Annotated in this window: 45 protein-coding genes, 2 rRNA genes and 1 CRISPR repeat array (1 of these 48 running past the window's edge); of the genes, 27 read left to right on the top strand and 20 right to left on the bottom strand. The window is 46.0% G+C overall.

From position 1 onward, the window contains the following. On the top strand, positions 1-2,498 hold the 3' portion of the coding sequence (locus BQ2633_RS00300) for a hypothetical protein (protein ID WP_141700093.1). It extends 211 nt beyond the left edge of the window; only the last 2,498 of its 2,709 coding nucleotides appear in the window; its start codon lies beyond the left edge, outside the window; the stop codon is at positions 2,496-2,498. A 363-nt stretch (positions 2,499-2,861) separates the two neighbouring features. Here BQ2633_RS00300 and BQ2633_RS00295 read toward each other — a convergent pair whose 3' ends face one another. From BQ2633_RS00295 to BQ2633_RS00285, 3 genes are all read right to left on the bottom strand, one after another. Continuing rightward, the gene (locus BQ2633_RS00295) at positions 2,862-3,560 is read right to left on the bottom strand and encodes a hypothetical protein (RefSeq protein WP_075564489.1); all 699 of its coding nucleotides are present in this window, start codon (positions 3,558-3,560) and stop codon (positions 2,862-2,864) included. Positions 3,561-3,655: 95 nt separating this feature from the next. Further along, on the bottom strand, positions 3,656-3,868 hold the full coding sequence (locus tag BQ2633_RS00290) for a hypothetical protein (RefSeq protein WP_075564488.1): 213 nt from the start codon (positions 3,866-3,868) through the stop codon (positions 3,656-3,658). A gap of 36 nt (positions 3,869-3,904) precedes the next feature. Further along, positions 3,905-5,089: a phosphoribosylaminoimidazolecarboxamide formyltransferase gene (locus tag BQ2633_RS00285; protein WP_075564487.1), complete on the bottom strand. Its 1,185-nt coding sequence runs from the start codon at positions 5,087-5,089 to the stop codon at positions 3,905-3,907. A 116-nt stretch (positions 5,090-5,205) separates the two neighbouring features. On the opposite strand from BQ2633_RS00285, the gene BQ2633_RS00280 reads away from it, so the two are divergent. Next, positions 5,206-6,522, top strand: coding sequence for a hypothetical protein (locus BQ2633_RS00280; protein ID WP_075564486.1), 1,317 nt, complete (start codon positions 5,206-5,208; stop codon positions 6,520-6,522). Between the two features lie 159 nt (positions 6,523-6,681). Here BQ2633_RS00280 and BQ2633_RS00275 read toward each other — a convergent pair whose 3' ends face one another. Then, positions 6,682-7,464: a DUF4846 domain-containing protein gene (locus BQ2633_RS00275; protein ID WP_075564485.1), complete on the bottom strand. Its 783-nt coding sequence runs from the start codon at positions 7,462-7,464 to the stop codon at positions 6,682-6,684. A 901-nt stretch (positions 7,465-8,365) separates the two neighbouring features. Between BQ2633_RS00275 and BQ2633_RS00270 the strand changes: the two genes are divergently transcribed. The 4 genes from BQ2633_RS00270 (at position 8,366) to BQ2633_RS00250 (ending at position 11,963) form a co-directional block, all read left to right on the top strand. Then, complete coding sequence (locus tag BQ2633_RS00270; RefSeq protein WP_075564484.1) at positions 8,366-8,974, top strand: sigma-70 family RNA polymerase sigma factor; 609 nt, start codon at positions 8,366-8,368, stop codon at positions 8,972-8,974. Between the two features lie 148 nt (positions 8,975-9,122). Then, complete coding sequence (locus BQ2633_RS00265; protein WP_141700092.1) at positions 9,123-9,941, top strand: hypothetical protein; 819 nt, start codon at positions 9,123-9,125, stop codon at positions 9,939-9,941. A gap of 657 nt (positions 9,942-10,598) precedes the next feature. Then, a complete protein-coding gene (locus BQ2633_RS00255; protein ID WP_083233876.1) occupies positions 10,599-11,411 on the top strand; it encodes a glycoside hydrolase family 25 protein in 813 nt (270 codons plus the stop codon). A gap of 285 nt (positions 11,412-11,696) precedes the next feature. Beyond that, positions 11,697-11,963 carry a hypothetical protein gene (locus tag BQ2633_RS00250; RefSeq protein WP_075564481.1) on the top strand — a complete coding sequence of 89 codons (267 nt, stop codon included), beginning with the start codon at positions 11,697-11,699 and terminating at the stop codon, positions 11,961-11,963. 235 nt (positions 11,964-12,198) lie between these two features. On the opposite strand, the gene mnmL is transcribed toward BQ2633_RS00250, so the two are convergent. Continuing rightward, entirely contained in the window at positions 12,199-13,200 is a 1,002-nt protein-coding gene (gene mnmL / locus BQ2633_RS00245; protein ID WP_075564480.1) for a tRNA modification radical SAM protein MnmL/YtqA, read from the bottom strand. Positions 13,201-13,456: 256 nt separating this feature from the next. On the opposite strand from mnmL, the gene BQ2633_RS00240 reads away from it, so the two are divergent. The 3 genes from BQ2633_RS00240 to BQ2633_RS00230 are packed head-to-tail and all read left to right on the top strand — an operon-like array spanning position 13,457 to position 15,912. Then, on the top strand, positions 13,457-13,909 hold the full coding sequence (locus BQ2633_RS00240) for a NanQ anomerase/TabA/YiaL family protein (protein WP_075564479.1): 453 nt from the start codon (positions 13,457-13,459) through the stop codon (positions 13,907-13,909). Positions 13,910-13,962: 53 nt separating this feature from the next. Continuing rightward, the gene (locus tag BQ2633_RS00235; RefSeq protein ID WP_075564478.1) at positions 13,963-15,495 is read left to right on the top strand and encodes a DUF4301 family protein; all 1,533 of its coding nucleotides are present in this window, start codon (positions 13,963-13,965) and stop codon (positions 15,493-15,495) included. 21 nt (positions 15,496-15,516) lie between these two features. Then, complete coding sequence (locus BQ2633_RS00230) at positions 15,517-15,912, top strand: hypothetical protein (protein ID WP_075564477.1); 396 nt, start codon at positions 15,517-15,519, stop codon at positions 15,910-15,912. Positions 15,913-16,170: 258 nt separating this feature from the next. Here the strand turns inward: BQ2633_RS00230 and BQ2633_RS00225 are convergent, their stop codons facing one another. The 10 genes from BQ2633_RS00225 to der form a co-directional block, all read right to left on the bottom strand. Continuing rightward, complete coding sequence (locus tag BQ2633_RS00225) at positions 16,171-16,980, bottom strand: indole-3-glycerol phosphate synthase TrpC (protein WP_075564476.1); 810 nt, start codon at positions 16,978-16,980, stop codon at positions 16,171-16,173. A gap of 51 nt (positions 16,981-17,031) precedes the next feature. Continuing rightward, the gene (gene ispF / locus BQ2633_RS00220) at positions 17,032-17,511 is read right to left on the bottom strand and encodes a 2-C-methyl-D-erythritol 2,4-cyclodiphosphate synthase (protein WP_075564475.1); all 480 of its coding nucleotides are present in this window, start codon (positions 17,509-17,511) and stop codon (positions 17,032-17,034) included. A gap of 115 nt (positions 17,512-17,626) precedes the next feature. Beyond that, on the bottom strand, positions 17,627-18,784 hold the full coding sequence (gene porV, locus BQ2633_RS00215) for a type IX secretion system outer membrane channel protein PorV (RefSeq protein ID WP_075564474.1): 1,158 nt from the start codon (positions 18,782-18,784) through the stop codon (positions 17,627-17,629). Positions 18,785-18,902: 118 nt separating this feature from the next. Then, the gene (porU, locus tag BQ2633_RS00210) at positions 18,903-22,817 is read right to left on the bottom strand and encodes a type IX secretion system sortase PorU (RefSeq protein WP_083233875.1); all 3,915 of its coding nucleotides are present in this window, start codon (positions 22,815-22,817) and stop codon (positions 18,903-18,905) included. A gap of 244 nt (positions 22,818-23,061) precedes the next feature. Beyond that, positions 23,062-23,679 (bottom strand): fumarylacetoacetate hydrolase family protein, encoded by a 618-nt coding sequence (locus tag BQ2633_RS00200; RefSeq protein ID WP_075564471.1) that lies wholly within the window; start codon positions 23,677-23,679, stop codon positions 23,062-23,064. 158 nt (positions 23,680-23,837) lie between these two features. Then, positions 23,838-25,232, bottom strand: coding sequence for an asparagine--tRNA ligase (gene asnS, locus BQ2633_RS00195; RefSeq protein ID WP_075564470.1), 1,395 nt, complete (start codon positions 25,230-25,232; stop codon positions 23,838-23,840). A 165-nt stretch (positions 25,233-25,397) separates the two neighbouring features. Then, positions 25,398-26,747, bottom strand: a complete 1,350-nt coding sequence (locus BQ2633_RS00190; RefSeq protein ID WP_075564469.1) for a pseudouridine synthase — start codon at positions 26,745-26,747, stop codon at positions 25,398-25,400. A gap of 261 nt (positions 26,748-27,008) precedes the next feature. After that, positions 27,009-28,355: an adenylosuccinate lyase gene (gene purB, locus BQ2633_RS00185; RefSeq protein ID WP_075564468.1), complete on the bottom strand. Its 1,347-nt coding sequence runs from the start codon at positions 28,353-28,355 to the stop codon at positions 27,009-27,011. A 153-nt stretch (positions 28,356-28,508) separates the two neighbouring features. After that, positions 28,509-28,922, bottom strand: a complete 414-nt coding sequence (locus tag BQ2633_RS00180) for a hypothetical protein (RefSeq protein ID WP_075564467.1) — start codon at positions 28,920-28,922, stop codon at positions 28,509-28,511. A 6-nt stretch (positions 28,923-28,928) separates the two neighbouring features. Beyond that, complete coding sequence (der, locus tag BQ2633_RS00175) at positions 28,929-30,242, bottom strand: ribosome biogenesis GTPase Der (protein ID WP_075564466.1); 1,314 nt, start codon at positions 30,240-30,242, stop codon at positions 28,929-28,931. A gap of 88 nt (positions 30,243-30,330) precedes the next feature. Here der and BQ2633_RS00170 point away from each other — a divergent pair, with 88 nt between their 5' ends. From BQ2633_RS00170 to BQ2633_RS00130, 9 genes are all read left to right on the top strand, one after another. After that, a complete protein-coding gene (locus BQ2633_RS00170) occupies positions 30,331-30,540 on the top strand; it encodes a hypothetical protein (protein ID WP_141700091.1) in 210 nt (69 codons plus the stop codon). A gap of 277 nt (positions 30,541-30,817) precedes the next feature. Further along, positions 30,818-31,744 carry an NAD(P)H-hydrate dehydratase gene (locus BQ2633_RS00165; RefSeq protein WP_075564464.1) on the top strand — a complete coding sequence of 309 codons (927 nt, stop codon included), beginning with the start codon at positions 30,818-30,820 and terminating at the stop codon, positions 31,742-31,744. Then, positions 31,731-32,819, top strand: a complete 1,089-nt coding sequence (locus BQ2633_RS00160) for a DUF4831 family protein (protein WP_075564463.1) — start codon at positions 31,731-31,733, stop codon at positions 32,817-32,819. The genes BQ2633_RS00165 and BQ2633_RS00160 overlap by 14 nt, the downstream gene beginning before the upstream one ends. A 16-nt stretch (positions 32,820-32,835) precedes the next feature. Continuing rightward, positions 32,836-34,101, top strand: a complete 1,266-nt coding sequence (locus BQ2633_RS00155; RefSeq protein WP_075564462.1) for an S-adenosylmethionine:tRNA ribosyltransferase-isomerase — start codon at positions 32,836-32,838, stop codon at positions 34,099-34,101. Positions 34,102-34,250: 149 nt separating this feature from the next. After that, entirely contained in the window at positions 34,251-34,640 is a 390-nt protein-coding gene (locus tag BQ2633_RS00150; RefSeq protein WP_075564461.1) for a hypothetical protein, read from the top strand. Further along, entirely contained in the window at positions 34,637-35,431 is a 795-nt protein-coding gene (locus tag BQ2633_RS00145; RefSeq protein ID WP_075564460.1) for a thymidylate synthase, read from the top strand. The genes BQ2633_RS00150 and BQ2633_RS00145 overlap by 4 nt, the downstream gene beginning before the upstream one ends. Before the next feature lie 306 nt (positions 35,432-35,737). Continuing rightward, positions 35,738-36,229, top strand: a complete 492-nt coding sequence (locus BQ2633_RS00140) for a dihydrofolate reductase (RefSeq protein ID WP_075564459.1) — start codon at positions 35,738-35,740, stop codon at positions 36,227-36,229. 252 nt (positions 36,230-36,481) lie between these two features. Continuing rightward, entirely contained in the window at positions 36,482-36,832 is a 351-nt protein-coding gene (locus BQ2633_RS00135) for a CidA/LrgA family protein (RefSeq protein ID WP_075564458.1), read from the top strand. Continuing rightward, positions 36,813-37,532 carry an LrgB family protein gene (locus BQ2633_RS00130; RefSeq protein ID WP_075564457.1) on the top strand — a complete coding sequence of 240 codons (720 nt, stop codon included), beginning with the start codon at positions 36,813-36,815 and terminating at the stop codon, positions 37,530-37,532. The genes BQ2633_RS00135 and BQ2633_RS00130 overlap by 20 nt, the downstream gene beginning before the upstream one ends. Positions 37,533-38,012: 480 nt before the next feature. On the opposite strand, the gene BQ2633_RS00125 is transcribed toward BQ2633_RS00130, so the two are convergent. Continuing rightward, on the bottom strand, positions 38,013-39,440 hold the full coding sequence (locus BQ2633_RS00125) for a carbohydrate-binding domain-containing protein (RefSeq protein ID WP_083233874.1): 1,428 nt from the start codon (positions 39,438-39,440) through the stop codon (positions 38,013-38,015). Between the two features lie 878 nt (positions 39,441-40,318). Here BQ2633_RS00125 and BQ2633_RS00120 point away from each other — a divergent pair. The 3 genes from BQ2633_RS00120 to BQ2633_RS00110 all read left to right on the top strand — a co-directional run bounded on the left by BQ2633_RS00120 (position 40,319) and on the right by BQ2633_RS00110 (position 43,542). Then, a complete protein-coding gene (locus tag BQ2633_RS00120) occupies positions 40,319-40,693 on the top strand; it encodes a hypothetical protein (RefSeq protein ID WP_075564455.1) in 375 nt (124 codons plus the stop codon). Next, positions 40,690-42,678, top strand: a complete 1,989-nt coding sequence (locus tag BQ2633_RS00115; RefSeq protein WP_075564454.1) for a carbohydrate-binding domain-containing protein — start codon at positions 40,690-40,692, stop codon at positions 42,676-42,678. Before BQ2633_RS00120 ends, BQ2633_RS00115 begins: the two co-directional genes overlap by 4 nt. 261 nt (positions 42,679-42,939) lie before the next feature. Beyond that, complete coding sequence (locus tag BQ2633_RS00110; RefSeq protein ID WP_346048677.1) at positions 42,940-43,542, top strand: transposase; 603 nt, start codon at positions 42,940-42,942, stop codon at positions 43,540-43,542. 879 nt (positions 43,543-44,421) lie between these two features. Here BQ2633_RS00110 and BQ2633_RS00100 read toward each other — a convergent pair. Continuing rightward, complete coding sequence (locus BQ2633_RS00100; protein ID WP_075564452.1) at positions 44,422-45,336, bottom strand: dihydrodipicolinate synthase family protein; 915 nt, start codon at positions 45,334-45,336, stop codon at positions 44,422-44,424. A 242-nt stretch (positions 45,337-45,578) separates the two neighbouring features. After that, positions 45,579-47,255 (bottom strand): glycoside hydrolase family 25 protein, encoded by a 1,677-nt coding sequence (locus BQ2633_RS00095; protein ID WP_083233873.1) that lies wholly within the window; start codon positions 47,253-47,255, stop codon positions 45,579-45,581. 515 nt (positions 47,256-47,770) lie between these two features. Beyond that, positions 47,771-48,138: direct repeats of the CRISPR family, unit length 33 nt; unit sequence GTTTCAATTCACGCAGCCCAAGCGGGCTGCGAC. Between the two features lie 475 nt (positions 48,139-48,613). Here BQ2633_RS00095 and cas5c point away from each other — a divergent pair. From cas5c to cas2, 6 genes are all read left to right on the top strand, one after another. Then, complete coding sequence (gene cas5c, locus BQ2633_RS00090) at positions 48,614-49,327, top strand: type I-C CRISPR-associated protein Cas5c (protein ID WP_075564450.1); 714 nt, start codon at positions 48,614-48,616, stop codon at positions 49,325-49,327. Beyond that, positions 49,324-51,243, top strand: a complete 1,920-nt coding sequence (gene cas8c / locus BQ2633_RS00085) for a type I-C CRISPR-associated protein Cas8c/Csd1 (RefSeq protein WP_075564449.1) — start codon at positions 49,324-49,326, stop codon at positions 51,241-51,243. Before cas5c ends, cas8c begins: the two co-directional genes overlap by 4 nt. A gap of 196 nt (positions 51,244-51,439) precedes the next feature. Next, complete coding sequence (cas7c, locus tag BQ2633_RS00080) at positions 51,440-52,282, top strand: type I-C CRISPR-associated protein Cas7/Csd2 (RefSeq protein ID WP_075564448.1); 843 nt, start codon at positions 51,440-51,442, stop codon at positions 52,280-52,282. 122 nt (positions 52,283-52,404) lie between these two features. After that, the gene (gene cas4 / locus BQ2633_RS00075; protein WP_075564447.1) at positions 52,405-53,082 is read left to right on the top strand and encodes a CRISPR-associated protein Cas4; all 678 of its coding nucleotides are present in this window, start codon (positions 52,405-52,407) and stop codon (positions 53,080-53,082) included. A 31-nt stretch (positions 53,083-53,113) separates the two neighbouring features. After that, positions 53,114-54,142, top strand: a complete 1,029-nt coding sequence (gene cas1c / locus BQ2633_RS00070) for a type I-C CRISPR-associated endonuclease Cas1c (protein WP_075564446.1) — start codon at positions 53,114-53,116, stop codon at positions 54,140-54,142. A 22-nt stretch (positions 54,143-54,164) separates the two neighbouring features. Beyond that, positions 54,165-54,455, top strand: a complete 291-nt coding sequence (gene cas2 / locus BQ2633_RS00065; RefSeq protein ID WP_075564445.1) for a CRISPR-associated endonuclease Cas2 — start codon at positions 54,165-54,167, stop codon at positions 54,453-54,455. 292 nt (positions 54,456-54,747) lie between these two features. On the opposite strand, the gene rrf is transcribed toward cas2, so the two are convergent. Continuing rightward, positions 54,748-54,858: ribosomal RNA gene (gene rrf, locus BQ2633_RS00060) — 5S ribosomal RNA — on the bottom strand. Between the two features lie 107 nt (positions 54,859-54,965). After that, positions 54,966-57,671 (bottom strand): 23S ribosomal RNA (locus tag BQ2633_RS00055); the annotation flags it as partial.

Here is a 57,671-nt window from a genome sequence, read left to right as displayed (position 1 = left end):
TTAGTTTAGCTCAACCTGCAAAAACATCGAGCAACAACACCTTTCTCAATGTCCCCCCTGGCACCTACACAGTAGTAGCAAATGCTCAGCTTAAAACCAACGCTGACATAAAATTCACGCGCACTATTGAGAATGTAATTGTAACAGGTAACTACAAAGTTTTAGACGTTACTTACAACCCCACCCTTTCTCGTCCTTCCTACATAGGATGTAACAAAGGCACGATTGTTCTCAATGTCATCAACGGAAGACAGGAAGATTTGACCTTCCGTATTATTAGCGCTCCAGCAGGCTTCAACACACCTTTAGACGTCAATGCTTCTCGCAATGAGGATGGCACCTACACGCTAGCAGGAGACAACTACCCTGCAGGGGCTTACCAAATTGAAATATCAGACAACTGTGTTGTACGCAGTGTCGATTTGGTAGTTTCTCAATTAACGAAGTTGCCTCAATTTAGCACAGAAAACTATACGATTGTCACAGCGAAACCTGCAAACCATTTCTTGATTGCTCCTGGTAGCACCTACACTTGTAGTTCTCCTTTCATTGAAACGCAGCTCAACAGCACAACCACTTCCAACAAAGAATTGATGCGATACATCAGAGAGGGAATGTTTGAAATTGGACTCTCACCAGTAGATCAAACTCCACGTGACGATCAGTTTCAAACACTCTTGGCCTATGGATACACAGCCTATGCTCTTGATATGTCGCCAAATACGCTTTCAGAAAGCTATTCCACGAGCAACAGAAAAACCCATAAGGTAATCATACGTTTGAAAGACTGTCCTGAGATTTCTCGAGAATTTTATATTCATTTCAGAGTACCAGAATTACAAACCCTATTACCAGCAAAGCCTGGCGAATGTGGTAAATACACAGAGGGTTACCGACTTAATTATGACTTCCAAGGCCTCTACTGCTATCCTATTACCATTAATCTGAAAGAAAGCAGCACAGGACCGGTGGTCAAGACAGAAACTTTTACTAGTCCTACTGGTAATCTCTACTCCCAACTTATTCTTGATTACGGCAAGACCTACTATTACGATGTCGTAGATGCCAATGGCAAGACCGTCAAAAGCAGCTCATTCGTAAAAACAGGATCAGTCTATTTGGGCACAACTTACAACGTGGAATGCGGAGAGAAGTATATAGCTCCATATAAATTCCCATCGTTAGATACCTGCCTTCCCTACACCGCACAAATCATTAACTCTGGAACCAATGAAAAGGTTCATGAGGTATTGGTCACCAGCACTGATGAGTTACTCTCTCCACCCTTGGAGTTTAATGTGAATTATCAATTCATTGCCCTCAAAGACGGGGCATCCTTTGTAGGAAGACAATGGAAATCCAAGGACAACTTTATCATCTACCCCATCAGTTCCTTAGCTTGTAGACGAGATGTTGGAGATATCAAAGCTGCTAACCACAGCTTATCCAACAAACCTCATACTTATGTGATTCGTCAAGGCACGAAAGAGATCTTTAGAAAAAAACTAGACAAACCAGATAGCAACTTAGTTCTCTACGATATATATCTGCCTGCAGGTCATTACCAATTTGACATCATCAGCGAAGGTTGCCCTACGACAACGCACGAGTTTGACTGGAAAGGCTTCTACAATCGAGAGAACTTTTCCTACGATAGTCAAATCACCTGTGAAGGATTAGAAATTACTCCTCGAGGTGTTATCACTGATCAGGGTAGAAAAGTCCCTAACGAAACATACTTCCGCATCCTCTCAGGCCCCGAAGGTGGATACACTAAGAGTATTGTTGCGGCAGGAAGCAAAATAGTACTCACCCAAAATGGTCAATACCAATTGGGAATCATGGCTTCCAACGCATACTCCTGTGCAATAGATACCATCACAATCAACTTTCAGCGTCCTCCTCTGAAACTCGCTACAGAATTTACAACCGCCTACGCCTGTGCAGATGGTACGAGAACAGGACATATTCTGATTAAAGCACAAGATGGTACACCACCCTACCGCTATGAATTATGGAATGAAGATAATACACAAGCCATAATTGATGCAAACGGAAAGAAAGTTGTTCCTCTAGAAACACTAGCCAATGGTGTGATGCACTTCGTCTACGGTGTAGCCAATGACCACTTTACCATCAGGGTCTATGATAAGTGCAACAATATGTTTGCACAATCCATAAAAATCAGTGACCTCACAACACTTACCATTGCCTATGCTCATGACAAAGAAGTGTGTGTAGGAGAGAGCATTCATTTGTTTGCCCTCCCACTTGAGAACTACGAATGGTATTATCCCGATGCACCACCGACCGCACAACCCTTTTCTAGAGAGCAAAATCCAATTATCCCCAATGCAAAAGTTGAAAACTCGGGGCTATACAAACTGATTTTCAAACCTCAATTCTGCGGCAAAGGCATTGAGGGTTATGTCAATATTACGGTACATCCTTGCTATGTTCCCATCAACCCCCAGTTGATGACCAAAGTCATGAAATAACAGTATCACAATACTGCCTTCATTCTAGTCACTCTTCGCCAGTCGAATGAAAGACAAGTTGAAATGTCCGTGTCGATTACTTGAAAATCGACACGGATATTTTTATGAGCAAACGTGTGTGCACACACTGCGCATTCTTGCATGCTCGCAGGGACATACCATCTGTACACTCGTCAGTAGCAGGAATATCCCAATATCATCAAATAGCAAGCAAATAGGCTGAGAAATCTCTAAGAGAATTCTCAGCCTATCTACGCTTAGCAAGACAGCATAAAAGAGGCTCCCACAGCCTTATTAGCCATAAACAACAGCAATAAGCCCCTTTCTGCCATCTTGCAGAAAGGGGCCATGAGTTGTTGGGATTTACTTCAAGCTAAAAACTACATTCATAAAAGTTTTTTCTGTTGGCCCAATTTCTTTCCATACACCATTTACAATTTGTTTTTTCACGGTATAGGTAAGAACACCAGCTGGAGTCAACGCAACGTTCGAAAAAACCTCACTGTCATAATAAATGACAAAAAAGTTCAGATTGCTAGCTTCATGAACAGGAAGGTTTGAAGTTGCAGAAGACTTTTGTTGAGGATTCTGGAACTGCTTCTTGTAGAGCTTATAGAGATCAACACTGAAGTTGCCACTGGTGGCGATATTATACGGAAAAGCTGAAAAGCGATAGATAGAAGCATCTGTGAAGTCCCTGTCGAGAGCAAACTTGCTCAAGGGCAGGAGTACTGGAGGCATATAGAAAAAGCCTTCTGGAACAGAAGGAGCAAAACCTAATACACCATTCTTGTCAGCCACCACTACACGGTTAGCAGTATAGGGCTGATTAAAGTCTGGTGCCGCCTTACCATCGCTAGTTGTGAAGATAAGCTGCTGACCATCTTCTGGAAGAACAGCAACACGAAGGGTACCATTAACATCCAAAGTCTCTGTTGGGTTACGAGTGCCAACAGCAACTTTTTTATCGACTTGTGCCTGAGTGGTAAGCGCAAAGCAAAGTGCAACTCCACTCAAGAAGAGGCGTGAAATAGCTCGATTAGATAGTTTATTAAGTGTCATATTAAAATTCTGTATACGAGCTACACTGCCCACTGGCTCTGTACAGCTCGTAAATAAATAAAAGTTTTTAGCTTCTGACCACTAGAGACCTTTCACTACGATTTACCCTTGTGGCGATTAGCACGACGCTTGCGAATATCTGCCTTTTTCTTGGCAGCACCCGAACCGTGGAGTCCTGTGATGTAGGTCTTTTTCTTGGCTTTTGTTTTCACCTTCTCTTCTTGAGGTTTGCGGAGCTTTGCCCCTTTGAAGGTGATGCCAGTGGTCATGGCTGTTGTGATTTCTTCGTCGCTAACGTTACGCGCCATTGGCTATGAGATTAGTAAAAAGATGATTCAATAGAATTAATGATGGAAAAGACGAACGCCCGTAAAGGCCATCGCAATGCCATACTTGTCGCAGGTTTCAATAACATGGTCATCACGCACAGAACCACCTGCCTGCGCCACGTATGCCACGCCACTGCGATGCGCCCGCTCGATGTTGTCACCGAATGGGAAGAAAGCATCTGAGCCCAACGCGACACCAGTGTTTTGAGCTATCCAAGCCTTCTTTTCTTCGCGTGTCAAAGGCTCTGGGCGCTCTGTGAAGAATTGCTGCCATGCACCTTCTGCCAACACATCATCATAATCTTCAGAAATATAGATATCGATGGTATTGTCACGATCAGCGCGACGGATTTTCTCCACAAAAGGAAGGTTCATCACCTTGGGGTGCTGACGCAGCCACCAAATATCCGCCTTTTGACCAGCAAGACGTGTGCAGTGGATGCGGCTTTGTTGGCCAGCGCCGATGCCGATAGCTTGTCCGTCCTTGACATAGCACACAGAGTTTGACTGCGTGTATTTGAGCGTGATGAGTGCAATCATCAAATCGCGACGAGCAGCTTCGGGGATTTCTTTATTCACCGTTGGACGATTCTCGAAGAGCGCATCGTCAGCAAGGTTGATTTCATTGCGGCCTTGCTCGAAAGTCACGCCATAAACTTGCTTGCGTTCGATAGGCTCAGGGCGATAGTTCACATCCACCTTAAGAATGCAATAAGTACCTTTGCGTTTTTCCTGCAAAATCTGCAAGGCTTCGGGTGTAAAGTCAGGGGCTATCACACCATCGCTCACCTCGCGCTTGATGAGGAGTGCCGTAGCTTCATCGCAGGTGTCGGAGAGTGCAATAAAATCTCCATAGCTCGACATACGGTCTGCACCACGAGCACGAGCATAAGCCGCAGCGATGGGCGAAAGTGGAAGCGCCAAATCATCGCAAAAATAGATTTTTCGGAGCGTATCATCCAAAGGAAGTCCCACTGCTGCACCTGCAGGAGAAACGTGTTTGAAAGAAGTCGCAGCAGGTAAGCCAGTTGCAGCTTTAAGCTCGCTGACCAATTGCCACCCATTGAGTGCATCTAGGAAGTTAATGTAACCAGGACGTCCGCCAAGCACCTCGATTGGAAGTGAAGCATCGTTGTCCATATAAATTCGAGAAGGCTTCTGATTGGGGTTGCACCCATACTTCAGGGCTAATTCTTTCATTGTGAGAAACGTTTCAGGTGAAAATATATTTGCAAAGATACAATTTTCGCCTAGAAAAGCCAAGTATTCAAGGCTTTTTTACACCTTATCTCGAAAAAACTTACTATATTTGCGATATGCAAACCACACTCTTTCCCGATTACTTTGCACTCGATGAAACTTGCTGTCTTCATCGAGCAGAAATCGTGATGGAAAAATTAGCAGAAATACCCCTTGATTTCCTAGCGACTCATGGGGAGCGCAACACCGTGCTTCGCCGACTTGCCGAAGCTGGTGTGCAGTCATTGGCAGAACTTCTGAGATTGCAGCGATTTGACGTCGTGGAATGGGAAGGCGTAGGACGCTTTTTCCTCCACATCTTCGACGAGATGCGTCAAGAAATCAGAAATCATCCGGAACAACTCATCGAGCAATGGCTCCTACAACGCGCAACGTGGGTCTTCCCCATCCTCTACAATTCAGACGACCCGTGGTCTTTGCATCACTATGTGTCGCCCTCACTCTCTCCCGAAGTCTCCTTGGTAGATGGTGAGAATCAAGAATGGACACCTCTCATTCAGCAAGTGGAGCATACCTTTACTCACATCATCTTGCTCCTCAAGCATCGCCAACCTGAAAAGGCGGCTGTCCTCCATCGTTTCTTGCTGCAAGGTCTTTCAGCTGAAGTCATAGCGCGAGTGCTGAACCTGCCGTCACGATCTGCCGTCATGCGCCCAATAGAGCACGAGTTTTTGCGTCCACTCTTAGCTGGCAAGGAAGTAGCTGGAATTAAATTGAGCGAAGACTTCTGTGACTCTTTGTCAGCGCTGCGCCAACAACTCCTCTTTCAGCCTACCACCGTGCTAGATGGACTGCAATTCATGTCTATGCCGCGCTTCCTCTGGCTCTTGCATCTCACCCCAATGCTGCGCACTCAGGCTGAAATGTCTTGGGCATGCGACTTCATTGTGCCACGAGGCGAAGTGCTACAATCGCGAGCTCTGTTGCATCGAGTCTTCAGGGCTTTGCAGTTGCATCCAGACTACCAACAAGTTTCTTCCTTCGAAAGCCTGCGCAACTCTTCCACCGAAGAAGCTTCCCTTGCTTCCTTGCTCGAGCATCACCCGTGGATTGAGCACTCCTCACAAGGACATCGCCTCATGGCAGAGCAACTCATCTATGATTTCTGCCGAGTGGGAAGAATTCTCTTGGAGTCTCATCGCCCCTTGACGCGCGATGAGATTTTGATGCGCTACGAACAAGTCTATTTGGAACGTCCACTCTCCCTCTCCATGCACGACCTCTGCAAGCGTTTCTCGGGCATCACCGCTCCACAACGAGGACAATGGGCGTGGATTTCAGATGAGCAAGCGCCACAAATGGGCGAGTGCCCCACCCACTCTCCCTCACCCACTCAAGAACCGACCTTATTTGACATGAATGCGATTTGGTAATCGCGCGACGCAATAGCACGAATCAGGCTGAGCATCGCAATGATGCTCAGCCTGATTTTCGTCTAAATCCTTAGTACTTGAGACAAGTGTTATAATCCTCTGAGAGCTGTTGAATAATTTGCCCCAAAGAACGGCGTTGTAAGTGACTTAAATCTGGATTTAATAGTGGCGCAATTCGTCTTTTTCATAAGAAGAAGCCGTCAAACTGATTTTGTCGTCGTCCTTATCTAAGAAGAACCAACAGTTTCCCAAACTCTTTACGTTGCGGATGACGTGGATATCACGAGCAGGGGTATTACCCTCCACGCACAGAATAGCAATTTTTCCCGAAGCACTCTTAGCGACATCTGCCACTAAAACGGCGTGTCCCAGACGGCCCGCACCTCGAGAGGTATAAACCAATACATCACCTGGTTGCACCTCTTCGATGGCGCGTGGTTTAGTTTCGTTTTTCACCGAATAGGTGCTGCAGATACCAAATATTCTGCGCAGGTAGTTTTCAAAAGCCTTGCGAGACTTACCTCCTTTATACTGCTCTATCTGATGATTGACATTGCGGAAACGGATTTCAGAATAGCGACCTTGTTGCCACAAATACTCTGCACGCAAACGCAGGGTGACATCAGCGCATTGCTCAAAATTACTGAGCAAAGGATAGTCCACCGCAGCACCATAAAGTACACGATAGCGAGCTCTCCCCCCCGTATAGTAGTTCACCTTGGACCCTCTTGGCTTCAAAGGCAAAGCTCTCAAAAATTCGGCATAGCTCCCTGCTGGAGCTTCTACACGTTTGTAGCCCATGGGCGTAGGAATTTCGCCAAGGGTGGCAGCATTCCAAGGATTGGTGGTGGTAGAAGCATACCAATACCAACCACCAAGCACCAAAGCGACACAGAAAAGGGTGGACAAGGAAATGAGGAGGATTTTCTTTTTCTTTTTCATATCAGAACTTGTTTGTTTTTGAGGGAGAATCAGAGATCTTGAAAAGTTACTTTGTTGAGTGCTTGCTCGCCTAACGTCTTCGCTTGTGGGCATCCACCCTATCATCGCGTTTTGGTGGGAGCATTCTTGTATAATATCCCAAACAAAGGAAAAGGTAAATGGATATCTCACATTTTTTTATCTATCGTTAGGAATAATGTTAAGTTCGAAAACAGAAATTAGGTAGAGTTTTCTTAAAACTAGCGGTGGCGGAAGCAAGAAAAAGGACTTAATTGCAATCAACTTAGGAGCGGCGAATGAAAAAGTCGGACGTTTCAGGAAAAACGTCGGAGTTTTTTCAAATTATCTCGGACGTTTTTCCCAAAACTTCCGAGGGAAAATGCCAAAACAACGGAGTTTTTCTCGCTAAGACTACGATAATAGGGCGATTAAGCAAGGAAATCGCACCATTATAATGCGTCGAGAAGGGGATATTTTCGCACGCTCCATCACAAACTTCCAATAGCGCGTTAAAATCGCTCCTATATACTGTTGGGTTTCCTTAAAGCAAGAAGTAATAAGAAGTATATCTTCTGACTTAATTTTGAAATATAGGTGCGTATCATCAACAACTCTACCTATATTCTTTCAAATATCGGGATAAAACTTATCACAATTTCTATGAAGACTAACATAAATTTCGTAACTTCGCAGGCAGAAATGTCTCTCCATCTTAGAGGGAAGAATACACTTTCGCATAACTTTTGCGTGACTGATCATTTACCTTTTCGCAAAATTGGGATATATCTGTATCAGCATATTATCTTTATAAGGAAATCTCAAGGCAAAACAAGGTAATCATCCACACAAGTGCGCCTACAGTTCACCAATTTATTCTCTGTTTTCCCCGGTACTACACTCTATGTCAGCCCCCTCTTCTGCTGCCCTCTTGGCACAACAGCTCCACAAGTTGCGTTCCGCTGCCTTGCAGTGGCTGAGTTCGCACTACCCCTCCATGTCTTTCAGCGAAGCCGAAGACTTAGTCAGTGAGGGTGTTGCCAACTATTACGAGCGCCTCTCTGCAGGAACGATAGCTCTTGACACCGATTTCATGCGCTATACATTTAAGGCGATTCAAAACATGGCAAGCAAATCTGTGCGCCACTTGGGACGCGTCACCTCGAGCGACGACATCGATCAAGAGCGTTCTGAGGCTTTTTCCACGGAGACCAGCGAAGAAACCGCCATTTGCATCGAATCAGCGGAAACACTGCTCGATGAAGTTGCCAAACTAACAGATGATAGTGGAGATGCACTCTGGAAAGATCAGTGCATAGAGTTGGTGAATCGTTGTATCGGCGAACTGCAAGATCCCTGCATGACTATCCTACGATGCTTCTACTACCACAATCTTTCGATGACAGAGATTGCAGAAGAAGTGGGACTGAAAAATGCCGATACAGCAAAAGCCAAAAAGAATCAGTGCATGAAACGCCTCATCGACAACGTAAAAAGTTTGGTGAAGTTTTGAAGCTCTTCTGACGCTCTCTTCCTTATAAAGAGCAGTGGTAATAATATGCCTGCTCAATCATCAACCGCTCACACCAATCTGGTTTCGTTCTCCCAAGACAGACCAGGAGGTTACTGAGCACAATCAGGGCAATGCCCCACAACATCTTATGATGGATCAATTCTCTCTCTTTGACAAGTATTTACAAGGGCAACTTTCGCAACAAGAGATGACACAATTTTGTAGTCAACTCATGCACGACGAAGAGATGCGACGAGATTTTCGCCTGTATCTCTCCTTGGTGCAAGGCATCCGAAAGGAAGCTCAACAAGACAACATCGAAGTCAATGCTGCTCTCCTCAGTCTTTCAACTGAAGAAAGAGAAGCGCTCTTCGGTAGAAAAAACAAATCCTCGGCAGACTCTTCGGAGAATGATTTCTCTCAAGCAGAATCGACAGCTGCTAAAACGGAAGTTTCCACTCCCCCACTCCATAAACCCTCTCCACAAGTGAAAGCTATGAACGACGAAAAGTCCAAAAACACGGAATCTACACCCAAACTCTTGCCCCTCCACAAGCGCATCATGGTGATTGTTTCTTCCATTGCAGCAGCTGTAATCATCGCGTTTGGCGTCCATTTCATTTATCAACCGAGCAATGCGCCAGAAGATACCTTTTTCTCTGATGCTTTGAAAGAAGGTGGCGGAAGCACGCTCTTTGCCCTCAACTATGCTAGCGCCAATCAAGAGGTGACAAAGATGAGCAAGAAGGAGATTAAGGCAAGAATTCCTGAATGGCGCAAGAATTATGACAATACTCCTGTGGAGAATTCCCAGCTCAAACTGTCGCGAGGCATGCACCTTGGAGTAGCTTATATGCGTGTAGGCCAACGAAAGAATGCCAAACAAGTGTTCAACGAACTCGTGAATAATTATATCCACGACAAGAAAACCAAGAAACGTCTGCAGAGAGCTATCAAAAAATTGTAGCGCTAGCTGCCTTTCTCGAATTGCGCGACCCATGTGTCGCAATGGCTCTATGCTTTATCAAAATCCGTGCCCAACCTGTTGTTGGGCACGGCTTCTTTGTAGACGGAATCTACCACTCCTCACAAGAATAAACACGACAATCCATTTTTTTTCTCTTTCTACCATTTACTTTTCTCTCACTTTGGGATATATAGATAATCCCAAATCGGTCATTAGATCCTAAATAGATTTTATTTGATTGTTGAGCAGATTGTTTGTCGTTAGCTCGAAGGCGTAGCGGGCTACGGCGAGAACGAACGAGAAACAAGATGCCAACAAGAAAATGAAAGATGGCAGGAAGTTATATTCTCTGTAACAAATGGCAGAATAACGGTCTAATGACCGATTTGGGATAGGCTCACGAAACATCGTGAAGTGCGTGTGAAACACCGCACAAGCTCAGACAGACCTCTCAAAGGAATACACCCTTTTAATTAAGCGAGTGGGGCAATCTGTCGATGGGAATCGCTGGGTTGCCCAATGTATTTCTCAGTACTCACCTCAATTTCTTCAAAAAAAATGCCACCAGCCATTTACCTTTCTCACATTTTGGGATATGCTAAATAGAAAGACCTCCCAAGGTCACAACATTTACTCCAAAAACAACTCACCACTCCAATGAGCCTCCTCGATAACTTCAAGCCTCCTTGCCTTGCTCTTCGGAGAAACGCAAAACCCCACCAAAAGTCTTCACGCTGTCGCCGGATTTTCCTCATCAGCTTTTGCTTGTGCATAGCATTCGGTGCATGGTGGTTGCTCGCTAGTCACAAGGGCAAGAGCCTATTTCTCGGCAATGAGCCAGCAGGATTGACAAGAAGTCAACGAGTATTGGGCATCGATGTTAGCAAACACCAAGGCAAAATCAACTGGCGAAAGGTGGCGAAACATCGACGCAATGGAGAACCCATCGGATTTGCCATCGTCAAAGCCACAGAAGGGGTGACCAAAGTGGACAAGAGATTTGATGAGAACTTCCAAGCACTCCAAAGAAATCACATTGTGCGCGGGGCTTATCACTTCTATCTCCCCCACAAATCGGCACAGTTGCAAGCGCTGCGCTACATCTCCAAGGTGCGACTCTCGAAAGGAGACTTAGCTCCCATCCTAGATGTGGAACCCACAGACCATCACAACGTGAAAGATTTCCAAGAAAGCGTGCTCACATGGCTCAACATCGTGGAATCTCACTATGGGGTAACCCCAATCATCTACACTTCTCCCAGCATCAAAGCCACCTATCTCGACTCGCCGAAGTTCGATCGCTTCCGTTGGTGGGTAGCTCACTACAACACTTCGCAACCTCGCCACAAAGGGCACTGGGACTTCTGGCAGTTCACCGAACTAGGCAAGGTAGATGGTATCAAGGCCAATTACGTAGATTTGAACTATTTCAATGGTAATCTCGAAAGACTCCAGACATTGACGCTATAAATGCCAAGCGTGTTTCTTCGGGAACCCTCCTAAATTACAGACAATTCTCTCTAATCATCTTAACCCAAATCGGTCATTAGATCCTAAACAGATTTCATTAGATTGTTGAGTAGATTGTTTACCGTTAGTTCGAAAGCGTAGCGGGCTACGGTGAGAACGAACGAAAAACAAGATGCCAACAAGAAAATGAAAGATGATAGGAAGTTCTCTTTTCAATTACGAGTCGTACTATAACGGTCTAATAACCGATTTAGGGTTTAATAAACTCTCAAACAACATTACATCATGTCACACAACAATTCTTCAAACAAAGGTAACAACCTCAAATCCCTCCTCGTTCTCGCCGTTGCACTCATCGGAATGAGCATGGCAAGTGCTACACTCAGCAGCTGCGATTTCTTCAAAAGCAGCAAAGGCGAAACAACAGACAGTGCTGCTGCCACCACTCCCGACAGCCTCAGCGCTGACTCTGCCGCTAAAGGCGACAGTGTAAAGGCTACTGAATCAGCAGAAAACACCACTGCTCCACAAGACAAAAAGGAAGTAAAGTAACAAAATAAGTGGTTAGCCACCGCAAAGGTGCATGCGCATAGGGTAATCACCCTTCAGCTACGACCGAAGTGAATGACCACACCCCACTTTCCCTAAGCCTTCGTTTGAACCACACGTAAAAAGAAAGAAGCCGCACCAGCAATGTTCTGGTGCGGCTTCCTTATTTTCGTAATATAGTGGAACGTCAGGGGGCAGACTAGAGAAACATCTTGTTTCGCTCCAGTCTTTGCAGGAATCAAGGATGATAGTATTTTCCTTGCCAGGAATCTCTGCGTCGTAACTCCTTTTCTACAAGGGCTACAAACTCATAGTTTTTGAGTCCCCACTCAGGGGCAAGCAACAAAGCTTGAGGAGAAGAGGAGGTAAAGCGTTCAACAACAAGGTCGGGACGCAACTTTTCGAGAAAATCAACAATGAGAGAAGCATACTCCTCGGCTGTGTACAGATAATAATCAGAGACAAAGGAAGCATCTTGCGAGGCCCGTTCTCGTTGTTGCATAAACTCTCGCGCCATCGCTGTGCCACGAATGATCTGTAATTGGTGAAGTTTGAGCGTATCGATGGGAAGTTGGTTGATTATCTCCGCTTGTTGCACAGTAAACTCCCGTGTTTCTCCTGGAAGTCCCAAGATGAAGTGCGCCCCTACGGGAAGACCACGCTCCGCAGTGCGCTGAATGGTCTCTACTGCACATTGATACGTGTGGCCACGATTGATGCGTTCCAAAGTAACGTCACAAGTGGACTCTACTCCATACTCCACCAGCACAAACTTTTCACGATGCAGCTGTGCGAGATAGTCGAGTAAAGCGTCGGGCATACAGTCAGGGCGCGTGCCAATGACCAAGCCCACCACATCAGACACGGAGAGCGCTTCCTCATACAAGCGCACCAGATGCTCTTGTTCCCCATAAGTATTGGTGTAGGCTTGAAAGTAAGCCAAATACTTCATACGTTTGTCCGCGTCCGACAAATCTTTTCCACGTTGTAGTGCACGCTTTTCCTGTGCACGTCGGAAGAAGGTCTTGCCGCGTTCGAGCTGCGCACGCACACTCTCCTCTGTCGTGCAATAATCAGGGTTGAATGATTGGTTATTACAGTAGGTGCAACCACCACTTCCCACGAGTCCATCTCGATTGGGGCAGGTAAATCCTGCATTGATAGAGATTTTCTGCACCTTAAAAGGAAAATATCGCTCTACAAAGGTGGAGAGTGAGGTATAACGTGGCGTTTGATTCATTGCGTTGTGGGAAGAATAGGACAAAGGCGCTGATTTCTATACCGTAAACTAGGATAGAAAGTTCAGAAAATCCCAGATAACCAAGAGAACTCAACAATAAGAGGGTTCAAAATCAGTTATAAGGGCATTCGAAAATAGCCTTTAATTGGAGAGAAAATAGTAGTTTATCCTACAAAGATACAGATTATCATCCGAAAACTCCTGCTTTTTTTGTAAATTCGCGCTATAGTCCCTCTAGATTCTAAAGTTATTTCCCATGGTTATAGCCCATCTCAATGATAGCGAGCGTTATGCCTCGCTTCACCCTTTGTTTAAGCAGCTTTTTGATTACGTCAAGTCGCACGATCTCTCCCAAGTTCCTGCAGAACGCATCACACTCGATGGAGAACGCCTTTTTATCAATGTTGCTGACCCCACATTGAAAGCTCCAGAAGATCAAGTGCTCGAGGTCCATCGTCGCTACATCGATGTGCATTTCCCCCTCACTGGCGAAGAAACCATGGGTTGGTCGCCCATGAGTGTGCTGACAACCGAGAGTGTAAATCCCTTTAATGAGGAAGACGACTATGCGATTTATGCAGAACAAGCGCAAAGCTATCACACCATCCATCCTGGCGAATTTGCCATCGTATGGCCAGAAGATGCACATGCACCCATCATCGGAAAAGGTACCCTGCGCAAACTCATTGCAAAGGTCCTTATTGACTAATCAAATATAGACAAGAAGTTCACGGAACTTTCTCTTTCAAATACATTTTGCTCATGTTGAACGAACAAGACCATAAGCTCCTTGCTGCCAAAGGCATCACAGAGCAACAACTGAATCAACAGCTTGCCGACCTTCGTGCTGGCTTTCCCTTTCTAGAACTCTCGGCAGCAGCTTCTCTGGACAACGGAGGAATCTATGCTCCTACTCCCGAAGTGCGCAAAGCCTATCTACGTGCATGGCAAGACTATGTGGCTGATGTGGACCACCAAGTGGTTAAATTCGTACCGGCTTCAGGAGCTGCCAGCCGAATGTTCAAAGATCTCTTCACTTTCCTTGATGGGCCAAGCGAAACTCCCGACACGGATTTCATGAAATCTTTCTTTGAACATCTGCCACAAGCGGCTTTCTTGCACGACCTTGACCAAAAGTTGCAAGAACTTCACGGAAAGACGAGTGGACAACTCGTAGCAGAAGGCGATTACAAATCTGTTGTTGCTGCTTTGTTGGGCACTCGAGGCTTAAACTATGGACATCTCCCCAAAGCACTCTTGAAGTTCCACCGCTACGAAGGGGATGTCTCACGCACTCCCTTCGAGGAACACTTGGTAGAAGGTGCTCTCTATGCTAAGAATGCAGAAGGAAAAGTGCAACTTCACTTTACGGTTTCTCCAGAGCATCGCAGCTTGTTTGAAACGCTATCTGCAACAGCAAGCCAACAACTCGGAGCACAATATCAAGCCCAATACGACATTAGCTTCTCGGAACAGAAGTCTTCCACCGACACCATCGCAGCCAATGCCGACGGAACGCCTTTCCGCAATGCAGATGGTAGCCTACTCTTCCGCCCCGGTGGTCATGGTGCATTGATCGAAAACCTCAATGACATCGATGCAGACATTATTTTCGTGAAGACTGTCGACAATGTTTCGCCCGATAGTTTGAAGGAAGACACTGTAACCAACAAACAACTGCTTGCTGGTTTGCTGGTGAACTTGCAAGCGCAAGCCTTTGCTTATCTCGAGGAACTCGAAGAGGGCAACGTCAGCGAGGAGCGTATGCAAGAAATCTTGCACTTCCTCGAAAAAGACTTGCATTGTCAAAGCGATACCGCCCATGGATTGGAAGGGCTAGAGCTGTTAGACTATCTCTACACTCGCCTCAACCGCCCCATCCGCGTGTGTGGCATGGTGCGCAATGTGGGAGAACCTGGTGGCGGTCCGTTCTTGGTTTACAACGCAGATGGCAGCATTTCTCTGCAAATCCTCGAAAGTAGTCAAATCGACATGGACGATCCTGCCAAGAAACGTCTCTTTGAAGAAGGCACTCACTTCAATCCTGTTGATTTAGTTTGTGGTGTGCGCGATTTCAATGGAGAAAAATTCCACCTTCCCGACTTCGTTGACCCAAGTACGGGCTTTATCTCGCACAAATCAAAAGACGGTAAGGAACTTCTTGCCCTCGAGCTACCAGGTTTGTGGAATGGTGCGATGAGCGACTGGAACACGGTATTTGTAGAAGTGCCCCTTTCCACCTTCAATCCTGTCAAGACCGTCAACGACCTCTTCCGTCCTCAACATCAGGTATAACACAGCTAGTCTTCCTTTCTTATGCCCCAACAGATTCGACGCAAAACAGCTCCCAACGATGTTCCTACCCTTCTGTTCGTCATGGTGCTTGTCCTCGTGCAATGGTGCTTTAATTCCACCAGCGCAGTCCTTGGTTCTGCACTCTTAGGCGTAGTGCCAGTGCTGTGTGTCGTCGCTTTTCGTCAGCTTCCTTGGACACGCTTAAGAGGACGTTGGCAATGGCGGAGCATCATGAGCAGTGTTTTAGCCACGGCATTCACCATCACCATTCTTTTTAGATTTGGATATTGGCGATGGTGGTTGTGTGCGGTCCTTCTGATATTCTTCATTATCGACCTCGTCGGTATGCAAATTCATCGCTGGACTAGCCTCCTTATGGCTCTTTTTTGCGCCATTATGGGATGGATTTTGCTGTAACTCCATGCCACAATCATGCATACAGCTACAAACGTCCAAGCAACAGAGACATTGCGGGCATGTCCACTCACGTTGATGGCTATTGCTTTGCAATAATCAGCGACTTTTGTGCAAGCATCATTGAGAGTCGTACCGTCATCTACCACTGATTATCAAAAAAAAGGCTGAGACTCCTTCACGGGTCTCAGCCTTTTTCATATACATCATTGGCGTGCCATCAGAAGACGTAGCACTCCTCTTTCCATTCGTGGAAGCGCTTTACAATTCACTACGCAGTTGCTGAAGGGCAGCTGCGGGATCTGCTTGTGACATCAAGCAATTTCCGAGCAGAACACCATGATAACCGGCAGATTTCAATTTACGAATTTCGTCAGCAGTACGCACACCACCTTCAGCCAATAGTACTTTGTCTTTGGGAAGTTGTGCCACAAGCTGGAGTGAACGTTGAACATCCGCCGTGAAATCTTCCAAGTTGTAGTTCACCACTGCCACAATGTCGGCAGCGGTTTGTGCATAGTTTAATTGATCGGCATTGCGAATAGCTACTACCACTTCTAGACCAATGTTGTGCGCATAAGTCAGAAGTTCAGAGTATTCCTCAAACGAAAGGAAATCAGCATCAAGTTGCACAGCAGAAGCTCCAAAGAGACGAGCCTCCAACAACTGACGTTTGCTGATGATTACATCGTTGCGCAATACGGGAATATTAAAGCCATGACCTTCGATGGTGCCATAAGCCGTGCGAAGAAACGCCAACTTACTATCAAAGAAAGCCTCATTTGTTTGCATAGAAACGGCAGCTGCGCCTGCGCCTGCGAAACCAGGACAAAGCACTTGAGGCACCGCTTCTGCATTCAGCACACCAACACCAGGGCTTTTGCGCTTGAACTCTGCAACTAATCCATAAGCATCGTCTTGAAGAGCCAATTTTAAGGAAGAAGGACTAGCCAACTGCCCATCAGCTTTCATAGCTTCGTAGCGCTCTAAAACAGTTTGCGTGGTTAAAGTGGCTTCGCGTTCGGAAAGTTCTTGACGCTTCTGCTGAAGCATTTGTTCTTTGTAGGACATAATCGTGATAATAGAGAAAATAATATAGAATGAATAATAGAAATATCTAGTTTAGTCTTTCTCAATCAACGCAACACAGTAGGCTGCAATGCCCTCTTCTCGCCCCACAAACCCCATGCGCTCGCTTGTCGTGGCCTTAATCGAAATGGCATCTTCGTCCACTTGCATCAAAGGAGCCAGACATTTGCGCATGGCTTCCACGTGTGGATTGAGTTTGGGACGCTCTGCACAAATCGTGCAGTCTACATTTCCCACGCGATACCCCTTTGTAGCAATGAGTTCAATGGTACGCTGGAGTAGCACCTTACTATCTGCGCCTTTATATTTGGGGTCAGTGTCGGGGAAATGAAAACCGATGTCGCGCATATTAGCGGCACCCAGCACTGCATCACAGATGGCATGGATGAGCACATCGGCGTCGCTATGACCAAGCAACCCAACATGATGGTCGATTTTCACTCCACCCATCCAGAAATCTCTATTTTCAGCTAGACGATGCACGTCATAGCCATAACCTACTCGTATAGTCATTGTTGTAATATGTAGTGTTTGTTGTGGAATGCTCAGAGAGATTTCACCCAATATCTCAAGTCTTATGCAGCATCACTCAGAGCTTCTCCAGCAGTTCAAGGGAAAAAGTTTGCAACTATCGACCACGACGCCCAAAAAGTTCGCGAAGACCATCCATGTCAAAGGAGAGTGTGACACGCAAAGTCTGGTCAAGCGGATTAGAAGGTGTGGTCGCCACCACATATCCTGCGTCGATGTTAAGGACATTCATTTTGAACCCAGCACCAAAAGTGAAGTATTTGCGGTTACCTTGCGCCTCACTTTCATGGTGATAACCACCACGGAGGGCAAACTTATCATTGTAAATGTATTCCGCACCTACACTCCATTGCACTTCTTCAAGTTCGCCCTTGAATCCTCGTTCGCTATCGCTAAAGCTCTTGAAAATACCGGAGATAGGTGAGAGATCATTATAATCAGAAAGCACGCGCTGCTTATAATCTTCGTTGCTCTCACCATCTTGTCGCAATGGCAAAGAAGGAACCAACAACTTATTGGCTTCTGCAGTGATGGCAAACTTATTGTACTCGTCGACAGGAATCAACAAATTCGCACCAAAGCGCAAGTTAGTAGGAATGAAATAGGAGTAATTGCTGCCAAAGTTGATTTTTGAACCGATGTTGCTCACATTCAAACCAAGATTCAGTGCACACTCACGTCGACCGAGGAAAATATAATTGTTCCAATACATTGCAACGTCTGCTGCAAAAGCAGAACCAGGGGTGACGTCGTCTGTATAGTGGCCCGTCAGGTCAGAATACATGTAGCGAAGTGCAACTGCTGCAGAAAATCTTTCAGATAATAGGCGAGAATAAGCCACATCAACGGCATATTCATAAGGTCGCACCACACCAGCCTGGGGAGTAGGAACTTCACCCACGGTGAAATACTTGATAGAACCAGAGACGGCTTGGTAATCTCCCAAACGAGCATAGCCCACAGCATTCACCAAAGCAATACCTTCAGTGAGTTGTCTCAGCCAAGGGGTGTAGTTCATTGCAAAACCTGCACGCGAAACGGTAAAAGGATACTTTGCAGGGTTCCAGTTTTGCGAATGCACGTCGGCTTCTGTGGCAGCACCTACGTCACCCATGGCAGCACCACGCGCATCGGCAGCGATGGTCTGTGAGATAACAGCAGTACGCACTGGGTTGAACTTTTCTTTAATCTCGTTTTGCGCTTGTGCTCCAAGGCAGAAGGCAACTAGAGAGAGGGGAAGGAATATTCTTTTCATTGAAACAATGTGAGGATTCTAAGAATTATGAGGAATGAAGATTTAGGAGCTCATCTCTCGACACAAGCTAAGGTTAACCCAAATCTCCAAGAAAGATAGCTGTCATGCGGACAATCGTTTATTCCACTACGACGAGTTTATAGGAAGCTGTGGACTTTCGTCCATCGGCATAGCGTACTTGCAGGCGACAAATGTATAGTCCTGCGATGAGAGGTGCGCCAGAGTTGCTGCGGAGAGTCCACATTTGTGACCAACTTCCCTGCCCCGCTGCAAGGTTATCTCGATGAGCATAAACAGCTTTACCACTCGCATCTGTCACTTCTAGGAGAAGTTCAACCTCTTGGTCTGAGGCGGGGAAGTTAGCAACGAAGGTTGTAGCTTGTCGAGTGGGATTTTCTGTGGTGGTCAGCGTAGTTTCCGCACCGTTTTGGGCGGAGACGATGAATCGCAAGGTGGTGGTAGTGGCATTGTCATTGACATCCCACACGCGCAATTTGAGCGTATGCTGTCCAGGTGAGAGATTACGGAGGGGATAAACGATTTGTCCACGATTGTAGCTCCCAAGGGAGAAAGTGAAATACTCATTGACACTAACAGAAGGTTCGTTGTCGAGGGTCAACTCCATGTCGTGACCTAGCGAACCTTGGCTGGCATTGATGCCCATATCGTCAGAGATATCAGCAATCAACGTAGCATTCTGACCGACAATGGCATAATCTGCTTGTTCCACTTGGTTCAAATAAGCCACGACTTTGGGAGCAAGTGTGTCGGGAGTGGCACTATTGGCAGTGCCATTAAGATAAAACTGCTCATTGACACCGTTGCATTCCGTCTTTTTATCGTCACTCACGGCATACAGACTGAGACGCGCTGCATCCGTGCTGTAACTAATGTTGCGAGGAACGATAGCAGAGAGGGAGAACTTCCCTTGTTCCACCCGCGCTGTCCCCTTGAAGACCGTGCTTTCTCGTTCGCGGAACGAAAGGGGAAGACGATTTCTCTGGGCTGCACTACCATCGTTATCTTTACATACGATGGTTTCCATACGATCATAAATAGTTGCTGAAAGCAAACCTGAGAAAGCTGCATCTATAGCCCCATTGTCTTGCGCACTAGTCGTGATATGCCCACTAAAACGTGCCACGCTACCAGCCGCCAATTGGACGTTTGTGGTAGAAGTTATGGCTTTTCCGTTAATACTATCGATGACCACGCTACCGGTTGGGATAGACAGTGTCAAAGCTGGGTCGCCAAAGTAAACGTACTTGAGTTTATTGATCGAATTGTCGATTTCTCTGTAACTCTTTCCTGCAGGAGTGAGCAAATCATTCTTGGCTCTGCGCAAGGCTTCTCCCATGGTGATGCGCTTTCCCCTGTCATCGCGTCCTACAACGTAGTAAGCAAAACGACGATTAAGCGCATTGTTTTGAGTGGCATACACAGCTCTTGTGGCGCACATGAAAGCTATGCTACCTCCGTTGGGCTGGTAGAGAAATTCTTCAGCCAGGTTGTCTTCTCGACTGTCGAAGGGATAGATTTCGCAAGATGCCAAAACCCATAGCGACTGCCGAGTGTTGTAAGTTTTTTTGAAATCTTCAAGCGCTAAAGAGGCTTCGTGCGACACTTGAAACGGAGCTCCGTGTCCACTATAGTTGAAGATGGCAGCGCCTTCTTCCATGTGGCGCAAAGCTTGTTGGCGCACCATCGGATAAGTATATCCAATAGCACTGGGCACTCGATTGTAGCGATCCCAATAAATTTTGGAGAGATTGAGGCGATTATTGGAGCCTTGTTGGTATTCCTTTGCCACTCGCTCCGCATCTTCCATGTGTTCGTTGGCATCGCCGTCATCACCGAGCATCACCACATTATTTTTCCACTCGCCAGCATCGACATTCGACAGATAACGCTCCACTTTATCTACCAAGACTTTAGCTTGTTCGTCAGTAATAGCGACCATTCGTCCGGTGGCAAGGTCTGGTTTCTCACGCACTATGGCTTCACCTTCGCCATCATCTAGGAGTGCATAGAAATCATCGGTGATATAACTATTCACCGTTCCGATACTATAGTTAGAAGCATCCTGTTCGTAGGCTAACAAATAGTCATCGGGGTTCTGGCGCCTCCAATCATCAGTGAGAAATCTATTGTCCCACGGACTTTTCCCAAGGAGGAGGACATAGCGCGGTGCGGAGATATTTTCATCGGCTCGGTCATAGAGCATCTTCAAATACCGACGATAGGCGTTGGCATCGGGAGTACCAGAAGAGAACTCATTATATAATTGATCGGCACGCACCACTTTGACCGTCATTCCGCTGTGTTGTCGGTGTAGCGCTGCGAGACGTTCTGCCTGCTGTGTGAGTTTTCCGCTGGCTGGTACGATAATCACATAGTCAATACCAGAATCTGCATGAAGATTCTGCGCTGCTACCTCGCCCACCAACTGCGGATCGGGATAAGGCTCGGAAGTATTGAAAGCCACAAATCGACGTTGTGGAGTGTCAGTGGTGAAAGTGGCACGCCCCTCTGAAAGATGGGTGAGCGGAACTTCAGCTGTGGGACTTCCTAGTTGGCCGATGCGCCATAATCTTGTTGAAGCTGTTGCAGCTTGCACAGAGAGTGTGGTCACCCCAGTGGACTTTGGTGAAAAGCTATAAGGAATAGCCTGCACTTTCAACAAACGAGGATATGAGATTCTCACAAAATCCATGCGGGCACTATTGCCTGCAGTGGTAGTCACCACAAAGCTGTTGGCTCCCTCTTGAATGTTGTGACGAAAACTTTTGGTGTCGAGGGTCGCACTTGAAGTAAGGGTGTTGAAGGCTGTTGCAGAAAGTTGCCCTAAACGAGCACCATTCAATTGCACCTCTGCTGTAGTGGTAGAAGTAGAAGAAGCAGCTGCAAAGGAAACCTCGACGGGAACTTCTCCAGCATCTTCTGCTAAATCAGCCACATTGACGTTAAATGTCTTTTGATTATGAGTGGCAAAGTCATGCCCGTCAAACATTCGACGACCACCTTGATACAATCCTGCCTGATCTTCATCCCAGATGGCTGCAAAGGGCACGCGATCTAACGTTGTGGCTGCGTCGGATTCTACCGTAGCTAGAGCACTGATGCGCAAAGGTGCGTCGCCCTCGGTGAGGAAGTAATAGCTGTAGCGCGAATAATAGTTGTTGGAGTGTGACCACTTGCCAGTACTTTGGTTGTAATTGCGTCGTTGTGTACCTTCTGCCCAAAAAAGAAGCTGATTGCCCTCGCGCAAAGTGGGTACTTCCACAAGATCATCGGGCACACGTTGTGATTCCACGGATTCGCTCTCCGTGTCAAACAACAGTCGTTCGTCTTGTTGCAGTCCACCATAACCAAAGACTTTCACACGTTCGGGCTGAGAAAAGCCTGCCCTTCGCAAAAAATCGGCAGAAAGATTGTAGATGCCTTCACGCTCTACACGAATCTTCACCCAGCGTCCTTGATTAAGCACAGAAGATGAAGCCCAACGCTGCTGCCCCTCTGCCGCGGCACGAGTAGCCGTTGCCGCTTGGGGTATCAAAACGGAATTAGCAACATGAAAGGATGTTGCCTGTGTCACTGATTGTGTACGCAAAGAAGGGGCAGAAAAACCTTGTTTTTCAGCCGAAGGTGCACTCACTACTTTGAGTTTGCAAGAGGTGATGCGAAGCCATTTGCCGTCTTTGTAGACAAAAGGCACAAAGGTGACTACCAACCGTTTGCGCTTTTGTTCTACCACAGCCGAAATTTCCAACTTTGGCTGCGACACTCTGCCCACTTCACGCTCCATCTTATTCACCCACTTGCGTTCTTCTGAAGATAGAGGTGCATATTCTGGATAAACCAAGGTCACTTCGTGCTGCAAATTGCCCTGCTCCACTGCGAGTTCTTGAGTGAAGAGCGGCAAACTGTCGCTCACCACATAGTCTGCAGTGGAGATATGCACAAATTCGCTCTGCGCCATCAGAGAAAGGGGCGCAAAGGCGAGGAATGTCCATAGAAGGTGCGGATGATTCATTGCGAGATTTATGAAAATAGAATGGATGCGCGATACGAAAAAGGTGGTGGTGTGGCGACAACAATGCTAGATCTAACCAGAAATATCGGAGCTAAACAAAGAATCTCCGACATTTTCAAAAAAAAGCTCGGAGTTTTTTTTCAGAACTACGGATTATCTTCTGGAAGAAGTCGAAAATAGAGGAAATCGTCTATGCCTTTCGCAATGAAAAGATAGATAGATTTGTCCTAACCTGCAGGCTTTCCTATTTGACATTAAAGGAAAGCACTCGAATGTCGCCAAGGTAAGTTTCGACCTTATGGTCGGGAGTGATGAAAATGGGGGCAGTGGGCGCTCCCATCAAGAAGATGTCACCACGACGCAGGGTGAAATATTGGCTCACTTCTGCAATGACCTGATCAACATGGTGCAACCACTGGGCTGTGCTGCCTGACATTTGTTCTTCACCATCAACGCGCAAACTGAAGTCTAGTTGAGATACAGTGGAAGGGGCTATTTCTACAAACTCTCCCAAGGGAGTGGCATTGTCAAAACCTAAGGCTGCATCCCAAGGTAATCCGAGCTTTTGAGTCTTTTCCCACAAAGCAGGTGCAATAAAGTGAGGCATCACCGTAGCAGCATCATAATAGCGAGAAGCAAATCGCGCAGAAATATGACGTCCCAAACGACAAATGCGCACGGCTAAATGCACTTCTAACTGTGCAGGATTGGCATAATCAGGTAGAAACACGGGTTTACCATTGCGCTGCAAGGAAGTCTCAGGCAACGTGTAGTAAATAAGATCCGAAGGTGCTGAGGAAACAACACCTCGTTCTGATAACGCAGAAAATGAATAGTTATTGTGTAGAACGAGAATCGTCATATCGTAAAACTACATTGCGACTTGCGCAGTAGAAAGTATGGGAGGGCTAGGGAAAAACAAATGCTGCAAGCCTTAAAACAGCGACTTCGCAAAAAACTCTCTGGCACGAGGTGTATTGCTCGCAGCCAGAGAGTTGAAGAGATAATGGATAAGTGGATTTAGAACGCTGCGGACTTTGGCGTGCGAGGGAAAGGAATCACGTCGCGAATGTTCTGCATGCCAGTCACAAAGAGGATGAGACGCTCGAAACCTAAGCCAAATCCAGCATGAGGACATGAACCGAACTTGCGGATGTCGAGATACCACCAGATGTCTTTGTGAGGTACACCCATTTCATCGGCACGCGCCAAAAGCTTATCGTGGTCTTCTTCACGCACAGAACCACCTATGATTTCTCCAATTTGAGGGAAGAGTACGTCGGTGCCTTGTACGGTCTTGCCATCTTCGTTGGTCTTCATGTAGAAAGACTTGATTTCCTTGGGATAATCAGTGAGGATGACGGGCTTCTTGAAGTGTTCTTCCACGAGATAACGCTCGTGTTCGGAAGCCAAGTCGCAACCCCAAGATACGGGGAACTCAAACTTCTTACCCTTTGCCACAGCAGCTTCGAGCAATTCGATACCTTCAGTGTAAGTGAGACGCACAAATTCGGTATCTACTACAGAACGAAGACGCTCGAGAAGCGTGTTATCGATCATCTTGTTAAGGAATTCGAGATCTTCCATGCAGTTGTCGAGTGCCCAACGCACGCAATACTTGATGAAATCTTCTTCCAAATCCATCAATCCTTGGAGATCCATGAAAGCAACTTCAGGCTCGATCATCCAGAACTCTGCCAAGTGGCGAGGAGTGTTGGAATTTTCGGCACGGAAGGTAGGACCAAAAGTGTAGATTGCACCCAAAGCCGTTGCGCCCAACTCACCTTCTAGCTGACCAGACACTGTGAGACAAGTAGATTCTCCGAAGAAATCATCAGAATAGTCGATGTGACCTTCTTCATCCTTCTTCAAATCGTAAAGATTCTTTGTGGTGACTTGGAACATCTGCCCAGCTCCTTCAGCATCGCTGGAAGTGATAATGGGAGTGTGGAAGTAGAAGTAGCCATGTTCATGGAAATAGCGGTGAATCGCCATTGCCATGTGGTGACGAATGCGGAAGATGGCACCAAAAGTGTTGGTACGGAGACGAAGATGTGCGTGTTGGCGCATATATTCAAACGTCTGGCCTTTCTTCTGCATGGGATAGTCGTTGCCACAAGCTCCGAGCACTTCGATGGCTGAGGCTTGGATTTCTGCAGCTTGACCGCCACCTTGGCTAGCTACGAGCGTACCTTCTACGCTCAAGCAAGCACCTGTGGTAATGAGCTTCAGAAGTTCGGGGTCGAACTTCTCCACATCGGCTACAATTTGCACGTTGCTCAGGCACGAACCGTCGTTGAGCGCAATGAAGTTTACGCTTTTACTACCACGACGAGTGCGCACCCATCCTTTCACGCATACTTCTGCGCCAAAGTCGGTACGGGCCAAAAGGTCCTTTATCTTGGTTCTTTCCATGAGGTTGGGATAAGTTGTTCTAGAGATATAGGGAAGTTCCTACAACAAGTAGCGTTGCACAGCTCTACACTCTCCAATCTCTAATGCCAGAATGAACGACACCCAGGAGAGGATGCTATAAATCAGTCACAACTACTTGCTTCGGAAATAATGGGAATTCGCAAATTATTCGAACGAACCCATACGAAGCATGCGTACTTCTTCCTCAGTGAGGAAACGCCAGTCGCCACGCTTCACGTTTTTCTTGGTCAATCCTGCGAAATACACGCGGTCGAGCTTCACGACATTGTAGCCGAGGCTCGCAAAGATACGACGCACGATACGGTTCTTACCAGAGTGAATTTCAATACCTACTTGCTTCTTGTCTGTTTCGCTTGCATAGTCCACAGCATCTGCACGGATGTCACCGTCTTCGAGGGTGATACCCTCTGCAATCTGGCGCAAATCGGCAGCGGTGACGTTGCGATCAAGATAAACATGGTAGATTTTCTTCTTCAAGAACTTAGGATGGGTGAGCTTAGAAGCCATTTCACCATCATTCGTAAGGAGAAGCACACCAGTAGTGTTGCGGTCGAGGCGACCTACGGGGTAGATACGCTCCATACAAGCATTTCGCACGAGGTCCATCACCGTCTTGCGGTTTTGAGGATCTTCGCTAGTTGTCACGTAACCCTTGGGCTTATTGAGCAACACATAGATTTTCTTCTCGGCCTTCACTTGTTGGTCGTGGAAGAGAATGGTGTCGGTGCGGAGCACTTTGTGACCGAGTTCGGTGATGACTTCACCATTAACCTTCACCACACCTGCTTCGATATACTTATCTGCATCGCGACGAGAGCAAACTCCTGCGTTGGCCAGGAACTTGTTCAAGCGGATAGGCTTCGTAGGATCATAAGCTTCTTCTTTGTATTCTATACGACGCTTGCCAGGGTTGGAGAACTTGTTGTAGCCACCACCGCGGTTGAAACCACCTTGTCCGCCACGATTGTAGCCACCTTGTTGGCGATTGCCGTAGTTTCCACCACGATTACCATAACCACCTCCGTTGTTGCCATTACCATAGCTAGGACGGCCATATTCGCCGCCTTGAGCACCGTAACCACTTGACTGACGTTGGTAGCCGCCTTGTTGACGGTTGCCGTAGCTTCCACCACGATTGCCATAACCGCCTTCGTTGCGTTGGTAGCCACCGCCTTGTGCATTGTAACCGCCTTGCTGACGATTACCGTAGCTGCCGCCACGATTGTAACCGCCATTCCCACGATTATAGCCGCCGCTTTGGCGTTCGCCATAACCGCCTTGACGATCATTATAGTTATTGCTACCGCGATTGTAGCCGCGATTGCCATTATTACTGTTGTAGCTAGAATGTCCGCCATAAGTTTGGCGTTCCGCATTGTTTCCCTCACGGGTAAAACGCGGACGGGGAGAACGGTTTTCGTTGCGTCCTCCGTTAGACGAAGTGTAGCCCTCGCGGCGGCCTCCGTCGTAATTGTGCTGATCGTAATCGCTCATTGCTTTTATAAATTTAGAATGTACTTTGTATTGATGTTGAGAAAGTCGACCTCACGGCCGAGAAAGGATAGAGAGTACGAAGAACTTTTGAGAATAGTGCGTTATTGTGTGTCTGTTCACTTCATGATATAGATGTGTATGCACGATGTCACGAGCATCTATAATAGTATTCCAAAAGAATTTCGCCCTTCTATTAGACAGTGTACTCACGCATCATGGGAACAAGCCCCACGATGCGTGGAAAGTTCGTTGTCAACCTCTTTAAATACCAGTGTAGTTATGAGGAGTGATTTTGTGCAATTCAGCTTTGATTTCATCGCTCACCTCGAGTGTGTCGATAAACTCAGAGATGCTTTGCTCTGTGATAGCAGCATTCGTGCGCGTAAGTGCCTTGAGTGCTTCATAAGGATGAGGATAGGCTTCGCGACGAAGGATGGTTTGAATCGCTTCTGCGCAAACAGCCCAGTTATGCTCGAGGTCAGCAGCCAAAGTTTCCTCACGGAGCAACAATTTGCCGAGCCCCTTGAGCGTAGATGAGAAAGCGATGAGCGCATGTCCCATGGGCACACCCACATTGCGCAAGACAGTTGAGTCTGTCAAGTCACGCTGCAAACGGCTGATTGGCAATTTCATGCTAAGATGCTCAAGAATTGCGTTGGCAACTCCCAAGTTACCTTCAGAGTTCTCAAAGTCGATAGGATTCACCTTGTGAGGCATCGCACTAGAACCCACTTCTCCAGCCTTAATCTTCTGTTTGAAGTATTCCATCGACACATATTGCCAGAAGTCTCTATCGAGGTCGATGAGAATCGTATGGATGCGACGCATGGCATCAAACACTGCAGCAAGGTTGTCGTAGTTGGCAATCTGAGTGGTGTAGGATTCGCGCACAAGTCCGAGCTTTTCAGCTACAAACTTATTACCAAAGTCTGCCCAGTCGATATGAGGATAAGCCACGTGGTGCGCATTGAAGTTACCAGTTGCCCCCCCAAACTTACCACTCAAAGGCACAGCCTTGAGTTGATTGAGCTGTTGTTCCAAACGATAACCAAAGACACGCACTTCCTTACCTAAGCGAGTAGGTGAAGCAGGCTGTCCATGGGTCTTCGCCAACATGGGGATATCTTTCCACTCTTCCGCACGCTGATTCACTGCATCAATGACTTCTTGTAAGAGAGGTACATAGACCTTGTCAAGGCTATCCTTGAGCATCAAAGGGAAAGCTGTGTTGTTGATATCTTGTGACGTTAGACCGAAGTGGATAAACTCCTTATAGGCTTCCAAACCACCGATTTTGTCGAATTCTTCTTTGATGAAGTATTCAATCGCTTTGACATCATGGTTGGTCACAGACTCAATGGCTTTGACACGCGCTGCGTCTTCTTCAGAGAAGTTTTCGTAGATAGCGCGGAATCGGGGGAAGAGGCTCTGGTCGCAATCAGCCAACTGTGGCAAAGGTAGCTCACAAAGCGTGATGAAATACTCAATTTCTACACGCACACGATACTTCATCAGAGCATACTCTGAGAAATAAGGGGCAAGAGCTTCGGTTTTGCTACGGTAACGTCCATCAATGGGCGACACTGCTGTGAGGATATCTAATTCCATGGGAGAGATAGATTATGTTGGGGGATTTGAAGTAACTTGGGGAACAAACAGCGGAAGAGCCCTTATCTACATTATATATAATAGGAGAAGATTATATATAAAAGGAGAAGTTTACGGTTCTTCCCATACTGTCGCATCTATATTGACATAAGCTCAACGTAATCGCCAGCGATCTTTGACCCAGACAAAAGATAATAGCACTTCTTCATGGGTTTGATTGCGATAGTTGACACGCAGCGTCACGTTGGTTTGCCGTCCATCTGCAGAGGGTGTTAGTTTCACCACACGTGCAGAAGCGACACCGCCCATCTTTTCTTGTTGCAAAACAGCGTGTTGCTTGTGCAAATCAGCCATTTGCTTGCGATAATCTTCGGGGGTGTTATCACAAGAAGCCATCTCTGCGACGTAAGCTGCATACTGCCCCTGCTGATACAAGCCATACACACGCTCCACTTCTGCACTTTCGAGAGGTGGAATCTGCAAGGCTGTTGTTTCCGACTTAGCAGAAGTGCAGGCAGAAATCAAGATGCAGCAGAAAAGATAGCTGAACCGCAAGAACTGACGCATAGTCGTTTATTTCTGACGAATGAAGATATTGATAGGACAACCGCTAAAATCCCAATACTCACGAATCTTGTTTTCTAAGAAACGCTTATAAGGATCGCGCACATATTGTGGCAAGTTAGCGTAGAACACGAAGGTTGGGATCTGGGTATCACGGATTTGTGCGCAATACTTAATCTTGATATACTTACCCTTAATTGATGGAGGTGGGTAAGCCTCAATGAGGGGTAGCAATCGCTCGTTGAGGGCAGCAGTACCAACGTGGCGTTTACGGTTGAGATAAACTTCTTTCGCTGTTTCAAGCACTCTAAAGATGCGTTGTTTAGTCAGTGCAGAAGAGAAGATAATGGGGAAGTCAGTGAAAGGCGCCATACGTTCACGGATGGTATCTTCGAAGTGTGAAATCACCTTTTGCGTCTTTTCCTCCACGGTATCCCATTTGTTCACCACCACAACAAGGCTCTTATTGTTGCGTTGAACAAGCTGGAAGATATTCATATCTTGTGATTCAATACCACGTGTGGCATCGATAAGAAGAATACAAACGTCAGAATTTTCAATAGCGCGGATAGAACGCATCACACTATAGAATTCCAAGTCTTCAGACACCTTATTCTTCTTACGGATACCCGCGGTATCTACCAAATAAAAGTCGAAACCAAACTTGTCATAACGCGTGAGAATAGAGTCGCGAGTGGTACCAGCAATATCAGTAACAATGTGACGATCTTCACCAATGAAGGCATTAATAAGTGAGCTCTTACCCGCATTTGGGCGGCCCACTACAGAGAAGCGAGGAATATTTTCCTCACCTTCTTCTTGATTCTTCGTAGGAAGTTCAGCAAGAATCAAATCGAGCAAATCGCCAGTCCCACTACCTGTAGCAGCAGACACACAATAAGGCTCACCCAAACCCAAAGCATAGAACTCGGGAGCTCCATAACGGTCCTCGTTTTGATCGGTTTTATTGGCACAAAGAATGACAGGAGTTTTGGCGCGGCGCAAGATTTGTGCCACTTGTGTATCTAAGTCTGTGATGCCGTTTTGCACATCAACGACAAAAAGAATGAGGTCCGCCTCTTCAGTAGCCAAGACTACTTGCTTACGGATTTCTTCCTCAAAAATATCGTCGGAGTTTACGACCCAACCACCCGTGTCCACGAGCGAGAATTCGCGCGTACCCCACTCCACCTTACCATATTGGCGGTCACGTGTAGTACCTGCTTCATCACTAACGATGGCTTGGCGCGTTCCGGTGAGTCGATTAAAAAGCGTGGATTTGCCCACATTGGGGCGTCCCACGATAGCTACTAAATTAGACATTCGTTATAACGTTTCTTTTCGGTAATAGGGAGCACAGCCTCACGGCTTTCTCCACGATTTAATTATGCGCGCAAAGATACGGAATAATATGGACTATCGCAAATTTTCAGCGGCATATTCCACAAAAGACTCAGGAATATCAAAGAAATCTCTTCAATTTGGCAAAACAGGACTAAAAATAGTAGTCAGACCTTTCATTATGACCATTTCAGCAACTCCGACCTTTCAACAAAATCCCAAGGTCTTTTCAAGAGTTTCTCCATTCTTTCAACAGGCATTTGCGCTTGCTTTCAGATAGATTACACGTAAAACACTCACGTCACTCGCAAGATTGAAGGACATAACAAAGAGATTGTCTCTTTCGTGCCGCAGAAGTGCTCAACATCATTCCCACGTTTCGCCTTGAAACTGCTCAAGATTTCACACAACTCTCACATCTCCATTTGGAGATATCGCTCTACGGCCAAAGTATGGCGGTTGCTGGCTGACTCAACATCTTACCGAGAGGGAGAATCCCGATAAAAATAACACCATCTAAACCACCGATATACCAGAAAAAAGTGTAACTTTGCAGAATGCAAGTATCGTCTTTCCCAAAAATCAATACCCAACTGGCACGACAACTGCTACAACCTCGCCCTAACGATGGGCACAAAGGCACGTTCGGTCACTTACTTTTGGTGGGTGGCCATTTCGGCATGATGGGCGCTGCGATTTTATCAGCAGAAGCTGCCCTCCGCACTGGCTTAGGAAAGCTCACTGCGCACGTGCCCGAAACGGCAAACGTTGTGTTTCAGACAAGGATACCAGAAGTAATTCTTCATTTCGACGAACAATCTCATCAACACTGGGCAAGTATCATAGAATTAAAGGGTTATAATGCGATAGCTATTGGTCCTGGAATTGGCACAGAAGGCGAAACTCAATGGGCATTTCGTGCACAAATCAAAATGTTACTTGACTTAGAAACCTCAGGAAATCCCATACCCTTGGTGCTCGATGCCGATGCGCTAAACATCTTAGCCCAAGATTATCAACTCCTCTCCTATCTTCCAGCAGAGACCATACTCACTCCTCACATTGGAGAGCTGAAACGGATTTGTGCCGCACTAGAATTACCTCACGAAACCCTCGAGGATCAACTTACTTCAGCACAGAGTATTGCCACTTCCCTACAAGTGCATGTGGTGCTAAAAAGCCATCAAACCCACGTCTGTACCAACGATGGAAAAGTGTTTCAACTAGACACGCAAGGCAACAGCGGCATGGCCAAAGCTGGAAGTGGCGATGTGCTCACAGGTATCATCAGCAGTCTTCTGGCGCAAGGCTATTCTTCTAAAGCAGCTGCGCTATTAGGCGTCTTCATCCATCACCAATCAGGCTGGTACGCAACCGAACGTCACGGTGAACATAGCGCAATAGCATCCGACTTCATTGCGGAAATTCCACAAGCATTCTCTACATTAGTCTCTTCAAACTCCTCACAAAATGAAATCATATAGTTTTCTTTTTATCAGCTGTTTAACCGCACTTATATCGAGTTTTCCCTTAAAATCAGAAGCTCAAACCGACGTGCGTCCTTATCAACCCGGAATCACGCAAGAAGGTATCACCTACTTCTTACCCCAAACTCGCCTTCATGTCGTGGTACGTGCCCAACGTGAAAGCTACACTCCCGGAGAATATGCAGCCTTTGCTCAGCGTTTCTTGGATGCTCCTAACGTGGAGCAACAGCCATTCGACACATGGACGCTGCAGCAGATCGAAGTGGTGCCCTATGGTGTCGCTGATCGCACACAAGCCTATACGATTAAGTTGAACCACAAGACCTCTGCTCCCCTCGTGGAACTTGCCCCCGATGGCCGTTTGCTCAGCGTGAACACCACAGCCAACGCTTTACCCACCTTGGAAGCTCCTTCCGTGAAGAAAATCAGTAAGGATACCCCCCAAGGTAATAAGTACAAAACCCAAGAAATACTCCGTGCAGGAAGCATTGCTGCTCGCGCAGAAATCACCGCACAAGAGATTTATGACATCCGCGAAAACCGCGGTTTGTTGGCGAAAGGTCAAGCAGACTTCAATCCCAAGGACGGGGAGCAATTGAAAACCATGATAGCACAGCTCGACGAACGCGAGACTGCTCTCCTCTCTCTCTTTTTGGGTACGAAATCCACTGAAGAGCACGTGTTTACTCTCGAGGTTACCCCTCAGCAAACGCAACAAACGCTCGACCTCTTCCGCTTCTCTCGCTATTTAGGACTTGTCGATGCCAACGATGTCGCAGGAACTCCCATTCAACTTCAGATCTCAGATCAAGCCACGCTACCCGAAACTGAAGAATCTCCCAAGAAAAAGAAAGAAGTGGAAGACCTTCGCTATCGCATCCCTAGCAATGCAGCCATACGCATCTTCGATGAATCAAGAGTTTGGTTTAATGGAATCGTTCCCATTGCGCAATTCGGTCGCATTGAACACCTTGGCGGTGTACTTTTCAACAAGAAATTCAACACCAAAGTGCGACTATCTCCCACAACTGGCCGCGTTGAAAAGCTCGACCTTGAACAGTTCTCCAAGTAAACTCTAGACATTTGGCATGACCGACACACAGCACATCAAAATACAAGACTACGCTTATTCCCTCCCCGAAGAGCGAATAGCAAAATACCCCTTAGCACAACGCGATCAATCTAAGCTACTGCTACGCAGCTGCGATGGTACAATTCGAGAAGAGGTCTTTTCTAAACTTCCCGAATACCTGCCCAAGGGCTCACTTATGGTGTTTAACAACACAAAAGTGATTCAAGCACGCTTGCACTTCTACAAAAGCACTGGTGCACTCATTGAAATTTTCTGTCTAGAGCCCTTCTCCCCTCTCGACTATCAGCAATCCTTCGCAACCAAAGGCGAAGTAAGTTGGGTTTGTTTGGTGGGAAATCTCAAAAAGTGGAAAGAAGGTGCTTTGCAACGCGAAATCACCGTACAAGACCGCACAGTGACTCTCACTGCTGAGCGTGTAGGCGAACAAGGAACGGGCTTTGAGATTCGTTTCGCTTGGGATGCCCCCACAATTTCATGGGCTGAGATACTAGAAAGTATCGGTGAATTGCCCATTCCTCCCTATTTGAATCGCGACACAGAAGAGAGCGACCTCAAAACTTACCAAACAGTCTACTCACGTATCAAAGGTTCGGTGGCAGCCCCCACTGCTGGTTTGCATTTCACCGAAGAAGTGCTGAATAATCTCGATGCGCGCGGCATCGAACGCAACGAAATTACGCTCCACGTAGGTGCAGGCACATTCAAACCTGTGAAGAGTGAGGAAATATCTGGTCACACCATGCACGCAGAATGGATAGCTGTGCCACGCACTTCCATTGAACGCCTCCTGGCTCACGGAGCACAGTGCATCGCCGTTGGCACCACCAGCGTTCGCACCCTCGAAAGCCTTTATTATATAGGCGTACGCTTGCACCAAGCTCGTACAGAACAGCGCACACCCACAGAAGACGATTTGCACGTCCCCCAATGGTTGCCCTACGAATACGCTGCATCCACTACCACTCCTTTGACGGCAGTCGAAGCCCTGCAAGAGATTTTGCACTATCTCGATGAGCATGGTTTGCACACCCTCCACACGGCCACGCAAATCATCATTGCTCCGGGTTACGAATACCATATTGTGCGCACTATTGTCACCAATTTCCACCAACCTCAGTCGACACTTCTTCTCCTAGTGAGCGCATTCGTCGACGGACGTTGGCAAGAAATCTACGACTACGCGCTCAATCACGATTTCCGCTTCCTTTCTTATGGAGATTCTTCTGTGCTCAACTATGATGCCCTACAAGACAAGCTCTAAAGAAAGCCTAGTTCTTGCGTGATTATAACGCATTTTTGCAAGCAACTCTAGACCACTTAAGACCCATTGAGCCCCTTTCGCAAGGATAGCTCCACCCTCCTCCAACGGACATCCCAAATCTAACGTCTACACTCTAACGCCTCAGTTCGATGAACCAATATCCCAAATGGCTTCTAGCCTTGAGTTTCCCCAATGTATTCATCCCCGTTGGCACACTCATCTTCTTTTTGTTCGGTGGTGTCACCCTTTTTGATACACAAGACAGCACAATACTCGACATCCTGCAATATCTCTTATTGCAACTCTTCTGGTTGCTGCCCCTTGCCAGCTTCTTTGCAACCCTCTTTCTTTGGGGCAACACGCACGAGCGTGCTGCCATCACCACCAGCATTGTCGGACTGTTGATTTCCTTTACTTCGATTTTCCTACTCTGGTCACAACGAAACGACACGCCCATCAGCAAACCTCTGGCGCACACCACGGCTATTTCTACTCGCTCTCACACATTCTTTATTCCCGCCTCGACAAACACGCTATGAAACCATACTTAGATTTGCTTCAACGCATCCTCGAAGAAGGCAACACCAAAAGCGATCGCACGGGCACGGGTACAAAATCTGTGTTCGGCCATCAGATGCGCTTTGACCTTTCTCAAGGATTTCCTCTCCTGACCACCAAAAAACTTCACCTCAAAAGCATTATCCATGAACTTTTGTGGTTTTTGCGTGGTGACACCAACGTGAAATATCTCCAAGAGCATGGAGTGCGCATTTGGAACGAATGGGCAGATGCTGATGGAGAACTAGGACCTATCTATGGTCACCAATGGCGCTCATGGCCAGACTATAATGGAGGTCACATTGATCAAATCCAACAAGTTATAGACCAAATCCGTAACACTCCCGACAGTCGTCGCATGATAGTCTCAGCTTGGAACGTAGCCGAGGTGAACAACATGGCACTTCCGCCTTGCCACCTCCTATTTCAGTTTTATGTTGCCGAGGGAAAACTCTCCTTACAACTCTATCAACGCAGCGCGGACACCTTCTTGGGCGTTCCTTTCAACATTGCTTCCTATGCACTTCTCACCATGATGATGGCACAAGTGTGCGACCTCCAACCCGGAGAATTCATCCACACCACTGGCGACACCCATCTTTATCTCAATCATCTGGAACAAGCGCAACTGCAACTCACCCGCACCCCTCGTGCACTTCCCAAGATGCGCATCAATCCTGAGGTGAAAGATCTCTTCTCTTTCGAGTTTGAAGACTTCCAACTCGAAGATTACGACCCCTACCCTCACATTCCAGCCACCGTTTCAGTTTAACCACAATCGGTCATTAGACCATTGTTGTGCTACTCGTAATTGAATAGACAACTTCTTGTCATCTTTCATTTTCTTGTTGGCATCTTGTCTTTCGTCCATTCTCGCCGTAGCCCACTACGCCATCTAGCAAACAAGGAACAAACTGCTCAACAATCAAATAAAATCTGTTCAGGATCTAATGACCGATTTGGGTTTAGTCGTTCCATACTAATGTTGCAACTTTGTTTCTTACAACACTCCCTAGAATTTAAGGAGGAACGTTTAACGCCTAATCTCTAACGTCTAACGTCTAATTTCTAACGTCTAATGTCTATCTCACTCATCTGTGCTGTTGCCGAAAATGGCGCTATTGGGCACAACAATCGCTTGCTCTTCCATCTCCGTGCCGATCTACAGCGCTTCAAAGCCTTGACCTCTGGACACACCATCATCATGGGGCGCAACACTTTTGAGTCTTTGCCCAAAGGTGCTCTTCCCAATCGTCGCAACATCGTGCTCTCCCGTAGCATCACCACCCCATGGCCCAACACAGAAGTCTTTGCTTCCCTCCAAGAAGCCCTAGCTGTTTGTGATGCAGACGAAGAAGTCTTTATCATCGGGGGAGCTTCAGTTTACGCAGAAGTCTTGCCTTTGGCACATCGTTTGTGCTTGACGCATGTACACGCCACGCCTGAGGCAGCCGACACCTATTTCCCTGCTTGGAATCCCCAAGATTGGCAACTAGCTCAGGAAGAAGCGCACGCTGCCGACGAACAAAACGAGGTAGCCTTCACCTTTGCCGACTACGTAAGACGCTAAAATAAAGACATCATTGGATTGTTTTTCTGGGTTTATGCTATAGAGGATAACCACGGAGCTACGGATAGCGCAAAGGAATAACTTCTCTTCGCTAGGCAAGTCCCTCTTTCCCTTTCCACTTATGCTGCAAAGTTGCACCGCAGTTCGCAATTTCTCAGCACAAGTGGATTTTTTATGTCCATTTCTCTGGGCATATTCCCCTACTCTCTCCTTTTTCTTGTAACTTTGTAGCAACAACCAATATTTTTCAACATGGTCAAACAATGTACCATCCTCTTCGGCTGCATGGCCCTAGGGGAGTTGCTCGTCAGAATCACAGGCCTTAGCCTTCCCGGTAGCATCATTGGCATGCTCCTTTTGGCTGCTTTTCTCGAAATGGGCTGGATCAAACTCGAATGGGTCAAAGAGATTTCCGACTTTTTGCTTAGTAACCTCGGTTTCTTCTTCGTACCACCAGGCGTAGCTCTCATGCTTAACTTTGACACCATTGCCAAAGATTTCTGGGCTATCGCCATTGCCACACTGGTAAGTACTGTTCTTGTGCTCCTGTCTACGGGATGGACACACCAAATCGTTAGAAAATATGCAAAACGTGGCAAATAATTTTTTCGAAGCCTTGAGCAATCCTTTTGTGCTCATCGCCCTCACCTTCGTAGTTTTCTTCTGCGCCAAACTCATTCAGCGCAAGACAGGCTGGGTGCTCTTCAATCCCATCCTCATCACCATCGCAGTACTTATAGCCTTTCTCAAAATCACCGGCATCCAATATGAAGTGTACCACGAAGCAGGTTCGCAGATAGAGTTTTGGTTGAAACCAGCGATTGTGGCGCTTGGCGTACCGCTCTATCAACAACTTAAGGTTATTCGCAAGCAACTCATTCCTATTCTTATCTCACAGACCGTAGGTTGTGTCATCGGCATCATCTCTGCTGTAGCCACTGCTCAGTGTTTAGGAGCTTCCAAAGAAGTTGTCATCTCGCTTGCGCCCAAGAGTGTCACCACTCCTATTGCGATGGAAGTTTGTCGCACTGCCGGTGGCATACCTTCACTCACGGCTGCCATCGTGGTTATCGTGGGTTTGTTTGGTGCAGTCACTGGCTTCCGCGTCCTACAAATAGGTCGTGTCAAGAGTCCCATTGCACAAGGTTTGAGCATGGGTACCGCCTCTCACGCTGTCGGCACATCACGTGCCATGGAAAATGGAGCTAAATACGGAGCTTTCGCTAGCCTTGGTCTCATCGCCAATGGCGTGCTCACAGCCATCCTCACCCCTATTGTTTTGCACATCATGGGAGTGATTTAGTTCCACATCGTGACAACTCACTCACTGTTGCACCATACCTTCACTTAGCTCTCAGCGCAAATCGCCAAAGTTCTTGAGGATGCCGAGTGACACTAGGCATATTCATTCAAAAACTCCCAGCTTTCGTTATTGGAAGCTGGGAGTTTTTTGATTATTGCTGTCCGGTAAAAGTTTTTCTGATGATAAAAATAAGGCTGAAACCCTCTTGCAGGATTTCAGCCTCTTTTGTTACTTTGCTTGTTGGAAAAAAATATTGCTGTCCGGTAAACTTTTTTGTGCCGTTTGGAAGTTTACCGGACAGCAATAAAAAAGATCAAAGCCTTGACGATACGAAAAGCGATTACATTGCTAAGGCATAATTTTGATTAGTATAGTAGGCAAGATGAAAAAGAATGGGCAGACGTCAAAGGACAACAAAAAAAAACCTGCTCACAGATTTCTGCGAGCAGGTAGAGTTTAAAACATTATGTGTACTAAAACTTAGAGTGTTGACAAGTAAGGCGCTGTAGTAGCTGTAGTGAATGTACCCTTTGATGTACCTGTTGTGTAAGTACCACCAGAGTAGAGGCCATTGGTTGCTGTACCAGTGCTGCTACCGCCAGTGTAGATAGTGTAGCTTGTACCAGTTGTGAAGTTTGGTGATGACACGAAGAGAGTTGTGTAAGACTGTGGAATCTTATAGGTAACAACAGAGGAGCCACCAGTTGTTGACTGGATATTCATCAACACAGAACCGAAACGATAAGAAGAGTTGCTCTTACCGAGGAGAACTGAAGGCTGTGTAGATGCTGAAGTTGGTGTTGAAGTATTATCAGAACCAAGACCGATGAGTGTACCACCAGTGATTACAAAGTCGTTCTGGTCGCAGTCAAACGCTACGTTTGCTGTGTTTGTAGCAACACCGATTGATGTACCACCAGAGAAGTGGAGTGTACCATTAGAGTCGAAAGCGTCAGAAGCTGTACTTGTAGCGTAGATTGTACCACCTGTCACAGCGATATCAACGTTTGCTGAGATTGCATCGTCGTAAGCTGTTACGTTGATAGTACCACCATTGATAGTCAACGAAGCGTATGCCTTGAAACCCTCGCCATCCTCACCAGTAGCAGTGAGGTTATAGGTACCACCATTCACGATAATGTTATGAGCAGAGCTTGATGTAGCATAGGTAGAGCTTGAAGAGATAGTACGGATACCACGTGCAACAGAGTTGATAGTGTAAGTACCGCTATTCAATGTGATAGGACGGTCGATAGTCTTGATACCATCGAGTGCTGATGTGATGTTGAATGTAGTCTCACTTGCTGTGATACCATACAAGCTATAGATAGCGTCGTATGCCTTAGAAACAACCTTCAGCGTACCGCTTCCTAAGAACACAAGCTTACCAGAGTTGTAGAGAGCAGCCTGTGAAGAGCTGGTTGGCGTAGCTGTAAGGGTATTGGTTGTACCAGAAGTAGAGTTAACGAATACCTTTGGAGCAGCGAGGTTCAATGCGATACCGCTTCCGTTAGTAATTGTAGCACCATTAAGTGTAACCTTAGCAATCTGACTACTAACGATGTTTACAGAACCAGTGTAAGAACCAGTGAGAACATACTCTACGCCAGAAGCAGTAGAATTGATATTGATAATACCGCTACCATTAGTCACAGTTACACCAGAAACATTGTTGGTAACAGTAGCACTCGTGCCGCTGAGGGCGATAGTAACAGTGTTACTGAAGCTGTGATCGCTCAAGTCGTCACTTGTCGCATCCGTAAGCGTTGTTGTACTAACAGTCTGCGATGCTGTTGTGGTGGTCGTCGTGGTGGTTGTTGTACCATTGTTGTCATCCTCTGAACAAGATGTCAACACTCCTGCGCTCAAAAAGCTCAGGCAAGACAACATAAAGACAGTTTTCTTCATCTTTGCTAAAATTTAACAGGTAAATAATTAGTTACTGACAGTGAAATCCAAAAACGGTGTGAATAGACTGTTAGCGTAGACCAGTATCATTTAATCTCAGCAAAGTGAATGCTAAGGGGTAATTTAAGATACGTCGCAGAGCGGTATGTAAGTTCTCTGAAAGTCACCTCTCCTACAGTGTTACAAGACTGTAGTGGGGCTATTGTTATTTCTTTTATAGATGTTATCCCTATAAGAGTATATGTTTCCTTAATACGCCCGTCAAAAGAATACATCTCTGTCATTGGCGACAAAGATAAAAATAATAATCCGAATTCTAAAGCATTTCGACAAAAAAGATTAGTAGATACAATGAAAGAATATAAAGACAAATACATCTTGGATTAATTCATAATCCATAATTATGATTACCGATATAGTTCAAGGGTTAAACTCAAATCATAAAGTTCAAAGGTCAAAACTCAAAGGCCAAAGATTAAAGGTAATCAAAAACTCTATAACAAAAAAAAACACTTCTAATTTCTTCGACAAACAATTGTTCATAACATAGATTATATGTATATTCGCAGACAGATTGTCAAATGATTAGTAAATAACAAATAGATATACACCAAATCCTCTAAACTTAGAGAGTATATATTTCGGTGGCATTGTCCACGACTAAATTTGGATAACGTTTTGATTACGACACCTGTCGACCTTTTGCTGGAACAAAACATTAGACTTATCAGTATAGAGACATAAACAGAAGTATATTACGGTACAAATATTTAGTAGTAAAAAAAAGTAGAAAGACTATATTCTCGATAGCCGATGTGTCAACGATGCTATTAGGATTGTGTCATCTCAATAAAGTAATAATTTTTAATGTTAAGTGTATGAAGAAACTCTATCTCTTTTTAGCAGTTATGTTAGGTACGCTTACGGCTCATGCCGAGGACTACACCTATCTAACTTTTGTGACGTCCGACGGAGCGAAGGCTTCTGTTTCGGTATCGTCGTTGACCATCTCAATCTCGGGCACCACGCTGACAGCTGGTAGCAAGACATTTACTCTCTCGGATTTGACCAAGATGTATTTCTCTACTTCAGAAGAGACAGCTACAGACATCAAAACCATTACTGTTCAAGACCTAAAGAACTATTCTGAGGTTTATGACCTGAGCGGTAAGAAGATGTCAAAAGACAAGCTGAAGAAGGGCGTTTATGTAGTAAAGACAAAGACAGGAACTTATAAGATTGTAGTGAAATGAGAAAGATTTATGCACTTTTAGCTGCCCTTATGCTGACAATAACAGCAGCAGCACAGACACTGAATGTAAAGGTGGGTAGTGTTACTTATCTTTTCCCAGCTTCACAGACAGGCGATATGACCTATAGCAATGGTACTACATTGACTATTATGGGTAAGGAATTCACTTTGAGCGACATCAGCAGTATGTCTGTTGATAACACAACTGTTACTGATGGTGCAATCGGCGTAACTTATAGCGGTACTTCTGCTGCTGTGACAGTGGCAGGTAATATCGCAAAGTATGTCACACCAACTGTCAGTGGTGCTCACGTTAGCATCGCACAGAGTAGCGACTTGGCTGAGGAGATTACCTATACCCTATCAGGTACCTCAACAGACGGAGAGTTCTACACATCAGGTTCTTACAAGGCTACCATCGAATTGAATGGTTTGACTCTGACCAACGCAACTCCTGTATATAGCGGTGCTGCCCTACACGTACAGAACAGCAAGCGCATTAAGGTGAAGGTTGTTACAGGTACTACCAACACACTGACCGATGCTGCCAGTGGCTCACAGAAGGGTTGCCTCTATATCAAGGGACACGCAGAGTTTGCCCAGAAAGGTACGCTCAATATTGTGGGTAACGTGAAGCATGGTATCAAGACTGGTGAGTATATGAGTCTGAAGAATGCTACTATCAACATCACATCGGCTGTGGGTGATGGTGTCAACTGCGAGCAGTATTTCCTTATGGAGAGCGGTGCACTCACCATTAGCGGTACGAGCGATGATGGTATTCAGTGTGATATCGAAGACACTGATACTGGCACAACAGGCGAAACTACTGACCATGAGGACGAGGACAGCGGTAACATCTATATCAGCGGTGGTACAATCAATATCACTTGTACAGCTACTGCTGCCAAGGGTATCAAGGCTGAAGGCGATGTGAAGGTTAGCGATGGTACTATCACTATTAGCACCTCGGGCGCTGGTGAGTGGGATAGCGATGATGCTGAGACAAAGGCAGCTTGCGGATTAAGCAGCGATGGCAATATAACTATCTCTGGCGGTACACTGAACCTCACAGCTACTGGCTCTGGTGGTAAGGGTATGAAATGTGATGGTGTGCTGACTGTCAGTGATGGCACAATCACCGTTGTCACTTCTGGTGGTCTCTACTATAATAATGGTACAACAGAGAACACTAATTACACTGGTAATACCGATAATGTAAGCAGCAGCTACTACTCTGCACCAAAGGGTATCAAGGCTGGTCTTAAGACTGAGAGCGGTAGCAGCTACACCTACTCTGGTGGTGTTGTCATCAGTGGCGGTACTATCAACATTACTACCAGTGGTACGAATGGCGAGGGACTTGAGAGTAAGAACTATCTGAACATTACAGGTGGACAGGTTGTTGTCAATGCCTACGACGACGCTATCAATGCGGCTCAGAATATAACCATCTCAGACGGCTATATATTTGCAAAGAGTTCTAACAACGATGGTATCGATGCTAACGGCAACTGTTATATCTCGGGTGGTGTGGTTTATGCTATCGGTGCATCTTCTCCAGAGGTAGCTATCGACGCCAACTCTGAGGACCAGAAGAAACTCTACATCAGTGGCGGTACGGTGATCGCTGTAGGCGGATTGGAGAGCGGTTCAAGCATCAGCAATGGTACATGTAAGTACACCTCTTCTTGGACAGCCAGCAGCTGGTATGCTCTCTATAACGGCAGCGACCTCGCATTGGCGTTTAAGACTCCTACCAGCTCATCATCAAGTAGCCAAAGAGGTGGCGGTCCTGGTGGTAGCCAGGGTAGCAGCAGCCAGCAGCTCGTTGTTTACACCTCATCTACCCCATCTTTGAAGTCAGGTGTAACCGTAAGTGGTGGTACTGCTTACTTCGGTGGTATGGCTAACATCGGCTCTACCGTTAGCGGTGGCTCTACCGTGTCACTTTCAACCTATTCAAGCAGCTCAAGCGGTCGCTAATCTTGTAAAGAAGAATGTAAAAGGATTATAAAGAGGGTGTGTCAAAATGTACACATCCTCTTTTTTATGCACAAAGCCCCGACTTTCTCAAGCCAGGGCTTTGCTATTTCCTAAAGTTTTTGTACCTTTAGGCATTAAAAAAATCTCATTATGACAAAGGTCACTTTCGTTCTTATATATCATACAACGGGGAATTCTAGTGTTGCAGGCTAGTCACTTTGACCCAGAGGATTTGTATTGTATTGAATCAGAACCTGAGCACTGGATAGAGCCTACATAGACTATGCACAGTTTCAAAGGCTTACCGAAGAAGGTGTCTGCTATGTGACTAAGATGAAGAAGAATCTCAGCTACAAGGAGCTCTCTTCTACAGCCTATGTTTCTCGTGATGGTCTAGTCACTCATATCGACAAACACATTCTTTTTGAGAAAGAGAAGGTAAGGCACGAAGCCCGATGTGTAGAGCTATGGAGCAATAACTCTCGTAAGTCGGTGACGTTGCTGACCAACAATTTTGAACTATCGGTTCAGGAACTTGCTGAAATCTACAAGCGCAGGTGGGCTATAGAAACGCTCTACAAACAACTGAAACAGAATTTTCCTTTGCACTTTTTCTATGGTGAGAGTGTGAATGCCATCCAGATACAAACCTGGGTAGTACTCATTGCCAATCTCTTGTGCACAGTGCTCTCTAGAATGATAAAAAGACACGTTTCTTTTTCTCAAATCGTAACCATGCTTAGATTGACGCTCATGTATTACACTAATTTCATCGCTTTCATGGAAGATCCTCAAAAGGATGAGTGTGCGATTTGGGCTGAAAGAGCTAAATCTCCACCCTCGGAACCATCATTAATCGATTAGGGGGCTTGCTTTTTGAAAAAGAAAGCCCGAAGTCCTATTCTAAAGGGCTTCGGGAAACTTTCTTGTGCTGTTTGGAAGTTTACCAGACAGCAATATTTTCAAAGGAATGATGCAAGTGCTTGCGAAGGGAAAATGATATTATAAAAGGACGGCACAGGTTCATGGGAGTAAGGCTTGCCCCTAGATCGCAAATATAAGAAATATAAAATCAACCAACAAAAATCTAGTCCTTGAATCTACTCAGAAACTCAAGAGCGCTGTTTCTTGAAATGTTAAAATCTAAGCTATTATCTAGCATGAGTTTTCATAAATCTAGCAGAGCTTCTGGTGCCGAATCTGATCTATTCATCCACTCTTCCCAGGTCTATTCAGATTTCGTGCGATGTTTTTCAAATTTTCTCGGAGTTTTTCTGATTTTTGTCGGACATTTTCCATTTTTTCTCGGAGAATTTTTGGCATTTCTCGGAAGAATAATTCCATTGTTGGGGAATTTTCTCCACTTTCGTAGCTAGGAAAGTCCTATCCATGCTGTTTCCCACACTAAAAACTCCCATTTTCTGGACTTTCAGTGGCTGCGTGGCTGCGATAATCATCCACATCTGGCGGGTTAATTGCGAGGGCGTGTTAAAAACGTGAGTTTTTTCTGTTGGGTTTTCTTAAACCTATCACGCCTCCTCTGCCCTACTTGCTCCTGCCGTTGCGATGGTGGTAACAGGCAAATGCTTGCTTATTACCCTCACCTCCGATTCGTGACAACTCTGTCCACCAAAAAGTCCCTCATGGCATCTCCTGAATGCGATGAGGGACTGATGAATATAGCCCACAAAGGGGGCGAGGACAGAAGAGCTTATCACAGCTCATGCTCTGCCACAGTTGTGTTTATTTATTGCAATGTGAGAAGAAGTCGATGGCTTCTAATTGGCGACGAAGTTCTAGCTCTTCTTCTTCGGTGACAGTCATGAAAGGCACGCGGTTAGGACCGAGATCAAGACCGATGAGCTTCATGATGCGCTTGCCACCCACGATGTTGCCGCGGAAATTGCAGATGACATCAATGACGTCTTGTGCGAAGTCTTGGAGCTGACGCGCCTTTTCGAGATCGCCTTTCTCCCATGCTTCGAGAATGCCAGTGAGACAACGACCATTGTAGTTGGTGGTGCCACCAATGCCACCTTGTGCACCGCCCATGGCCAGACAAGGGAGGATGGTTTCGTCTTGTCCATGCAGCATATCAAATTTACCATTCTGATAGCGACGGCAACGATTGTATTCGTAGAGACTCTCAAAGGTGTACTTGATACCTGCGAAGTTGGGGATGCGACCATCTACGGCTTTCAAGAAATCGTACATAGAGAGGAACGCTCCGTTGAAAGCTGGGATGTGATAATAGTAGAAGGGGAGATTGGGAGCTGCTGAAGCGATTTCTTCGCAATAGCGACAGAGTTGTTCGATGCTACCGATTTTTGGGAAAGGAGTGGCCATGGCACCAATGCCCCATGCCCCAATCTTCTGAGCATGCTCTGCCAAACGACGACTGCTCATCACAGAGGTGCTACCCACATGCACGATGACTTTGAAATCTTCAGGCACTGCTGCCATCCAAGCCTCGGCAAGTTGCATGCGCTCTTCTTCTGTGAGCATGTAGCCTTCGCCGGAAGATCCGTTGATGAACACGCCTTTCAGTCCATTGCGAGCAAGAAGGGCGGCATATTCGGGGATAGGCGCGAGGTTGAGACTACCGTCTTCGTGAAACGGTGTGAAGGGAGCATCAATGAGTCCTTTGATTTTTTCCATGATGATAAGGAAGAATTAGTGGTATATTACACAGCAAAGTTAGCACTATATTTCGGGATTGTGGAGAGATTACTGTAAAAAATAGTAGCCAGAAGCCCTGTTTTCACCTTTTTACAAGATGTCCAGCCACAAAAAACCGCAAGCCCAAAGCAGGACTTGCGGTGGAAAAGGGAGAACTGTGCCTTGGCATCTCTAAGACTGTGGTGTGTGCTTAGTGCTCTTTCGATGTCGAAGGGCACTGGCTACGAATTGCGCCAAGCGTGAAAATCGCTTTTTGTGCCATTATAGACATTGATATCTACATCTCCGTGAATGCCTCGAACCTTACCATCGGGAGAAAGTTGCCAGAAGGTGAGTTTAACGTAGGGTTTGAACTCACCATAACGTGCTATCCATACATCATATTTGCGCAGCGCTTCGGGGGCATGAACGAGATGCTGATTGACAAACTGCTGACTCACATAGAGGATGGGACGATGGTGGGAATGTTGCTCCACATGATGCAACCAAATGAGCATTTCTTTGAAGAGGACTTCACGCCCTCCCATCTTGGCAATTTGGGCATTCGAAGGTTCGACATCAAGCATTGGTGGCAAGGTGGCAAGTGGCAAACGGACATGCTTGACAAAGTGACGGGCTTGAGCTATACCGGAACTGAGATGCGTGAAGAAATGATAGGGGGCTACGGGAATGCCCTGCGCACGCGCACCACGAAGGTCGGAAAGGTAGTACTTATTGACCAGGCTTTTCCCTTCGGTGGCCTTAATGAAGACGAAGCTCACAGGATAATCCACTGCTCCCGACACTTTTTTCTTGGAGATACTGCCAAGATGAGTGATGCGCAGTCGATCCCAATGGATGGGATATCGCTTGCGGCCTTTCTCATGTTGGTGGCGCGACACATCGATGCCGTAGACTCGCGTGGGGGTGTAGACCATACGCTCTCCACGATAGCGATTTTCCTTCCACTCTCCACTCTTCACGATGTGATGATCCACGGCAAAACCTTGTCCATGGCGCTGATATTGGGCATTGAAAAGCCCTTCATAGTAGGTGCCATCGGGAGAAAGTTGCGTGCCGCTCCATGTTTTGGGCACACTGCTCACAAGCTGCAAGCGATAATGAACACCGAGACTGTCTGTGAATTCTAGATGTGTGGTGTCAGGTAGCGGACGGAGATAGGCATACAGGCTTTTTCCATCGATGCCTTTCTGCGGCTCGTTTGCAACAGGGGCAAGGGTTAGCAAGCCCAAGTGTGGTGTTTTATTGGGATTTTTGAAGAAACTGTTGCCTGCGTCTTCAGTACGCTGATACGCTTGCCCGTTGACGCTATATTGCATACGTCGATAGGCGCGTAACTTCTTTGGGTGCTTTCCAGAATCTGTTTGAACTTCCGCAAGATAACGCTTTAGCTTATGAAAAGCTCTCACCTGGTTTTGGTGGTCTTGGAGAAGCTGTTCGCGATAACGCATCACTTCGTTGTAACCTTCGTCGATGACACTATGGGTTTTAGCGTAATACGCCAGTTCTTTGAGGTGTTGCTCATTCGATACCACACGCTTTTCTTCTGCCTTGGCATAAGACAATAGCATTTTATGCAACTTTTCTCCAGATAGTACCTTTTTACGCACTACGAATGTGGCTTGCACGAGATTTTCTCTCGAAACTCTCCGTCCTATCACAGTGCGCAACTGCTCTACCCTAGCTCTCTTATCGCTGACCCAACGGACACTATCGGGGAAAACATCGTCAAAATAGAGGGTGTCTTTTGCCCCTATAGGGAGCGCATACACACTGCGTGCGCTGACGTTCACCAAGGTGTTGACGCCATCGCGGGTGAGACGAAAATAAAGTCCAAGCACGACAAACTGTGCTAGGACTAAACAGGATATTAAAGTGCGAATAAGGTATTTCTTCATTCGAGTGGTCTAATGAATGGAGGCTCTCCTTAGACTGTCTACAGTCTCAAAAGGAGGAAGGATGATTCGTAAAAGCCTGAAAAAAGCCAGTTTGAATATTCTGATTCTCCTATGGCAAACTCATTTTTTTCAGACTTCCAATCTTGATACAGAGCAATTCTAATTGCGCATTCGAACTATACTCTATTTGTATGCGGCTTATTGATGCTCTTACGATGGTGGTACCTAAACTCTCTTGCTCATTTTTCCCTACTCATTTCTAGTCTAAACTCAAGAAGTAGAGGTAGGTGCAAAGAAAAAGTTGCCCCAACGTCTGTTTTGATGGTGCAAAGTTACAGAAATCTCCCCATGATACAAAAGTCTATCTCAGATTTATTGAATCATTTCTGTTTAAGTGTTCTTCTAATATTTGATAATTGAATACTGCGCTACTAGACTCATATCAGAGATGAAAATTGATTTCCATCCGAATAAACGGAGACTGATATTACTATCGTGCCCACTGCAATGAATTAGCATTGATTCACGCAGCCCAAGCGGGCTGCGACAAGCAAAGAGACATCGTGGTCTCCCAGACGCTTCGTTTCAATTCACGCAGCCCAAGCGGGATGCGACAGCGTGCTGGACTTAACCCTTACCTTGTTTATGAGTTTCAATTCACGCAGCCCAAGCGGGCTGCGACCATCGCGCGTTGCACCGGTGAAGGGATCGATGATGTTTCAATTCACGCAGCCCAAGCGGGCTGCGACGTGCAACGAGCCACGGCAATTCCAACCTACATCGCGTTTCAATTCACGCAGCCCAAGCGGGCTGCGACTCGGCTTCGAGGGCTTTTTCCCATGCCAAATCCGTTTCAATTCACGCAGCCCAAGCGGGCTGCGACGGTTGCTGCAAAGATACAACAAAAAAAGAGATTCTCTCAAAGGATAAATCGCGAAAGTCCCTATCAGTGATTATTTTAGATGAAGAAGATAAAGCTATTGAACTAGAACTAACTGATAATCAAGCACTGCGAAACTCCAACAAAATAATGTTCACTTGGGGTTCGCAACCGAAAATATTCGTCTAACAATCGTTAGATTTTGTATGTTCCATCAATATTACATATACTATGAAAGGTGTATTAGAGAAACGAGTAACCTCATTATCCACTACTGACTTACAAACTATGGCTAGGAGCATCGAATCTCATCACATTGTTAATAGAGAGTAATTGAGATTTCACACCGTTCAACAACGGTGTCACAAGGAGTTTCAAGAAAGAAACAAGATAAAACAAAAAGATATATATTTATATTTGGTTATCTCAACAAGAAATAATACATTTGCAATCGTAACCCTTCCACTGATATCATCATATGATAAACAGCAATAGAAAGACATTTTGCCTCGAAATACGAGGAGATTTTGCTTGTTTTACTCGACCTGAACTGAAGGTAGAACGCGTAAGTTACGATGTGCCGACACCTTCTGCACTTCGCAACATCTTCTCTGCTATTTTTTGGAAACCCTCAATGCGCTGGCATATACGGCGCATAGAAGTTTTACATCCCATCAATCGCACTTCCATCAAACGAAATGAGGTAGGCAGTAAGATGGGCAAGAATCCTATTTATGCAGATGATCCTAAAAATAGACAACAGCGAACCAGTTATATATTGCGTGATGTGGCATATCGAGTGTTTGCCGACTTAGAATTTATTCCTCTTGGTGATCGTCCTAAATGGCTGCAGCAAGAATGTAAGGATTCTGCAGCTGAAACCCCGATGAAATACTTCGAGATGTTTGAACGTCGCGCTTCTAAAGGGCAATGCTTCATGCAACCTTATTTGGGATGTCGAGAATTCTCTTGTTCATTTGAATTACTTCTTCAACAGCCAGAAGGGCATGGTATTGAAGAAACGCGTGACTTGGGGATTATGCTCTATGATTTAGATTATATCTACGAATCACCTACTAACCCCAAGGAAAAGAAGAAAGAGAAAAGCCCCAATCCACTTTTTTTTGATGCGAAGATGGAACATGGAGTGATTGTCGTTCCTGATTATGATAGTGAGGAGGTTTTGCGATGATTTTACAAGCTTTATATCAACTATACCAATCTCTTGAGGCCAATGGGAAAACAACACCTGAAGGGATGCAGTGGAAGCCCATCCCTTTTGTAATCACCATCACTCCAGAAGGTCTGTATGTGGGGATTGAAGATACACGTGACAAAAAAAAGACCCCAAAAGGTAAACTTTTCCTTGTGGCTAAGGATAAGAAAAGAACTGGCTCGAAGAGTTATGAGACAGCGAATCTTCTTTGGGATCATTCTGGGTATGTTCTCAACATCCCCACAGACGAGAGTGAACGAAAAGCAGAGTTAGCTCCCTTACAGCACGAGGCCTTCCTTAAACTAGTAAACAAACTAGCAGAACAACATCCTCAACATGAAGGCGTACGTGCTATACGAGCGTTTTATGCACAGCAGGAACATTTGAAGGTGCCTCGAGAGCTCTTTACTAACCCCAAAGAAAAAAGTCCCAATATCGTATTTAAGCTGAGCAATACGACGGATGCCAATGAAGTGATTGCTTCTGACTCGAATCTAGTTTGGGGCGAGTTAGCAGCAGAACAATCAGCAGGAGAAGAACAGATAGGACGCTATCTCATCACTGGTGAGGCTCTTCCTCTAGCACGATTGCACGACACTATCAAGCTTCCTGGTGGACAAGCTAACCCTTCGTTGATTAGCTTTAATCTCTCAGCTTTCAATTCTTATGGCAAGGAACAGGGAAGCAATGCACCTATCTCTCAAAAAGCCTCTAATGCAGCTATGGCTGCTATCAATGTTCTACTCGATAAAGATGCCGCTACTAACTACAAATTAGGAAATACTACCTTCCTTTTTTGGAGCACACTGACACATAATCAAGAAATAGTGAGCCAAGAGCAAAATTTTGGAGTAAGTCTTGATGAGTTGATGGCTTCGTATAAAGAAGCAACTTTCAGTGGCTTAATCAATCAAGAAGAGGAAGAGGAAGATGCTCAAGAAAATCCTTCTACGACCAGCAAGACTAAGAAGAAAACTAAGAAAGATAAAGCAGACCCTACAGCAGAAAGCGAACGAGTGATGAAGGCACTACGCGTGATGACTTCTGCGAAAGAGGGATACATCAGTTGGCAGAACCAAGAACGATTCTATTTACTTGGACTCATTCCCAATGCTAAACGTGTATGCGTTAAACTATGGATGGAAGGTACCGTCTCAGAAATCGTAGGAAATACGATACAACATCTGAAAGACCTCAACATCGTTAGTTTCAAAAACCGAAATCCTGATGAGGAGCGTCCTCCATTACGTTCTGTCTTTAGTCTAGTGCGTGCTGTTTCAACAGCTGACTCTGCCGATAAATGGTCTCCTATTTTGGTGCAAGGCATCGTGGAAAGCATCGTAAAGGGATTGCCCTACCCTCAATCTCTACAAATGGCTTGCCTTGATCGCGTTCACCACGATGGACGAAGTAAATATCCTGTCACTGAACTACGAGCTGCTATCCTTAAAGCCTATATCAATCGTAAATACAAGCAACCTATACTCGCCATGGCATTAGATCTCAATAATTCTCATCCAGCCTATGTGGCTGGTCGCGCCTTTGCCTTGCTCGAACGTATCCAAGAACTCGCTATTCCTGGAGTGAAAGCTAACATCACCGACCGATACTACAGAATGGCATCTGCTACTCCTAACATGGTGTTTGGTCGCCTATTCCAACTGGCTCAACATCATTTGACTAAAATCAAACGCGATAGCGGAGGTTTGGGCTATTACTTTGAACGTGAATTGGGAAAGGTTGTGAATCTCCTACCTGGGGGACAGTCGGCTCTGCCTGCTCACTTCACGCCCGACGAACAGAGCATCTTTGCGGTGGCCTATTATCACCAAAAAAACTACCGAGACGAGAAAGCAGAAGAGAAGGCTGCCACCGAAGAAGTGGCGGAGTAAACCGTAAAACAATGTATCGCCCTAAACGATGTGTTCAACAAATTCCCGTAACTCTTCTTGTATAACATCACTATTCTGATGCTTGCTTCTCTTAGCTTTAATAAGTCACACTACATAGCTCAGCTAAGCGTCAGAGCGTCTTATTTGTACTAGATACTATTATTAGAATCATCTAACCCACTTATATCTCAGAAATATGTCTACTCAAGCCCTTGAATATCGCTACGACTTTGTCTTCCTCTATGATGTGCAAGATGGTAACCCTAACGGTGACCCAGACGCAGGCAACACACCTCGCATTGACTTCCAAACAGGACAAGGTCTCATCACAGATGTTTGTCTTAAAAGAAAGGTGCGCAACTATGTTATGTTGCAACGTGAGGCTTTTGATGAAGCACGCCAAGCAACAACTAATATCTTCATTCGTGAAAATGCAGCACTAAACAAAAGCATTGCAACCGCCTATGATAATACGAATGTCAAAGAGTTCAAAGATGCACGCGCTTACATGTGCCTTAACTATTATGATGTTCGCGCCTTTGGTGCAGTAATGACTACAGGAAAAAATGCAGGTCAAGTGCGTGGTCCTATTCAACTGACTTTTGGTAGATCTATCGATCCTATTTTTCCCTCTGAACACACTATCACACGTTTGGTAGATGTAGACGACGATGAAAAGCACACAATGGGACGTAAGTCTACTGTGCCTTATGCTCTCTACCGCACTCATGGATTTATCTCTGCTGCTTTGTCGCAAGATACTGGATTTTCAGAAGATGACCTTCAGTTGTTTTGGGATGCCCTAACGAACATGTTTGATCTAGATCGTTCTGCAGCTCGCGGTCTTATGGCAGCCCGCAAACTTATTGTGTTCAAGCACAACAGTAAATTAGGAAATGCACCCGCTCACAAACTCTTTGATTTAGTTAAGGTTGAAAAGAAAGCTGATGTAGACGCTCCTCGTAGTTTCAGTGACTACGTGGTCAGCATTGATTCTTCTGCCCTCCCTGAAGGGGTTGAATTGCTTGATCTCATCTAATTTATTTGCTTTTTTGACTAGATCCGTTTGTAGAAGATAGTTATACTATAGACTCAATTTGCTACAATTGCAAACAACAAATAAGAATCTAGTTGAGTTGATTTTCTTCACCACTTAGACCTATGGGTAAAATCGTCTATACCGAAGATGATATGCTCATGCTATCGGGCATCCAGCACTATTGCTTTTGTCCTCGACAATGGTATCTTATCCATATTGAGCAACTTTGGAAGGACAACGCCCTTACTATGGAAGGAAATTGGCTTCATAAGAAGGTACACCAAGCTGAAATAACAACGAAACGAAGGGATAAGATTACTCTCCGGAGTGTACCTCTTGCATCACCTACCCTCGGGCTTTATGGTTTCTCCGATGCAGTCGAACTAACGCCTGCATCGGAGAACAAAGAGGGAGGTTTCATCCATCCTAATTATCCTGGAAATTGGTGCGCTACACCTATCGAATACAAGCGAGGACGCCCTAAAGCACACAATGCTGACCGACTGCAACTTTGTGCGGAAGCAATTGCCCTCGAAGACCTTTATAATACCCATATCGCTAAAGGATTCTTATACTACGGAGAAACCAAACATCGTGAGATTGTGCTTTTTGATTTATCTCTGCGAAATGAAACCATGAAGACAGCAGAAGACATGCACGAACTTGCGCTACATAACAGCCCCGTACCTCCAACTTATAAACCTCATTGCCGTTCTTGCTCACTGATTGACCTTTGCCTTCCTAAACTATCCCAATTGACCTCTGCCTCGAACTATATTACAGAGCATCTAGAATGGTGATAATATCTAAACCTCTATATACTTCTGGCTTATGCGTCACCTGCTCAATACATTGTATGTACTCACTCCCAATGCTTACTTGCAAAAAGATGGAGAGAGTCTTGCCGTAAAGATTGAGGATGAGATAGCTTTGCGAGTCCCTATACACAATCTTGAGAGCGTTGTCTGCTTCACCTTCATGGGAGCTTCTCCAGGTGCGATGGCTCTGTGCATTGATCATGGTGTAAAACTTTCATTTCTCTCCCCTTCTGGACACTTTATTGGTAGTCTTGAAGGAGCGATAAAAGGAAACGTATTGCTAAGGCGTGCACAATATAGAATGAGTGAAGATGAGTTACTCTCAACTCACCTTGGCTCTCTGTTCATTGGGGGTAAAATAGCAAACCACCGCTGTATACTTCGACGATTTCTGAGAGACCACCACCCAGATGAAACTATTACTGAAGAAATAGAGAATGCTATCTGCCTCCTAAAACGAGAACTTGGTATGCTTCCCCACCAACATACTCGCCTCGAGATTATGGGAGTTGAAGGATACTCTGCAAATATCTATTTTGGGGTTTTCAAACATTTGATACTGAATCCAGAATTTCAATTTGAGAAACGTAGTAAGCGACCACCTAAAGATGAAGTTAATGCCCTACTTTCTTTCTTCTATACATTACTTGCACATGATGTGAGAGCAGCACTTGAAACAGTAGGTCTAGATGCTTATGTGGGTTTCTTGCATACCGACCGCCCAGGACGTCCCAGTTTAGCATTAGACCTCATGGAAGAATTGAGAGGATATCTAGTAGATCGTTTTGTACTATCTGTAATAAACAAAAGACAAATACATAAAAACGATTTTGTAGTGCAGGGCGAAAATGGGTACCTTATTCATGAAGACACAAGAAAGGAACTCATAAGTATGTGGCAAAAGAGAAAAAAGGATGTGATAACACATCCCTTCCTACAAGAAAAAATCCCTATCGGCCTCTTACCCTACGCACAAGCTCAACTACTATCACGTTTTCTTCGCGGTGATATAGATAACTACCCTGTATTCCTATTTACATAATAACCAGAAAATCTAAAACACTATGTATGTTCTTATAACTTATGATGTCTGCACCATTACAACATCAGGTGCTAAACGCTTACGCAATGTAGCAAGGATTTGTAATAACTATGGACAACGCGTACAGAATTCTGTATTTGAATGTCTGGTAGATGCATCACAATTTGTTAGTCTGAAACATGAGTTACTACGTATTATCGACCCAGATGAAGACTGCCTGCGCATCTACCAACTAGGAAAAAATTTCAGAGCGCACATCGAATGTTTTGGCAGAAAGACTTCCTATGAAGTTGAAGGTACGCTGATGATATAATCAAGGAACGTCTAGGCACTATTAGTTATGTTGAACTATTACTTTCACCATAAAATCCAAACTTTAGAGCATACACACTTTTACTGACAAAACCTACATAACAGCAAAAATAATGCTTTGAAGCTAATCAGTGCTTCTCTCCAGGATATGAGAGTACAAACATAGAATATCAGCAACTGCACTAGTTAACGGCGTAGAATATATTTTGAAGCTCATTATGCATTCTCAGAAATAATATAACCGTATGAACACAAAAAAGCCCCGAGTTCATATTGAACTCAGGGCTTTCGTAAAATGGCGGCGACCTACTCTCCCGCGGGTGTGCAGTACCATCGGCGCGGTCGGGCTTAACTTCTCTGTTCGGAATGGGAAGAGGTGGAACCCCGTCGCTATAACCACCGGAAATATCTCTTGAACATGCAACGCTTTCGCATTCTCCTTGTAACTCTAACTTTAGTCTTCTTATTCAGAAAACAAGCAAACAAAGCAGCTTTAAGTGTATTCCACCAAAGGAATAGAAGTTTCGGGCAATTAGTAGTGCTCGGCTTTGACGTCACCGTCTTTACACCTACACCCTATCAACGTTGTAGTCTACAACGACCCTTATGAGGAAATCTAATCTTGTGGCCGGCTTCGCACTTAGATGCTTTCAGCGCTTATCCGATCCCGACGTAGATACCCGGCGGTGCAGCTGGCGCCACAACCGGTAAACCAGAGGTCAGTCCAACACGGTCCTCTCGTACTAGTGTCAGAGCCACGCAAATTTCCTACGCCCACGATAGATAGAGACCGAACTGTCTCACGACGTTCTGAACCCAGCTCGCGTGCCACTTTAATGGGCGAACAGCCCAACCCTTGGGACCTTCTCCAGCCCCAGGATGTGACGAGCCGACATCGAGGTGCCAAACCACTCCGTCGATATGAGCTCTTGGGAGGGATCAGCCTGTTATCCCCGGAGTACCTTTTATCCTTTGAGCGATGGCCCTTCCATACGGAACCACCGGATCACTATGCTCTGCTTTCGCACCTGATCGACTTGTAGGTCTCTCAGTCAAGCGCCCTTTTGCCATTACACTCTACGGCCGGTTACCAATCGGCCTGAGGGCACCTTTAGAAGCCTCCGTTACGCTTTTGGAGGCGACCACCCCAGTCAAACTACCCACCAAACGCGGTCCTCTCATCTGAGAGTTAGGAACCAGACAGCCAAAGGGTCGTATTTCAACAGCGGCTCCACAAACACTGGCGTGCCTGCTTCATAGCCTCCGACCTATCCTACACATCGACTGCCCAATTACAACGTTAAGCTATAGTAAAGGTTCACGGGGTCTTTTCGTCCCATCGCGGGTAATCGGCATCTTCACCGATACTACAATTTCACTGGAATCATGGTTGAGACAGTGCCCAGATCATTACACCATTCGTGCAGGTCGGAACTTACCCGACAAGGAATTTCGCTACCTTAGGACCGTTATAGTTACGGCCGCCGTTTACTGGGGCTTCAATTCAAACCTTCGACCGGAGTCTAAGCTCTCCTCTTAACCTTCCAGCACCGGGCAGGTGTCAGACTGTATACTGCATCTTTCGATTTTGCACAGCCCTGTGTTTTTGTTAAACAGTTGCCTGGGCCGATTCTCTGCGCCTCACATTGCTGTGAGGACCCCTTATTCCGAAGTTACGGGGTCAATTTGCCTAGTTCCTTAACCATGAATCTTCCAAGCGCCTTAGTATATTCTACCCGACTACGTGTGTCCGTTTACGGTACGGGTATCTTTGCTGTTAAGCTTAGCGGATTTTCTCGGGAGTAGGATTACCTTCACTATTACATTGTCCGAAGACGCTGTATACTATCGACTTTCAGCTCAGATGGTGGATTTGCCTGCCATCCTCATAACCTACAATCTTTAACGAGCTATTCCGTCAGCTCGCGGAAGTGTCACTCCTCCGTCTCCACATCGCCAACAAAGATAGTAACGGAATATTAACCGTTTCTGCCATCGGCATCACCATTAGGTTGAACCTTAGGTCCCGACTGACCCAGGGACGATTAACGTTGCCCTGGAAACCTTAGTCTTTCGGCGAGAGTGCATCTCACACTCTTTATCGTTACTTATACCTACATTTGCTTTTCATGAAGCTCCAACAGAGGTTATCCTCTATCTTCAAGGCCGCATGAATGCTCCCCTACCGATATCATTTGATATCCCACGGCTTCGGCAATAGACTTTATACCCGATTATTATCCATGCACAGTCCCTCGACTAGTGAGCTGTTACGCACTCTTTGAATGAATGGCTGCTTCCAAGCCAACATCCTAGCTGTCACGGGGACCACACTTCGTTAGTTTAACTTAGCCTATATTTCGGGGCCTTAGCCGGTGGTCAGGATTCTTCTCCTCTCGGGCGTGGACCTTAGCACCCACGCCCTCACTCCCGGGCTTAGCCTGTGTGCATTCGGAGTTTGTCTGGACTTGATAGGCGGTGAAGCCCTCGCATCCAATCAGTCGCTCTACCTCACACAGGGAACGCCCGAGGCTGCACCTAAATGCATTTCGGGGAGTACGAGCTATCTCCAAGTTTGATTGGCCTTTCACTCCTACCCTCACCTCATCCAGAAGCTTTTCAACGCTTATTGGTTCGGTCCTCCATCCCGTGTTACCGGGACTTCAACCTGGACAAGGGTAGATCACTTGGTTTCGCGTCTACCACCGCCGACTATGCGCCCTATTCAGACTCGCTTTCGCTTCGGCTTACGTGCTTCATAGCACTTAACCTTGCCGACGACGGTAACTCGTAGGTTCATTATGCAAAAGGCACGCCGTCACACCATAAGGTGCTCCGACCGCTTGTAGGCGTACGGTTTCAGGAACTTTTTCACTCCTCTAAAAGAGGTGCTTTTCACCTTTCCCTCACGGTACTGGTTCGCTATCGGTCTCTTACGAGTATTTAGCCTTGGCGGATGGGCCCGCCGGATTCAGACAGGATTTCACGTGTCCCGCCCTACTCAGGATACCACTATGCTTCATACGATTGTCGAGTACGAGACTGTCACTCTCTATGGTCGCTCTTTCCAAAGCGTTCCTCTAACCGTACTTCGTGCAACGTCGTGGTCCTACAACCCCATATAGACCGAAATCTATATGGTTTGGGCTCTTCCCCGTTCGCTCGCCACTACTAGGGGAATCATTATTATTTTCTTTTCCTAGGGGTACTAAGATGT

The organism is Ihuprevotella massiliensis (assembly GCA_900095835.1).
GTDB classification, from domain to species: domain Bacteria; phylum Bacteroidota; class Bacteroidia; order Bacteroidales; family Bacteroidaceae; genus Alloprevotella; species Alloprevotella massiliensis.
Note: the sequence above shows the minus strand (reverse complement) of the source record. Positions and strands in the feature narration are given on the sequence as shown.

Excerpts from the sequence above, each read along its gene's own strand:
- BQ2633_RS00295 (WP_075564489.1), bottom strand. The coding sequence starts at position 3,560 with ATGACACTTAATAAACTATCTAATCGAGCTATTTCACGCCTCTTCTTG.
- BQ2633_RS00290 (WP_075564488.1), bottom strand. The coding sequence starts at position 3,868 with ATGGCGCGTAACGTTAGCGACGAAGAAATCACAACAGCCATGACCACT.
- BQ2633_RS00285 (WP_075564487.1), bottom strand. The coding sequence starts at position 5,089 with ATGAAAGAATTAGCCCTGAAGTATGGGTGCAACCCCAATCAGAAGCCT.
- BQ2633_RS00280 (WP_075564486.1), top strand. The coding sequence starts at position 5,206 with ATGCAAACCACACTCTTTCCCGATTACTTTGCACTCGATGAAACTTGC.
- BQ2633_RS00275 (WP_075564485.1), bottom strand. The coding sequence starts at position 7,464 with ATGAAAAAGAAAAAGAAAATCCTCCTCATTTCCTTGTCCACCCTTTTC.
- BQ2633_RS00270 (WP_075564484.1), top strand. The coding sequence starts at position 8,366 with ATGTCAGCCCCCTCTTCTGCTGCCCTCTTGGCACAACAGCTCCACAAG.
- BQ2633_RS00265 (WP_141700092.1), top strand. The coding sequence starts at position 9,123 with ATGATGGATCAATTCTCTCTCTTTGACAAGTATTTACAAGGGCAACTT.
- BQ2633_RS00255 (WP_083233876.1), top strand. The coding sequence starts at position 10,599 with ATGAGCCTCCTCGATAACTTCAAGCCTCCTTGCCTTGCTCTTCGGAGA.
- BQ2633_RS00250 (WP_075564481.1), top strand. The coding sequence starts at position 11,697 with ATGTCACACAACAATTCTTCAAACAAAGGTAACAACCTCAAATCCCTC.
- mnmL (WP_075564480.1), bottom strand. The coding sequence starts at position 13,200 with ATGAATCAAACGCCACGTTATACCTCACTCTCCACCTTTGTAGAGCGA.
- BQ2633_RS00240 (WP_075564479.1), top strand. The coding sequence starts at position 13,457 with ATGGTTATAGCCCATCTCAATGATAGCGAGCGTTATGCCTCGCTTCAC.
- BQ2633_RS00235 (WP_075564478.1), top strand. The coding sequence starts at position 13,963 with ATGTTGAACGAACAAGACCATAAGCTCCTTGCTGCCAAAGGCATCACA.
- BQ2633_RS00230 (WP_075564477.1), top strand. The coding sequence starts at position 15,517 with ATGCCCCAACAGATTCGACGCAAAACAGCTCCCAACGATGTTCCTACC.
- BQ2633_RS00225 (WP_075564476.1), bottom strand. The coding sequence starts at position 16,980 with ATGTCCTACAAAGAACAAATGCTTCAGCAGAAGCGTCAAGAACTTTCC.
- ispF (WP_075564475.1), bottom strand. The coding sequence starts at position 17,511 with ATGACTATACGAGTAGGTTATGGCTATGACGTGCATCGTCTAGCTGAA.
- porV (WP_075564474.1), bottom strand. The coding sequence starts at position 18,784 with ATGAAAAGAATATTCCTTCCCCTCTCTCTAGTTGCCTTCTGCCTTGGA.
- porU (WP_083233875.1), bottom strand. The coding sequence starts at position 22,817 with ATGAATCATCCGCACCTTCTATGGACATTCCTCGCCTTTGCGCCCCTT.
- BQ2633_RS00200 (WP_075564471.1), bottom strand. The coding sequence starts at position 23,679 with ATGACGATTCTCGTTCTACACAATAACTATTCATTTTCTGCGTTATCA.
- asnS (WP_075564470.1), bottom strand. The coding sequence starts at position 25,232 with ATGGAAAGAACCAAGATAAAGGACCTTTTGGCCCGTACCGACTTTGGC.
- BQ2633_RS00190 (WP_075564469.1), bottom strand. The coding sequence starts at position 26,747 with ATGAGCGATTACGATCAGCACAATTACGACGGAGGCCGCCGCGAGGGC.
- purB (WP_075564468.1), bottom strand. The coding sequence starts at position 28,355 with ATGGAATTAGATATCCTCACAGCAGTGTCGCCCATTGATGGACGTTAC.
- BQ2633_RS00180 (WP_075564467.1), bottom strand. The coding sequence starts at position 28,922 with ATGCGTCAGTTCTTGCGGTTCAGCTATCTTTTCTGCTGCATCTTGATT.
- der (WP_075564466.1), bottom strand. The coding sequence starts at position 30,242 with ATGTCTAATTTAGTAGCTATCGTGGGACGCCCCAATGTGGGCAAATCC.
- BQ2633_RS00170 (WP_141700091.1), top strand. The coding sequence starts at position 30,331 with ATGGACTATCGCAAATTTTCAGCGGCATATTCCACAAAAGACTCAGGA.
- BQ2633_RS00165 (WP_075564464.1), top strand. The coding sequence starts at position 30,818 with ATGCAAGTATCGTCTTTCCCAAAAATCAATACCCAACTGGCACGACAA.
- BQ2633_RS00160 (WP_075564463.1), top strand. The coding sequence starts at position 31,731 with ATGAAATCATATAGTTTTCTTTTTATCAGCTGTTTAACCGCACTTATA.
- BQ2633_RS00155 (WP_075564462.1), top strand. The coding sequence starts at position 32,836 with ATGACCGACACACAGCACATCAAAATACAAGACTACGCTTATTCCCTC.
- BQ2633_RS00150 (WP_075564461.1), top strand. The coding sequence starts at position 34,251 with ATGAACCAATATCCCAAATGGCTTCTAGCCTTGAGTTTCCCCAATGTA.
- BQ2633_RS00145 (WP_075564460.1), top strand. The coding sequence starts at position 34,637 with ATGAAACCATACTTAGATTTGCTTCAACGCATCCTCGAAGAAGGCAAC.
- BQ2633_RS00140 (WP_075564459.1), top strand. The coding sequence starts at position 35,738 with ATGTCTATCTCACTCATCTGTGCTGTTGCCGAAAATGGCGCTATTGGG.
- BQ2633_RS00135 (WP_075564458.1), top strand. The coding sequence starts at position 36,482 with ATGGTCAAACAATGTACCATCCTCTTCGGCTGCATGGCCCTAGGGGAG.
- BQ2633_RS00130 (WP_075564457.1), top strand. The coding sequence starts at position 36,813 with ATGCAAAACGTGGCAAATAATTTTTTCGAAGCCTTGAGCAATCCTTTT.
- BQ2633_RS00125 (WP_083233874.1), bottom strand. The coding sequence starts at position 39,440 with ATGAAGAAAACTGTCTTTATGTTGTCTTGCCTGAGCTTTTTGAGCGCA.
- BQ2633_RS00120 (WP_075564455.1), top strand. The coding sequence starts at position 40,319 with ATGAAGAAACTCTATCTCTTTTTAGCAGTTATGTTAGGTACGCTTACG.
- BQ2633_RS00115 (WP_075564454.1), top strand. The coding sequence starts at position 40,690 with ATGAGAAAGATTTATGCACTTTTAGCTGCCCTTATGCTGACAATAACA.
- BQ2633_RS00100 (WP_075564452.1), bottom strand. The coding sequence starts at position 45,336 with ATGGAAAAAATCAAAGGACTCATTGATGCTCCCTTCACACCGTTTCAC.
- BQ2633_RS00095 (WP_083233873.1), bottom strand. The coding sequence starts at position 47,255 with ATGAAGAAATACCTTATTCGCACTTTAATATCCTGTTTAGTCCTAGCA.
- cas5c (WP_075564450.1), top strand. The coding sequence starts at position 48,614 with ATGATAAACAGCAATAGAAAGACATTTTGCCTCGAAATACGAGGAGAT.
- cas8c (WP_075564449.1), top strand. The coding sequence starts at position 49,324 with ATGATTTTACAAGCTTTATATCAACTATACCAATCTCTTGAGGCCAAT.
- cas7c (WP_075564448.1), top strand. The coding sequence starts at position 51,440 with ATGTCTACTCAAGCCCTTGAATATCGCTACGACTTTGTCTTCCTCTAT.
- cas4 (WP_075564447.1), top strand. The coding sequence starts at position 52,405 with ATGGGTAAAATCGTCTATACCGAAGATGATATGCTCATGCTATCGGGC.
- cas1c (WP_075564446.1), top strand. The coding sequence starts at position 53,114 with ATGCGTCACCTGCTCAATACATTGTATGTACTCACTCCCAATGCTTAC.
- cas2 (WP_075564445.1), top strand. The coding sequence starts at position 54,165 with ATGTATGTTCTTATAACTTATGATGTCTGCACCATTACAACATCAGGT.